57 protein-coding genes and 1 other annotated feature (2 of these 58 only partly in view) are annotated in these 55,696 nt (G+C 57.4%); of the genes, 21 read left to right on the top strand and 36 right to left on the bottom strand.

What is annotated here, in order from left to right; translation table 11 throughout:
* Positions 1–543: the 5' portion of a LacI family DNA-binding transcriptional regulator gene (locus tag ABLU88_RS11775; protein WP_122116988.1), read on the bottom strand. The gene continues 399 nt to the left of window position 1, outside the view; the window shows 543 of its 942 coding nt (coding positions 1–543); the start codon lies at positions 541–543; its stop codon lies off the left edge, out of view.
* Positions 544–837: 294 nt separating this feature from the next.
* On the opposite strand from ABLU88_RS11775, the gene ABLU88_RS11770 reads away from it, so the two are divergent.
* The 4 genes from ABLU88_RS11770 to ABLU88_RS11755 all read left to right on the top strand — a co-directional run bounded on the left by ABLU88_RS11770 (position 838) and on the right by ABLU88_RS11755 (position 4,504).
* A complete protein-coding gene (locus tag ABLU88_RS11770; RefSeq protein ID WP_014227304.1) occupies positions 838–1,149 on the top strand; it encodes a PTS sugar transporter subunit IIB in 312 nt (103 codons plus the stop codon).
* A gap of 11 nt (positions 1,150–1,160) precedes the next feature.
* On the top strand, positions 1,161–2,486 hold the full coding sequence (locus ABLU88_RS11765; protein ID WP_014227305.1) for a PTS transporter subunit EIIC: 1,326 nt from the start codon (positions 1,161–1,163) through the stop codon (positions 2,484–2,486).
* A 108-nt stretch (positions 2,487–2,594) separates the two neighbouring features.
* Positions 2,595–2,897, top strand: a complete 303-nt coding sequence (locus ABLU88_RS11760) for a PTS lactose/cellobiose transporter subunit IIA (protein WP_032751827.1) — start codon at positions 2,595–2,597, stop codon at positions 2,895–2,897.
* Between the two features lie 227 nt (positions 2,898–3,124).
* Positions 3,125–4,504 carry a carbohydrate porin gene (locus ABLU88_RS11755; protein ID WP_047722798.1) on the top strand — a complete coding sequence of 460 codons (1,380 nt, stop codon included), beginning with the start codon at positions 3,125–3,127 and terminating at the stop codon, positions 4,502–4,504.
* Positions 4,505–4,701: 197 nt separating this feature from the next.
* On the opposite strand, the gene phnV is transcribed toward ABLU88_RS11755, so the two are convergent.
* From phnV to phnR, 5 genes are all read right to left on the bottom strand, one after another.
* Positions 4,702–5,499, bottom strand: a complete 798-nt coding sequence (gene phnV, locus ABLU88_RS11750; RefSeq protein WP_025107577.1) for a 2-aminoethylphosphonate ABC transport system, membrane component PhnV — start codon at positions 5,497–5,499, stop codon at positions 4,702–4,704.
* Positions 5,500–5,501: 2 nt separating this feature from the next.
* Positions 5,502–6,362, bottom strand: a complete 861-nt coding sequence (gene phnU, locus ABLU88_RS11745) for a 2-aminoethylphosphonate ABC transporter permease subunit (protein WP_148849644.1) — start codon at positions 6,360–6,362, stop codon at positions 5,502–5,504.
* Positions 6,362–7,474: a 2-aminoethylphosphonate ABC transport system ATP-binding subunit PhnT gene (gene phnT / locus ABLU88_RS11740; RefSeq protein WP_348836577.1), complete on the bottom strand. Its 1,113-nt coding sequence runs from the start codon at positions 7,472–7,474 to the stop codon at positions 6,362–6,364. The genes phnU and phnT overlap by 1 nt, the downstream gene beginning before the upstream one ends.
* A 5-nt stretch (positions 7,475–7,479) precedes the next feature.
* The gene (gene phnS / locus ABLU88_RS11735) at positions 7,480–8,493 is read right to left on the bottom strand and encodes a 2-aminoethylphosphonate ABC transporter substrate-binding protein (RefSeq protein WP_014227308.1); all 1,014 of its coding nucleotides are present in this window, start codon (positions 8,491–8,493) and stop codon (positions 7,480–7,482) included.
* 371 nt (positions 8,494–8,864) lie between these two features.
* Complete coding sequence (phnR, locus tag ABLU88_RS11730; protein ID WP_348836575.1) at positions 8,865–9,584, bottom strand: phosphonate utilization transcriptional regulator PhnR; 720 nt, start codon at positions 9,582–9,584, stop codon at positions 8,865–8,867.
* A gap of 140 nt (positions 9,585–9,724) precedes the next feature.
* Between phnR and phnW the strand changes: the two genes are divergently transcribed.
* Both phnW and phnX read left to right on the top strand, forming a co-directional pair.
* Positions 9,725–10,828: a 2-aminoethylphosphonate--pyruvate transaminase gene (phnW, locus tag ABLU88_RS11725; protein ID WP_025107574.1), complete on the top strand. Its 1,104-nt coding sequence runs from the start codon at positions 9,725–9,727 to the stop codon at positions 10,826–10,828.
* A 9-nt stretch (positions 10,829–10,837) separates the two neighbouring features.
* Positions 10,838–11,647, top strand: coding sequence for a phosphonoacetaldehyde hydrolase (gene phnX / locus ABLU88_RS11720; RefSeq protein WP_004855618.1), 810 nt, complete (start codon positions 10,838–10,840; stop codon positions 11,645–11,647).
* Between the two features lie 32 nt (positions 11,648–11,679).
* On the opposite strand, the gene nepI is transcribed toward phnX, so the two are convergent.
* Complete coding sequence (nepI, locus tag ABLU88_RS11715) at positions 11,680–12,861, bottom strand: purine ribonucleoside efflux pump NepI (protein WP_348836573.1); 1,182 nt, start codon at positions 12,859–12,861, stop codon at positions 11,680–11,682.
* A gap of 212 nt (positions 12,862–13,073) precedes the next feature.
* On the opposite strand from nepI, the gene ABLU88_RS11710 reads away from it, so the two are divergent.
* Both ABLU88_RS11710 and ABLU88_RS11705 read left to right on the top strand, forming a co-directional pair.
* The gene (locus ABLU88_RS11710) at positions 13,074–13,433 is read left to right on the top strand and encodes a type II toxin-antitoxin system RelE/ParE family toxin (RefSeq protein WP_025107572.1); all 360 of its coding nucleotides are present in this window, start codon (positions 13,074–13,076) and stop codon (positions 13,431–13,433) included.
* Positions 13,417–13,740 carry a DNA-binding transcriptional regulator gene (locus ABLU88_RS11705; RefSeq protein ID WP_004126838.1) on the top strand — a complete coding sequence of 108 codons (324 nt, stop codon included), beginning with the start codon at positions 13,417–13,419 and terminating at the stop codon, positions 13,738–13,740. The genes ABLU88_RS11710 and ABLU88_RS11705 overlap by 17 nt, the downstream gene beginning before the upstream one ends.
* 82 nt (positions 13,741–13,822) lie before the next feature.
* On the opposite strand, the gene ABLU88_RS11700 is transcribed toward ABLU88_RS11705, so the two are convergent.
* From ABLU88_RS11700 to ivbL, 8 genes are all read right to left on the bottom strand, one after another.
* Positions 13,823–14,275, bottom strand: a complete 453-nt coding sequence (locus ABLU88_RS11700; protein ID WP_025107571.1) for a DUF1198 domain-containing protein — start codon at positions 14,273–14,275, stop codon at positions 13,823–13,825.
* Between the two features lie 177 nt (positions 14,276–14,452).
* A complete protein-coding gene (gene uhpT, locus ABLU88_RS11695; RefSeq protein WP_004126843.1) occupies positions 14,453–15,844 on the bottom strand; it encodes a hexose-6-phosphate:phosphate antiporter in 1,392 nt (463 codons plus the stop codon).
* Between the two features lie 145 nt (positions 15,845–15,989).
* Complete coding sequence (locus ABLU88_RS11690) at positions 15,990–17,309, bottom strand: MFS transporter (protein WP_014227316.1); 1,320 nt, start codon at positions 17,307–17,309, stop codon at positions 15,990–15,992.
* Between the two features lie 9 nt (positions 17,310–17,318).
* Positions 17,319–18,800, bottom strand: coding sequence for a signal transduction histidine-protein kinase/phosphatase UhpB (uhpB, locus tag ABLU88_RS11685; RefSeq protein ID WP_162557350.1), 1,482 nt, complete (start codon positions 18,798–18,800; stop codon positions 17,319–17,321).
* Between the two features lie 17 nt (positions 18,801–18,817).
* Positions 18,818–19,411, bottom strand: coding sequence for a transcriptional regulator UhpA (gene uhpA, locus ABLU88_RS11680; protein WP_004107112.1), 594 nt, complete (start codon positions 19,409–19,411; stop codon positions 18,818–18,820).
* Between the two features lie 182 nt (positions 19,412–19,593).
* Complete coding sequence (ilvN, locus tag ABLU88_RS11675; protein WP_004855635.1) at positions 19,594–19,884, bottom strand: acetolactate synthase small subunit; 291 nt, start codon at positions 19,882–19,884, stop codon at positions 19,594–19,596.
* Positions 19,885–19,887: 3 nt separating this feature from the next.
* A complete protein-coding gene (gene ilvB / locus ABLU88_RS11670; protein WP_348836569.1) occupies positions 19,888–21,576 on the bottom strand; it encodes an acetolactate synthase large subunit in 1,689 nt (562 codons plus the stop codon).
* Between the two features lie 102 nt (positions 21,577–21,678).
* On the bottom strand, positions 21,679–21,774 hold the full coding sequence (gene ivbL, locus ABLU88_RS11665; protein WP_004107123.1) for an ilvB operon leader peptide IvbL: 96 nt from the start codon (positions 21,772–21,774) through the stop codon (positions 21,679–21,681).
* Positions 21,775–22,355: 581 nt separating this feature from the next.
* Between ivbL and tisB the strand changes: the two genes are divergently transcribed.
* From tisB to emrD, 4 genes are all read left to right on the top strand, one after another.
* Positions 22,356–22,445: a type I toxin-antitoxin system toxin TisB gene (gene tisB, locus ABLU88_RS11660; protein ID WP_004107126.1), complete on the top strand. Its 90-nt coding sequence runs from the start codon at positions 22,356–22,358 to the stop codon at positions 22,443–22,445.
* A gap of 71 nt (positions 22,446–22,516) precedes the next feature.
* Positions 22,517–22,963 (top strand): GNAT family N-acetyltransferase, encoded by a 447-nt coding sequence (locus tag ABLU88_RS11655; RefSeq protein WP_004855646.1) that lies wholly within the window; start codon positions 22,517–22,519, stop codon positions 22,961–22,963.
* Positions 22,964–23,033: 70 nt separating this feature from the next.
* Positions 23,034–23,867 (top strand): DMT family transporter, encoded by an 834-nt coding sequence (locus ABLU88_RS11650; RefSeq protein WP_014227319.1) that lies wholly within the window; start codon positions 23,034–23,036, stop codon positions 23,865–23,867.
* A 177-nt stretch (positions 23,868–24,044) separates the two neighbouring features.
* On the top strand, positions 24,045–25,229 hold the full coding sequence (gene emrD, locus ABLU88_RS11645; protein WP_004855651.1) for a multidrug efflux MFS transporter EmrD: 1,185 nt from the start codon (positions 24,045–24,047) through the stop codon (positions 25,227–25,229).
* Positions 25,230–25,475: 246 nt separating this feature from the next.
* Here the strand turns inward: emrD and dsdC are convergent, their stop codons facing one another.
* Positions 25,476–26,405, bottom strand: a complete 930-nt coding sequence (gene dsdC, locus ABLU88_RS11640; RefSeq protein ID WP_009654317.1) for a DNA-binding transcriptional regulator DsdC — start codon at positions 26,403–26,405, stop codon at positions 25,476–25,478.
* A gap of 223 nt (positions 26,406–26,628) precedes the next feature.
* On the opposite strand from dsdC, the gene dsdX reads away from it, so the two are divergent.
* Together dsdX and dsdA are read left to right on the top strand one after the other, a co-directional pair.
* Entirely contained in the window at positions 26,629–27,966 is a 1,338-nt protein-coding gene (gene dsdX, locus ABLU88_RS11635) for a D-serine transporter DsdX (protein ID WP_004116631.1), read from the top strand.
* Between the two features lie 17 nt (positions 27,967–27,983).
* Entirely contained in the window at positions 27,984–29,312 is a 1,329-nt protein-coding gene (gene dsdA, locus ABLU88_RS11630) for a D-serine ammonia-lyase (RefSeq protein ID WP_014227321.1), read from the top strand.
* Between the two features lie 52 nt (positions 29,313–29,364).
* Here the strand turns inward: dsdA and ABLU88_RS11625 are convergent, their stop codons facing one another.
* The 5 genes from ABLU88_RS11625 to ABLU88_RS11605 form a co-directional block, all read right to left on the bottom strand.
* A complete protein-coding gene (locus ABLU88_RS11625; RefSeq protein ID WP_004855659.1) occupies positions 29,365–29,895 on the bottom strand; it encodes a radical SAM protein in 531 nt (176 codons plus the stop codon).
* The gene (locus tag ABLU88_RS11620; RefSeq protein WP_014227322.1) at positions 29,892–30,254 is read right to left on the bottom strand and encodes a DUF202 domain-containing protein; all 363 of its coding nucleotides are present in this window, start codon (positions 30,252–30,254) and stop codon (positions 29,892–29,894) included. Before ABLU88_RS11620 ends, ABLU88_RS11625 begins: the two co-directional genes overlap by 4 nt.
* Complete coding sequence (locus ABLU88_RS11615) at positions 30,244–30,591, bottom strand: DUF202 domain-containing protein (protein WP_348836591.1); 348 nt, start codon at positions 30,589–30,591, stop codon at positions 30,244–30,246. Before ABLU88_RS11615 ends, ABLU88_RS11620 begins: the two co-directional genes overlap by 11 nt.
* A gap of 180 nt (positions 30,592–30,771) precedes the next feature.
* Entirely contained in the window at positions 30,772–32,094 is a 1,323-nt protein-coding gene (locus ABLU88_RS11610; RefSeq protein ID WP_004855669.1) for a 6-phospho-alpha-glucosidase, read from the bottom strand.
* On the bottom strand, positions 32,091–33,713 hold the full coding sequence (locus ABLU88_RS11605; protein WP_032751816.1) for an alpha-glucoside-specific PTS transporter subunit IIBC: 1,623 nt from the start codon (positions 33,711–33,713) through the stop codon (positions 32,091–32,093). The genes ABLU88_RS11610 and ABLU88_RS11605 overlap by 4 nt, the downstream gene beginning before the upstream one ends.
* A 341-nt stretch (positions 33,714–34,054) precedes the next feature.
* Between ABLU88_RS11605 and ABLU88_RS11600 the strand changes: the two genes are divergently transcribed.
* Positions 34,055–34,801 (top strand): GntR family transcriptional regulator, encoded by a 747-nt coding sequence (locus ABLU88_RS11600; RefSeq protein WP_014227323.1) that lies wholly within the window; start codon positions 34,055–34,057, stop codon positions 34,799–34,801.
* Here ABLU88_RS11600 and ABLU88_RS11595 read toward each other — a convergent pair.
* The 3 genes from ABLU88_RS11595 to ibpA form a co-directional block, all read right to left on the bottom strand.
* Positions 34,769–36,430: a putative transporter gene (locus ABLU88_RS11595; RefSeq protein ID WP_224322321.1), complete on the bottom strand. Its 1,662-nt coding sequence runs from the start codon at positions 36,428–36,430 to the stop codon at positions 34,769–34,771. The genes ABLU88_RS11600 and ABLU88_RS11595 overlap by 33 nt on opposite strands.
* 196 nt (positions 36,431–36,626) lie before the next feature.
* A complete protein-coding gene (gene ibpB / locus ABLU88_RS11590; RefSeq protein ID WP_014227324.1) occupies positions 36,627–37,055 on the bottom strand; it encodes a small heat shock chaperone IbpB in 429 nt (142 codons plus the stop codon).
* Positions 37,056–37,172: 117 nt separating this feature from the next.
* Entirely contained in the window at positions 37,173–37,586 is a 414-nt protein-coding gene (gene ibpA / locus ABLU88_RS11585; RefSeq protein ID WP_004126917.1) for a small heat shock chaperone IbpA, read from the bottom strand.
* Positions 37,580–37,654, bottom strand: a sequence feature (ROSE (Repression Of Heat Shock gene Expression) occurs in the 5'-region of heat shock genes and acts as an RNA thermometer to modulate expression.). Its footprint overlaps the gene before it by 7 nt.
* Before the next feature lie 303 nt (positions 37,655–37,957).
* On the opposite strand from ibpA, the gene ABLU88_RS11580 reads away from it, so the two are divergent.
* On the top strand, positions 37,958–38,287 hold the full coding sequence (locus tag ABLU88_RS11580; protein WP_162557612.1) for a YceK/YidQ family lipoprotein: 330 nt from the start codon (positions 37,958–37,960) through the stop codon (positions 38,285–38,287).
* 1 nt (position 38,288) lies between these two features.
* On the opposite strand, the gene ABLU88_RS11575 is transcribed toward ABLU88_RS11580, so the two are convergent.
* The 8 genes from ABLU88_RS11575 to ABLU88_RS11540 all read right to left on the bottom strand — a co-directional run bounded on the left by ABLU88_RS11575 (position 38,289) and on the right by ABLU88_RS11540 (position 46,586).
* Positions 38,289–39,515, bottom strand: coding sequence for a DUF3748 domain-containing protein (locus ABLU88_RS11575; RefSeq protein WP_348836564.1), 1,227 nt, complete (start codon positions 39,513–39,515; stop codon positions 38,289–38,291).
* Between the two features lie 51 nt (positions 39,516–39,566).
* Positions 39,567–40,904 (bottom strand): MFS transporter, encoded by a 1,338-nt coding sequence (locus ABLU88_RS11570; RefSeq protein ID WP_071846050.1) that lies wholly within the window; start codon positions 40,902–40,904, stop codon positions 39,567–39,569.
* A 179-nt stretch (positions 40,905–41,083) separates the two neighbouring features.
* Complete coding sequence (gene dgoD / locus ABLU88_RS11565; protein WP_348836562.1) at positions 41,084–42,232, bottom strand: galactonate dehydratase; 1,149 nt, start codon at positions 42,230–42,232, stop codon at positions 41,084–41,086.
* Complete coding sequence (locus ABLU88_RS11560) at positions 42,229–42,846, bottom strand: 2-dehydro-3-deoxy-6-phosphogalactonate aldolase (RefSeq protein ID WP_014227330.1); 618 nt, start codon at positions 42,844–42,846, stop codon at positions 42,229–42,231. Before ABLU88_RS11560 ends, dgoD begins: the two co-directional genes overlap by 4 nt.
* Positions 42,830–43,705, bottom strand: coding sequence for a 2-dehydro-3-deoxygalactonokinase (locus tag ABLU88_RS11555; RefSeq protein ID WP_348836561.1), 876 nt, complete (start codon positions 43,703–43,705; stop codon positions 42,830–42,832). The genes ABLU88_RS11560 and ABLU88_RS11555 overlap by 17 nt, the downstream gene beginning before the upstream one ends.
* A complete protein-coding gene (gene dgoR / locus ABLU88_RS11550; protein WP_032751803.1) occupies positions 43,702–44,391 on the bottom strand; it encodes a D-galactonate utilization transcriptional regulator DgoR in 690 nt (229 codons plus the stop codon). The genes ABLU88_RS11555 and dgoR overlap by 4 nt, the downstream gene beginning before the upstream one ends.
* A gap of 241 nt (positions 44,392–44,632) precedes the next feature.
* Positions 44,633–45,445 carry a sugar-phosphatase gene (yidA, locus tag ABLU88_RS11545; RefSeq protein WP_348836559.1) on the bottom strand — a complete coding sequence of 271 codons (813 nt, stop codon included), beginning with the start codon at positions 45,443–45,445 and terminating at the stop codon, positions 44,633–44,635.
* 115 nt (positions 45,446–45,560) lie between these two features.
* Positions 45,561–46,586, bottom strand: coding sequence for an NAD(P)-dependent alcohol dehydrogenase (locus ABLU88_RS11540; RefSeq protein ID WP_046877119.1), 1,026 nt, complete (start codon positions 46,584–46,586; stop codon positions 45,561–45,563).
* A 110-nt stretch (positions 46,587–46,696) separates the two neighbouring features.
* Between ABLU88_RS11540 and ABLU88_RS11535 the strand changes: the two genes are divergently transcribed.
* Positions 46,697–47,632 (top strand): LysR family transcriptional regulator, encoded by a 936-nt coding sequence (locus ABLU88_RS11535; protein WP_049079291.1) that lies wholly within the window; start codon positions 46,697–46,699, stop codon positions 47,630–47,632.
* A gap of 32 nt (positions 47,633–47,664) precedes the next feature.
* Here ABLU88_RS11535 and gyrB read toward each other — a convergent pair whose 3' ends face one another.
* The 4 genes from gyrB to dnaA form a co-directional block, all read right to left on the bottom strand.
* A complete protein-coding gene (gyrB, locus tag ABLU88_RS11530; protein ID WP_004126944.1) occupies positions 47,665–50,079 on the bottom strand; it encodes a DNA topoisomerase (ATP-hydrolyzing) subunit B in 2,415 nt (804 codons plus the stop codon).
* Positions 50,080–50,107: 28 nt separating this feature from the next.
* On the bottom strand, positions 50,108–51,181 hold the full coding sequence (gene recF / locus ABLU88_RS11525; protein ID WP_004126948.1) for a DNA replication/repair protein RecF: 1,074 nt from the start codon (positions 51,179–51,181) through the stop codon (positions 50,108–50,110).
* Between the two features lie 148 nt (positions 51,182–51,329).
* On the bottom strand, positions 51,330–52,430 hold the full coding sequence (gene dnaN, locus ABLU88_RS11520) for a DNA polymerase III subunit beta (RefSeq protein ID WP_004107206.1): 1,101 nt from the start codon (positions 52,428–52,430) through the stop codon (positions 51,330–51,332).
* A 4-nt stretch (positions 52,431–52,434) separates the two neighbouring features.
* Positions 52,435–53,835 carry a chromosomal replication initiator protein DnaA gene (gene dnaA, locus ABLU88_RS11515; RefSeq protein ID WP_004871826.1) on the bottom strand — a complete coding sequence of 467 codons (1,401 nt, stop codon included), beginning with the start codon at positions 53,833–53,835 and terminating at the stop codon, positions 52,435–52,437.
* 621 nt (positions 53,836–54,456) lie between these two features.
* Here dnaA and rpmH point away from each other — a divergent pair.
* The 4 genes in view from rpmH to yidC are tightly spaced (at most 15 nt apart) and all read left to right on the top strand, a layout consistent with a single transcriptional unit that may run on beyond the window.
* Positions 54,457–54,597, top strand: coding sequence for a 50S ribosomal protein L34 (gene rpmH, locus ABLU88_RS11510; RefSeq protein WP_004871828.1), 141 nt, complete (start codon positions 54,457–54,459; stop codon positions 54,595–54,597).
* Between the two features lie 15 nt (positions 54,598–54,612).
* Entirely contained in the window at positions 54,613–54,972 is a 360-nt protein-coding gene (gene rnpA, locus ABLU88_RS11505; protein WP_004871829.1) for a ribonuclease P protein component, read from the top strand.
* On the top strand, positions 54,936–55,193 hold the full coding sequence (gene yidD / locus ABLU88_RS11500) for a membrane protein insertion efficiency factor YidD (RefSeq protein ID WP_004871831.1): 258 nt from the start codon (positions 54,936–54,938) through the stop codon (positions 55,191–55,193). The genes rnpA and yidD overlap by 37 nt, the downstream gene beginning before the upstream one ends.
* A 2-nt stretch (positions 55,194–55,195) precedes the next feature.
* A protein-coding gene (gene yidC, locus ABLU88_RS11495) for a membrane protein insertase YidC (RefSeq protein WP_004855708.1) crosses the window boundary here: on the top strand, positions 55,196–55,696 show its beginning. The gene runs 1,146 nt beyond the window's last position; the window shows 501 of its 1,647 coding nt (coding positions 1–501); the start codon lies at positions 55,196–55,198; its stop codon lies off the right edge, out of view.

The following is a 55,696-nucleotide window of genomic DNA, read 5'->3' as shown; positions in this document are numbered from 1 at the left end:
AAAGCCGTTAGCCTGAGGATGAATCAGCGCAATCTGCCGCCGCCCCTGGCTTATCAGATAGTTGCAGGCCGTTTCCGCCGCAAAGGCGTGGTCAAACTGAATGCTATTCGTTGCGTCACTTTCCAGGCAGTCAATCAGCACTACGTCGCGCCGGTCGATATTGAGCGGAAACCGCGCGCCGATGATTAACACATTATCGCAGAGGCCGCAGGTCAACTCTTCCAGCGAATGGAGCACTCTGCCGCGGCTGTTGGCAAAACGCAGCAGCAGGTGCATCTGGTGCTGGCTGAGCTGTTTTTCCAGCGCGTAGAGATAGCTGGTGGTTTGATTAATGTTGTCCTGGGCGCAAATGACGCCGATGCAGCCGGTGGTCTGACTCAGCAAAGATTGCGCGATCATATTCGGCCGGTAGTTAAGCGCTTCCGCCGCCTGCAATACCGCCTGTCGGCTGGCTTCCTTTACGCCGCGCGAACCACTCAACACCCGAGAGACTGTGGCTTTAGACACCCCAGCTAACCGTGATACATCGTTGATTGTAGACATTATTTTCCCCTGACAGGGCCAGTCCGATCCCTGTAAATCCTTAAACCTGAATCGCTTCAATAATAACCAGCGGCAGTATATCCGTTTCCCTTTTTATTTGGAAACCGATTTTCCGTTTCATGGAAAATCGTAGCAAAAACCAGGAAAATTTGTGAGCCAAATCTAATTAACACGTCCTTTGACTGACAGATCTTGACGGTTATCACAGTTCTGTTTTTTATAAATGGAAACCGGTTTCCGTCTGATATCAAATCATCCACGCAATAACTTTTTACATTTTGAGGACGATCGTCGATGTACAAGATTATGCTGTGCTGCTCTGCCGGAATGTCCACCAGCCTGTTGGTCAGAAAGATGGTTGATGCCGCGAAGGAACGTAACCTGCCGGTGCAGATTGACGCCTACGGAGTTTCCGAATTTGACATGCAGTTTCCGCAATACCAGGTGGTGCTTCTTGGACCACAGGTGAAATACATGCTGAAAAACTTAGCTGAGAAAGCCGCTCCCCTGAATATTCCGGTCCAGCCGATTAACGCCATGGATTACGGAATGCAGCGGGGAGACAACGTCCTGGATTATGCCCTGTCGCTGATTGAAGCGCATTAAGAGGTGTGCAAATGAGTTCTCTGTATCAGTCCATGATTGCCGCGATCGAGCAATCAATTACCCCGCTGGCAGGACGCCTTGGGCAGCAGAAATACGTTATCGCGATTCGCGATGGTTTCACTGCCGCATTGCCGTTTATGATCATCGGCTCATTCATGCTGGTATTTATCTTTCCGCCTTTTTCCCCGGATACCACTAACGGTTTCGCCCGCGGCTGGCTGGATTTCTCCCAGCAGTATCGCGAACAGCTGATGCTGCCGTTTAACCTCAGCATGGGCGTGATGACGTTCTTTATTTCGGTGGGGATCGGCGCCAGCCTGGGACGCCAGTTCCAGCTCGACCCGGTGATGTCCGGTCTGCTGGCGTTTATGGCTTTCTTACTGGTTGCCGCGCCGTACGCCGATGGCAAAATCTCCACCCAGTACCTCTCTGGTCAGGGTATTTTTACCGCCTTGATCACCGCCATCTATTCCACTCGCGTTTACGCCTGGCTAAAGCAGAACAACATTACGATTCGCCTGCCGAAAGAAGTGCCGACCGGCGTTGCGCGTTCGTTTGAAATCCTTATCCCGGTGCTGGTGGTGATCGCGACCCTGCATCCGCTGAATCTGTTTATCGAAGCGCAGACCGGTATGATCCTGCCGCAGGCGATTATGCATCTGCTGGAGCCTCTGGTTTCCGCCTCTGACTCCCTGCCGGCGATTCTGCTTTCCGTCCTGATGTGCCAGATCTTCTGGTTCGCCGGGATCCACGGCTCGCTGATCGTGACCGGCATTATGAACCCCTTCTGGATGGCCAACCTGTCGGCGAACCAGGCAGCGCTGGCGGCCGGTGCGGCTCTGCCGCATGTCTATCTGCAGGGTTTCTGGGACCACTACCTGCTGATTGGCGGCGTCGGCTCCACGCTTCCGCTGGCGTTCCTGCTGCTGCGTAGCCGCGTCACCCACCTGCGCACCATTGGCAAAATGGGTATCGTACCGAGCTTCTTTAATATCAATGAACCGATTCTGTTCGGCGCGCCGATTATCATGAACCCGATGATGTTTATCCCGTTCGTCTTTGTGCCGATGATTAACGCCGTTCTGGCTTACGGGGCGACGCGCCTCGGCTGGCTCAGCCAGGTCGTTTCGCTGACGCCGTGGACGACGCCGGCGCCTATCGGCGCATCATGGGCTGCAAACTGGACGCTAAGCCCGGTGGTGATGTGTTTAATTTGCATGGTGATGTCGGCGGTAATCTACCTGCCCTTCCTGCGCGCCTATGAACGCTCGTTAATGAAAACTGAAGTTGAAAAAGCAAAAGCCGCAGTGCCGGTTGCCGAAACGGTCAGCCAATAATTAATCTCTATATTTAATATTATATTTAAAATGACGGCATAAATAATGTGGAAAAGGGACTTTCACTGCATTATTTAAAGAATAAAGTTAATGACCTCAGGATCTATCATGATTGAATTAGAAGATGCGGTAATGGAAATTATCGTTAATGCGGGCCAGTCACGCTCATTATGTTTTGAAGCGCTCCATTGCGCCCGCAACGGTAATATAGATGAAGCGCGCTTGCTTCTGAATGAAGCCGATGGCTACGCCCGCCGGGCGCACCAGATGCAGACCCGGCTTATCGAGCAGGACGCTGGCGAAGCGCGCCAGCAGATGACGTTAATTATGGTCCATGCTCAGGATCACTTAATGAATTCACTGCTCGCCCGTGAATTTTCGGAAGAGTTAATTCATTTATACCAGCGTTAATTTATATCAATATTTAGCAACTGTACCCGAACTAAATATACCAGCTTATCCTGGCGGGATAGCTATTATCTAAATATATCCGTCATATTTCAAGCTGCATGTACGTTGGCTGCGCTCGCTTACCCGAATCACTTACCAAAGTAAGCTCATCGGGATTCACTCCCTTGCCGCCTTCCTGCAACTCGAACTATTTAGGATATATATAAATTATTAAAAGCGAGATAATGATGAAAACTGTAAAAATGCTGCCATTAACCATGGCGGTCGTCGCCGCGCTGTGCCCAATTTCCGTATTCGCACAAGAATTTACTCAAGAACAGATCGACGCCATTGTGGCGAAAGCCGTCGATAAAGCCCTGGCCGAACGCCAGGCGAAAATCGACGCCGCGGCTGATAAAAAAGTGGATGTTATCACCAACCCGCAGACCACCGCGGCCACGCCGGATATGGCGATCCCCTTCGGCCTGAAGTTCAGCGGCTACGCCCGCTACGGCGCGCAGTTCCAGACCGGCGATCAGAAGTTTGTCGGCGTGGATGGCTCCTATAACGGCGCTTCGGCGATCGGCCGTTTAGGCAACGAAGGCAACGGCGGCGAATTCCAGATAACCAAAGCCTTCAAGAGCAGTAAAGGCGCTATCTGGGATATCAACGTCATGTTTGACCACTGGAGCGATGAAGTTAACCTGAAAAAAGCCTACGTCGGCGTCACCAACGTGCTGGAGTCTAACCCCAACGCCTATATCTGGGCCGGCCGCGACTTCCATCAGCGCCCGCAACAGGGGATCAACGACTACTTCTGGATGAACCACGACGGCCAGGGCGCCGGGGTGAAGAACTTTGATATCGGCGGCGTGCAGTTTGACGTGGCGGGAGTGTCGCAGGTGGAGTCCTGTAGCCCGGAAGTGATGGCCGACGAGGCCAACCCGTCGCGCATCACCTGTACCGGCGGCTCCGGTACCGGCGATAACGGCCACTACGCCCTGACCACCAAAACCCACAACATCAAGGCCGGGCCGATCGACGTTGAGGTTTACGCCAACTACGGTTTCGATTCGAAAGCGGTGGACAGCGACGAACGTCTCGACGCCTGGCAGGGCGGGCTGGTGCTCAGCCACACCAACGACAGCGGCGTCAATAAAGTGATCCTGCGCTACTCCGATAACTCGGATAACAGCGTCTACAACAAAACCGATGACCTGACCGCGATTTACGCCAGCTTTGAAGGGCTGCATAAATTCACCCAGCAGGCGCAGATCGAATATCTGCTGGCCTTCCACGACTATGACAACGGCAAGGACAACACCGATAACCGTAAAAACTACGGCGCCATTGTCCGTCCGATGTACTTCTGGAACGATGTGCACTCCACCTGGCTGGAAGCGGGCTACCAGCGCGTCGATTACGACCAGGGCGGCGATAACCACGGCTGGAAGCTGACGCTGTCGCAGAACATCGCCATCGGTATGGGGCCGGAGTTCCGCCCGATGCTGCGCTTCTACGTGACCGGCGGCCAGGTGGATAACAAGCGCACCGCGAAGGTTAACGGCACCAAAGACGAGCAGCTGGATTCGCTGAACGTCGGCGGCATGTTTGAGGCGTGGTTCTAAGAGAGTGAAACCATCCCGGGTCGCGGCGTCAGAGCCCGATCCGGGCTATCAGATCGTAACCTGTAGCCCGGCTAAGCGCAGCGCGAGCCGGGAAGAAGCCGCATCGATATATTCATCCCGGCGCATTCCCCGGGTTGCGGCGTAACGCCTTACCCCGGCTACCACTGGCTTAGGCGGTTTGCAAAAGGAGCCGGAGATTACCTCTGGCTCATCCGGCGGGCGATGCGTTCAAGCTTAATCATCAGCAGCAGCGTGACGCCCACCAGCACGATGGTCAGCGCCGAACCATCGGCAATATTGCCGCGATCGGTCAGGCTGAAAATCGTCACCGGCAGCGTTGTCCAGCCCGGCGGGTAGATCATCACCGTCGCGCCCAGCTCCCCCATCGACAGCGACAGGCTTAACGCCAGTGCCGAAATCATCCACGGCGTCATCAGCGGCAGCGTGACGTGGCGCAGACGATACCACGGCGATGCCCCGAGGCTGGAGGCGACGTTTTCAATATCGGCGGAAATCCGCGCCAGACCGGTGGAAACGTTGCTGAAGGTAAACGCGGAAATCAGCACGAAGTGCGCCGCCAGAACGATCCAAAAGGTGCCGTTCATCTGCAGCGGTCCCTGGCTGAAGGCCACCAGAATGCCAAGACCCACAGAAACGGATGGGATGGCGCTTGGCAGATAGAACATCAGCCCAAGGTATTTTTGCAGCTTCGCACCGTACTGCCGCAGGGACAGCGCAGCCCACATGCCGCACAGCAGAGCGAACAGGCTGGCGCAAAACCCGACCATCAGACTGGAAAAGAGCGCATCCCACGCGGCGCCGCGAAACGCGTTAACAAAGTGTCCGAGGGTAAAGCCGGACGGCAGCAGGCCGTTCCACTGCTGGCTCAGGCTGGACATCAAAATCACCGCCAGCGGCAGGAAGAAAAACCCGGCAAACAGCGTCACCGCCAGCGCTCCCGCCGCCGTACGGCCTTTACGCGACCAAATCAACATCGTTAGCTCCTCACGCCGGTACGCGCGGCGGCCAGCCGATAGAGCATAAACAGCCCCAGCGACAGCAGAATATTAATCAGCGCAATCATGCAGGCGACGCTGTAGTCCGACTCGAGAATAGCCTTGCTGTAGACCATCATCGGTAGAGTATTTACCCCTTTGGCACCGATAAACAGCACGATGCCGAACTCGTTGGTGGTCAACAGCAGACACAGGCTGCCGCCCGCCATTAGCGCCGGCAGCACCGCCGGAAAAATCACCTGGCCGATGACCCGCAGCGGATGCGCGCCGAGGATGCTCGCCGCTTCAAGCTGGCTTTTATCAATCTGCCGCAGCCCGGCCATCAGCGGGCGCATCACCAGAGGGGTGAAGACGGTCATTTCCGCCAGTATGACCCCCTGAATCGAATAGAGAAAATCCACCGGCGGCAGTTCAAAAGCAAACAGCGACATCAGCGTCCCGTTCAGCAGACCGGCGGAGCCGTAAATAAAGGTGAAAGCCAGGGTGATGAGAAAGGTCGGCAGCGCAATAAAGGTATCAATTATCCGGCTAATCAGCTGGCTACCGGGAAACGGGATAAACACCAGAATCAGCCCCAGTACGCTGCCGAGCAGCAGGCAGCCTGATGTCGCGATAACCGCGATTTGCAAGGTATTGAGCAATGCGCTGAGAAAGCGCCGGGACTCCACCACCTGCCAGAAGGTTTCGAGGCCCAGGTGGCCCTCGGTATCGCGCAGCGCCTGTTCGCCGATGAGCAGCAGCGGGTAGAAAAACAGGGTCGCCAGCACCAGCAGCGGCGGCAGCAGCCACAGTAAGGGCCGCAGATGAACAGAGCGACGCGGGAGCGTTAAGATCTGCGACATTATGACACCTCAATCAGGACCGCATCGTTGGGTTCAAAATAGAGCGCCAGCCTGTCGCCCGCACGCGGCAGCGGATTCACGTGGGTCATCACGATACGCACCGCCTCCCCCGCCACGTCGCATAGCAGATGGGTCAAATCGCCCTGCCAGTGCACGGAGGTCAGGATGGCGTTCAGCCGGTTGCTGGTGGCCGATCGCGGCGCGAGACTCATATGCTGCGGGCGAATACACAGCAGCTTATTGTTGCCATGCTGGCCGCCGCGGCTGAACGCGGCGATCAATCCGCCGCCGCAGCTGACGCTGACCAGGCCAGGTCCCGCGGTATCTGTCAGCGCCGTCGCCTGCAGGATATTGGCACGTCCGAGAAACTCAGCGCTAAAACGATTAGGCGGATAGTGGTAAAGCTGATGGGTTTCGCCGTGGGCAATGAGCGAGCCGTCTTTCATGATGCCAATCTTGTCCGCCAGGGTCAGGGCTTCGGTCTGATCGTGGGTGACGTAGAGAATGGTCAGCTCCGGCAGTTCGCGGTGCAGACGGGCAATTTCCTCGACCATGTTGTGACGGATTTGCGCATCCAGCGCCGAGAGCGGCTCATCAAGCAGCAATACCCGCGGACGCACGGCGATGGCGCGAGCAATTGCGACGCGCTGCTGCTGGCCGCCGGAAAGCTGGTGCGGATAGCGGCTGGCGTAATGCGCCATGCCGACGATTTTCAGGGCTTCCTGAACCCGTTCAGCGATCTGCGCTTTGGGCTGCTTCTGCGCCCGCAGGCCGAAGGCGACGTTATCTTCTACTTTCATGTGCGGAAACAGGGCGTAGTTTTGAACCACCATACCAAGGCCGCGTTGATACGGCGGCAGATGGGTGATATCCGTGTCGCCAAGCAAAATTCGACCACCGGCAGGCTGCACAAAACCGGCTATCGCCCGCAGCACCGTGGTTTTCCCGGAGCCCGAAGGGCCGATCAGCGCCAGCACCTCACCGGGTTCAATGGTTAATGTCAGCGGCTTCAGCACCACGTTGCCGTGATAAGAAACGCGCAGCGCGTCGAGAGTAATTCCGGACGTCCCCGCCAGCGACGGGGTGGGGGCAACGGTCGTTTTCATTAACATCACGCTTACTCGCTGTCCGTCACTTTATGCCAGCGGGCAATATCCGCCGACAGCGAAACCGCAACGTCGTCCCAGTTGGGTTCCCAGCTTTTCACGCCGTTAAGCGCCGCTTTCGCCGCTTTAAAGTTAGCGTCTTCCGGCGTCACGTCGCTGCGCACCGGCAGGCCCCAGGAGAGCGCGCTGACGCTGGACTGAGCGGATTTATCGAGCAGGAAGTTAATCAGCTTTTTACCGTTTTCGCCGTTCGGACCGTTCTGCACCAGGCCGATGGTATAGGGCAGCGCCAGCGCGCTGCGTTCGCCTTGCGCGTCCGCTGGCCAGAAGATTTGCACATTCGGATTACGCGCCATCTGCGACAGGTTCATTTGCAGATCGCCGTTAGCGATGTACAGCTCGCCTTTATTGACCAGCGCGGTCAACTTACCGGTGGAAGCAGACGGACCAACGTTATTGGCCTGGAGCTTACCGAGATAATCGAACCCCGCCTCTTTGCTCCCCATGCTGTGAAACGCCTGTAGCATGACCGCCGTACCGTCACCCGCCTGCCCCGGCGTCGAGTACTGCAGTTTGTTCCTGAAGCGGCTATCGAGCAAATCCTGCCAGCTGGCCGGCGCGGTTTTCAGCAGCTTACTGTTATAGATAAAGGTCAGATAGTTATTCACCAGCGGCGAGTAGCGGTCGTGTACGCCCGGGATCCGGGCGCTGTCCTGCGGCTGAAATTCGGCCAACAGCTGTTCTTTCGCGGCACGCTGGATAAACGGCGGCACCGTCACCAGCACATCGGCCTGAGGGTTGGTGCGCTCTTTTGCCAGGCGTTCAACAATCGCCCCGGAACCGCCTTCCACGTACTGCACCTTGATGCCCGTTGCTTTGGTGAAAGCGGCGAACTGGTGCTGGTACCAGCTGTTATCACCATCGTGCAGGCCGTCAGCGGAGTAAACCGTGACGATGCCATCTGCCCAGACCGGAGAGCTGGTCAGCGCGAACAGGGACAGCAGGGCAAGTCGGGAGAGTTTCATCGTATATGCCTCATCGGGTAGTTAGTCTTCCTGGTGTAGACCAGATTGTTTTTCACGCTACCCGGGGTTTATGACAAAACGATGAATGAAGTGTGGCGAAAGGATGACGCCGGAGCAGAAGAATCCCTCCCGGAGGCGGCGCTTGACGCGCCTGTTCGGGCTACTCGTCCGCAGCCAGCGGTGAACCCGTAGCCCGGTCAGCGCAGCGCCACCGGGACGCCCGGCGCCCAGGTATTTAATACCTGGGCTTATCCCGGAGGCGGCGCTTGACGCGCCTGTCCGGGCTACCCGTCCGCAGACGGCGGTGAACCCGTAGCCCGGGTAAGGCGCCAGCCGCAACCCGGGAAAACGCTCGGGCAGGACCAATAAAATCAATGGGTATCGACTTCAATACGCAGGCTGTCGTGGCGCCAGTACTCGATATCGTAATCGAGAATTCGCCCGTGCTGATCGTAGTTGAGGCGGCGCAAGAGCAGCGCCGGCCGCCCTTCCATCACCCCCAGGGCTTCCGCGGCCTGGGGCGGCATTGAGGTGGGCCAGAACGACAGATGCATACTGGTATATATCAGGTCATAGTGGGTCTGATAAATTTCGGTCAGGCTGCCGTTTAAATCATGGCGCAGCAGCTCCGGAACCCTGGCCGGCAGGCAGTGATTTTCACAGTAGCAGATTGCCCGCCCGTCAGCATGGCGCAGTCGGGTGAGCAGGTAGATCTGGTCGAACGGCTGCAGCGCCAGCGGCGCCATAACGTCCAGCGGAACGGCGGCCAGACGACCGTCGAGCAGCACCGTTTTCGGCTCCCGCCCCTGTTCCAGGCACAGCTTGTGGAAGTTGGTATTCTGCGTCGGATCCAACCACAAGCGCTCCGGCGTAACAAACCAGCCGCGGCGGTCGGCGCGATAAATCACGCCGCTGGACTCAAGCTGCGCCAGGCTCTCACGCACCGTAATACGCGTGGTGTTGAACAGCGCGCACAGCTCGCGCTCGGACGGCAGCTTATCGCCGCTCTTCAACGCGCCGTTATGAATACGCGCCTGAAGCTGCGCCTTGATCAGCAGATACTGTGGCGTCTCGCCAGAGGGTGATTTCATGTTCGCTCGCGGCCAAATTTGATGCGCTCATTATACATAACCAGATGAATTTTTTGTTGCAGCGCTACTTTCCCTTTGACCTTTTCGGGGCACGATCGTCATTATAAAAAAAATCTGGTATAGACCAAATGGTGAAAACAATGACTTCGCGTAATTATCTGCTGCTGACGCCCGGACCGCTAACCACTTCCCGTACGGTAAAAGAGGCGATGCTGTTCGATAGCTGTACCTGGGACGACGACTACAATCTCGGCGTCGTTCAGGTCATTCGCCAACGGCTGGTGGAACTGGCGACGCCCGCTAACGGCTACACCTCAGTGCTGCTGCAAGGCAGCGGCAGCTACGCGGTTGAAGCGGTGCTCGGTAGCGCGATCGGCGCGCAGGGGAAAGTGCTGATTATCAGCAACGGCGCCTACGGCGCGCGCATGATCGAGATGGCGAAACTGATGTGCATTGCGCACCATCCCTACGACTGCGGCGAAGTGGCGCGGCCGGACGCGGCGGCGATCGAACGGATCCTGCAAACCGACCCGGCGATCACCCATATCGCCATGGTGCATAGCGAAACCACGACCGGCATGCTCAACCCGATCGAAGAGGTCGCCGCGCTGGCGAAACGTTACGACAAACGCTACATCGTCGATGCCATGAGCAGCTTCGGCGGCATTCCCATGGACGTCGCCGCCCTGAATATCGATTATCTGATCAGCTCCGCCAACAAATGCATTCAGGGTGTGCCGGGCTTTGCCTTCGTCATTGCCCGGGAGGCGGAACTGGCAAACTGCCAGGGCCGCTCGCGCTCGCTGTCGCTGGATCTGTACGCCCAGTGGCGCTGCATGGAGGATAACCACGGCAAGTGGCGCTTCACCTCACCGACCCATACCGTGCTGGCCTTTGCCCAGGCGCTGAAGGAGCTGGCGGAGGAAGGCGGCGTGCGCGCACGTCATCAGCGTTACAGCACGAACCAGCGGCGTCTGGTGGCGGGAATGCGTACGCTAGGCTTTCAGCCGCTGCTCGACGATAGCCTGCACTCGCCGATCATCACCGCGTTTTACTCCCCGGATGCGCCGCAGTATCGCTTTAAGGATTTCTACCAGCGGCTTAAAGTGCAGGGTTTCGTGATCTATCCGGGCAAGGTGTCGCAAAGCGACTGCTTCCGTATCGGCAACATCGGCGAAGTGTACGACGCCGACATCACCGCCCTGCTGGCGGCCATCAAAAACGCCATGTACTGGCAATGCTAAGGAACCGTCATGAACCGTATTAACGCCGTTATTCTTGATTGGGCAGGCACCACCGTCGACTTTGGCTCCTTCGCGCCGACGCAGATTTTCGTTGAGGCCTTCCGTCAGGCTTTTGCCGTGGAGATTACGCTCGAAGAAGCCAGGGTGCCGATGGGTCTCGGCAAATGGCAGCATATTGAAGCGCTGGGGAAACTGCCCGCCGTGGACGCCCGCTGGCAGGCGAAGTTTGGCCGGGCGATGAACGCTGCCGATATCGACGCGATCTATGCTGCTTTTATGCCGCTGCAGATTGCCAAAGTTGTCGATTTTTCTGCGCCGATCGCCGGGGTTGTCGACACCATTGCCGCGCTGCGCGCCGAAGGCATAAAAATTGGCTCCTGTTCCGGCTATCCGCGTCCGGTGATGGAAAAGCTGGCGCCGGCCGCCGCCGCTCAGGGCTATGCGCCTGACCACTGGGTGGCGACGGACGACCTCGCCGTCGGGGGACGGCCAGGCCCGTGGATGGCGTTACAGAACGTCATTGTCCTCGGCATCGACTCGGTAGCCCACTGCGTCAAGGTTGATGATTCCGCTCCCGGCATTACCGAAGGATTAAACGCCGGAATGTGGAGCGTGGGTCTGGCGGTTTCCGGTAACGAATTCGGCGCCAGCTGGGAGGAATATCAGCAGATGAGCGCCGAAGAGATCGCCGCCCGCCGCGAGCACGCCGCCGGGAAGCTGTACGCCGCCGGGGCGCACTATGTAGTAGATACGCTGGCGGATTTGCCGGGCGTGATTGCCGACATCAACCGTCGTCTGGCGCAGGGCGAACGCCCGTAGTTTTATTGACGATTCGCCTGACTGCGGCCCCATTACACTCGTACTTTCGTCGCCACCAGCAGGCCGGTCAGCAGCATCAACGTACCGGAGAGGACCAGCGGCGAGAGCAGACCAAGGTGATCCAGCGCCACGCCGCCAACCGCGGCGCCGCAGGTGTTGGCCAGCTGGATCACCGCCACCTGAATCGACCCGGCTTTCTCCGCCTGATCGGACAGGGAGCGGGTGATCCACGTTGACCAGCCAACCGGTATCAACGCGAAGGCAAAGCCCCAGATAACGGCAACCGTCGACGCCACGATTTTACTCTCCCCCCACAGTACCAGCACCGCCGCGCTGATGGCCAGCACCGCCGGGGCAACCGCCAGCGCCGCTTTCACCGATCTTTTGAGCAGCATCGAAGAGAGCGAGGTGCCGACGAAGCTGGCGATGCCGAAGCTCAACAGCACCAGCGTCAGGCCGTCAACGTCAAAGCCCGCCAGCGTCATATACACCGGGCGAATATAGGTAAAGAAGGCGAACTGGCCGGCGAAGGCCATAAAAATGGCGCACATCCCGGCCATCACGCCGGGGCGCTTTAGCAGGCCGAACATATTTTGCTGCGCCGAGGTCGACTCGCCCGGCAGAGACGGCAGCGCCTTCAGCACCCAAATCGTACAGACCACCCCCATCACCGCGGCGCCGTTAAAGACGTTACGCCAGCCGATAATCCCACCGAGGAAGCTGCCCAGCGGCGCGGCGATCACCAGCGCTATCGATACCGCGCCAAAAATAACCGACAGGGCTTTGGGGACCACGCGCATTGGCACCAGCCGCATGGTGAGCGACGCCGACATCGCCCAAAAGCCGCCCAGCGCCAGCCCGAGGCAGGCGCGGCCGAGCAGCAATAACGCAAAGCTGTTGGCAAAAGAGACCAGCAGGCAGGAAAGGGTCAGCAGAACCGAAAACAGAATCACCACGTAGCGGCGATCGGTACTGCGGATAATCGAGGTGATAAACAGGCTGGCAAACATCGCCACGAACGCCGTGGTGGTGACCGACTGTCCGGCAACCCCTTCGGAGATGCCTAAATCCTGCGCCATCGGCGTGAGCAGGCTTACCGGCAGGAACTCAACGGTAATCAGGCAGGCCACGCAGAAGGCCACCGCAAAAACCGCCGACCAGTTGGGTCGCGCCGCCTGATGAGCCTGTGGCGTAGAGGCATTCGAAGGAGTCATAAGTTACCTGCATGGTTGAACACGGGGAAGCCGCGCAGTGTAACATTTTAAATGTGACGAATTTAACGTTTTGACAACTTTTCAGGCCTTGCAAAGCCCCTGCGTAGCTGCTCGCATAACCGGAAAATCACGTTCTTAGGTATTTCAGAACAGTAAGAGGAAGAAATAACATAGCACTTGGTGCTATATTTATGGTTACAGGATGTCAGCCAATGCGTGTTTTTAAAACGAAATGGTTTACCAGGGAAGCCCGGGCCCATGCGATTGATGATGGCGAACTCTGCAAAGCGATTGAAGCCACTCTCCAGGGAAAAGCAGATAACCTTGGTGGCGGCGTTTACAAAAAACGCCTCAATAAAAATCGCGATCGCGCAATTATTCTGGCAAAGGGCGCTGAGCATTGGTTTTACACATTTTTATACGCCAAACAGGATATCGCCAATATCGATAACCGAGAACTCGCGGCGTTCCGTGAGTTAGCCAGGCATTATTCCCTTCTCAGCGAGGAGAAAATGGCGGCATTGGTTAAGAGAAAAGAATTGGTGGAGATTTGTCATGACTGCAAAAACTAAATTCAAAAGCCCCGCCTTTGAAGCTATCCATAGCGCTGCAGCAGGTTTATACAGTGTTGATGCGATCGCGCAGGAGACAATGCGCAGCTTTGATGAAACATGCATCAGCCGCGTAAGCGATTTCCAACCTGGTGAAATTAAGGCTCTACGTGACCAACTCAACGTCAGTCAGCCGGTTTTTGCCCGCTATCTGAACACCAGCGTTTCCACGGTCCAAAAATGGGAAAGCGGGGCAAAACGCCCCGGTGGGCTGGCACTGAAATTACTCACCATCGTGCAAAAACATGGGTTAGAGGTACTGGCATGATGGCTTTGTTGCGATGACTTATGCACCGGTGGCCTCGTCGGCGTGACGTTTAACGAAGCCAACAGTGCACCGGAAAGTGATATCAGTGCAGCCAGTGGACGCCATCCTCCGGCAAAAACAGCGCGTTATAGCGCTCCTGCAAAGCGTGCAGGTCGCTCACTTCCGGCTCCAGCTCGCGAAGAAAACCTTGTGCCAGGCGGATTTGCGCTTCGGTAATCGGCGCCGCGAGGCGGGACTTTTTCATCAGCCGATACCAGTAGTGCAGGTTCTGCTCACTGCCGTCGACGATAGCGACCTGCCAGACCAGCAGCACCTGCGCGGCATTTTGCAAATGCGCTTCATTCGGCCGCTCCAGGTAGCGCAGATACTCGTTGCCGGCGGTTTTTCCCAGCTGATCGATCATCGATTCCAGCGGTACCGGCGTAATGCCTAATCGTTCGCTCAGACGGCGAATCGCACGGCGTGAATCAGAGGTAAGCACCCGAAATCCCACAACAAATACCACTATCAGCGTGGCCAGTCCTAACCAGATCATGCATCCTCTCATTCAATCGCAGCCCCACTATCATAATGGGAAATTGCCCGCTGTCGACTGCCGGAAGTACCATAATGTGACTTATCGCGGCCCCGTATCGCTATCATCAAACCGCCCGGCAAGAGGCATAAAAAAGCCCGGCGCAGGGGCCGGGCAACGTGACTCACACCCAATGACTCAGGCAGTCTGCAACGTTTGCGTCTTTTTCTGACGGCGGATTTTACGCTCCTCAAACACCGCGACGATGGCCATCAGGCAGATGCAGCCAATCGCCGCCGCATCCAGCGCCGCAAAGGTGCCCGCCCAGCCGGTGAGGCCGAAAATCGGCGTACCGTCGGCAATCATCCCGAGGCCGAGCTTGGCGAAGCTGTCGCCGATCAGATAGGCGAAGGTGCCCTTGATCCCGTCGGCAGCGCCAATCGCCTTTTTCGGCACGAAACCTACCGCGGCAACACCGATCAGCAGCTGGGGGCCAAACACCAGGAAGCCCAGCGCAAACAGCGAGGCGAGATAAACGTATTGATTGCTGGCATGCTGATAAACCCCCAGGGTGGCGATAATCAGCGCCAGCGCAACGCAGGCCACCAGCGCGCGACGACCGTTTGCCAGATCCGACAGCCAGCCCCACAGCAGCGTGCCCACCAGCGCGCCCACTTCAAACAGGGTAAAGCCCTGAATCGCCACCTCTTTGGAGAGCTTCAGCTCCTGGAAAGCGTAAACGGTGGACCACTGGTCGATACCGATGCGCACCACGTACAGGAAGATATTGGAGAAGCACAGCAGCCAGATGACTTTGTTCTTCAGTACGTACTCGACGAAGATCTGCCATTTGGTCATGGCGTTCTCTTCCGTCTCTTTATCCTCTTCGCTGATCTCTTCGCCAAACAGCTCTTCGGCGTTACCGAGACCGTAGGATTCCGGGGAGTCGCTGCCGAAGCGCAGGCCGATAAAACCGACGATCAGCGCGATAATCGACGGGAAGATAAACATCCCGATCACGTGGCCGTCGAACAGGTAGTTGGCGCCAAACAGCGCTACGCCCGCCGCGCCGGCGCCGCCGAGGTTGTGAGAAATATTCCAGAAGCCGAGGAAGGTGCCGCGCTTACGGCGAGGCGTCCACTTGGTAATAGTCGAATAGCTGCATGAGCCGCCGGTGCTCTGGAAAAAGCCGCTCAGAGCGTAGAAGGCGATCATCAGGAACAGGCTGGTCGACCCTGCCCCCATGCTGGCGCTGAAGCCAAGCATACAGATGGCCGAAAGGATCAGCATAAACGGTAGAAACTGCTTGGTGTTCTTACCGTCTGCGTAGTAAGAAACCAGCGTTTTACCCACGCCGTAGGTGATTGAGAATCCGAGACCGATCATCCCCAGCTGCGTCATGCTCAACCCGTAGGTGGAGATCATGTCGTTCTGCGCGATGTTAAAGTTTTTGCGGATCAGGTACATGGTCAGATAGCCGATGAAAACCACCAGATACGACTGCATGAACGGTTTGAACCACATTTTGCGCCGCGCTTCGAGCGGCAGGTCCAGGGTTGGCTTACGCACCTGGTTTAAGAAGGCCAGCATGATTGGGTGACTCCTGAGCTGATTTAGTACCTGCGAATGGCAGGCATTGTAAAAATCAGCCGGGAGACTCGCCTGAGACAGCGTCCAGGCGAAACCGGGAAAATTTCTTAGTTTTACGCCCTTCGGCGAAGAAAGGTGAAGTGGGTCACGCTTCTCGCGGCGCCTGGGCGTTTAAAAACGGCAGCAGCAGCAGGGCGGAAATGCCGGCGGCAATGGCGATAACCACGAAAAAGCCGCTCCAGTGCCAGATTTCCATCACCTGCGCCAGCGGCCAGCCGGAGAGCGATGCGCCAAGATAGGCAAACAGGCCAACAAAGCCGGTTGCCGCCCCCGCCGCCTCTTTGTGCGAGCACTCCGCCGCCGCCATGCCGATCAGCATTTGTGGGCCAAAAACGAAAAAGCCGGTCGTGAAGAAGCAGGCCGCCTGCATCACGTAGCTGGCGAACGGCATCAGCCAGAGGCCGCCCACCGACAGCAAAATCCCGGCGGCGAAAATCAGGTTCATCGGCCCGCGGTTGCCGTTAAACAGTTTATCCGAGCCCCAGCCCGCCACCAGCGCGCCGATAAAGCCGCCCACCTCGAACATGGTGACCGCCGAATTCGCCGTGACCAGATCGACGCCGAGCGTTTCCGACATATACAGGTTGCCCCAGTCGTTAATCGCCGCGCGCACCACGTACACCAGCACGTAGCACAGCGAGAGCAGCCAGATATAGGGATTCAGCAGCACGTATTTGGTGAGGATCTCTTTACGGGTCAAGCCAGCCCCTTCCTGCTGCTGGGCAATCTCCAGTTCATCGTGCCGCCAGTCGCCCACGGCGGGCAGTCCTACCGCCTGCGGCCGGTCGCGCAGCCGCCAGCAGAGAAACAGCCCGGCGAGGATCGCCAGCATGCCGGCAATCATCATCCCCGTTCGCCAGCCGTAGTGCAGCGCCGCCGCGCCAACCACCATCGGGATCAGCGCCCCGCCGACGTTATGCGCCGTATTCCATAGCGCCCACCAGCCGCCGCGTTCGGTGCGCGAATACCAGGTCGTCAGCAGACGGGCGCACACCGGCGAGCCCCAGCCCTGGAAGAAGGCGTTCAGCGCCCACAGCAGCGCGAAGGCCCACAGCGAAGTGGAAAAGCCAAACAGAATATTCACCACGCCGGTAGCGACCAGACCGATGCCCATAAAATAGCGGGCGTTAGAGCGGTCGCTGACGATACCGGAGAAAAATTTCGACAGCCCGTAGGTGATGTAGAACAGCGTTGCCAGCAGGCCGATATCGCTGCGCGTCAGCACGTTGCTGGCGAGGATTTCCGGCACGGCGGCGTTAAAGCTTTTACGCGTAAAATAAAACAGCGCATAGCCCAGCCAGATGGTCAGCAGAATATGCCGACGCCAGTAGCGGTAGCGCGCGTCCAGCGCCGGTTTGTCGGTAATCGGCGGAGCAGCGGGCGGGGATTTCAAAAAGGCAAACATCGTCGCTCCTCAGGCGTAGCGCAGCGGCAGGCTGACGCAGACGCGGGTGCCGTGGGTGCAGGAGATGGTTAAGGTGCCGCCCAGCGCGCTGACGCGCTCGCGCATGCCGGTCAGGCCGAAGCCCTGCTGACCGGAGCCCGGCGGCAGGCCGCAGCCGTCGTCCTCCAGCACCAGCATCAGCCGCTGCTCCTGCTGCCAGCCCTGCAGCGTGACGGCGCTGGCGCTGGCGTGTTTGACGATATTATTCAGCCCTTCCTGGCAGACGCGGAACAGGGTGACGCGCTGGTTTTCGCTCAGCAGCGACTCATCAATACGCCACGCCAGATGGCTGACCATACCGCGGTCCTCCAGCTCCATTTCGCGCATCAGCGAACGCACCGCCTGTTCAAGCGTCAGGTCGTCCAGCTGGCGCGGGCGCAGGCGGCCCAGCAGGCGGCGCACCGAATCATAGACGCCGAGCGAAAGCTGCTCAATCAGCTGGCCGCTCTGCCTGACGCTGGCGCTGTTGGGCGCCAGACGCTGGACGATCCCCGCCTGAGTACGGATGGCGGTGATCGTCTGGCCGATATCATCGTGCAGCTCGCGGGCCACCTCGCGGCGCACGCTCTCTTCGGTTTCCAGCAGGCGTTCCGCCAGCCGCTGGTTGCGCACCAGCTCGTTTTGCAGCGACTGATTCAGCTCGCGCAGCCGCTGAATGCCAGCGCCCAGCAGCAGGCCCGTCAGGCTTTGCGCCAGCAGCGAAAGCAGCAAATCCACCGGATGATCGTGCCAGCTCTGGCTGGCAATCAGCGCGATGGCGTTCATCAGGGTCGCGATCAGCGCGCCCTGCCAGCCGTAGTGCCAGGCCAGGGCGATAATCGGCAGCGCCAGGCAGAAGGGCGTAAATCGCGAGAGCTCGGCGGGCAGCCCCAGCTGGAGCCAGAGGCTGACGCTGAACAGCAGCAGATACCAGATAAGATGCCGCCCGCGCCAGTTTACCGGCTGCGAGACCAGCGATGGCCCCAGCGGCCGCCAGACGGTACTGGTAAGGTAGTGCCAGATAACCAGGCAGGTAGGCGCCAGCGTCAGGCCGCCGGTCAGGGTCAGCAGCAGCGCGTTCAGCCCCTCCTTGCCTTCCGGCAGCCACGGCAGCGACTGGAGCAGCGCAGCGGCGATCAGCGCCCCTCCCTGGCGCAGCAGGGTGAGCCAGTCGCGCTGCTGGCGATAGCGTGAGATCAGCGCCACCGGCAGCAGGGTCAACAGACTTCCGGTCATCAATATTATCGGGTGCGCCAGCGCCACTTCCTGCGTCAGCCAGAAGATCAGCAGCCACTCAGCGCCCAGCAGAACCGGCCAGTAGCCGCGCGGACACTGCAGCATCAGGCCAAGACGCAGGCCAAAGGGGAAAAGCAGCACCGCAAGGTCGGCACGCTCCACCAGGTGCAGGCTGATGCTCCACAGGCAAAACCACGCGGCGGAAAAGATAAAGCAACAGCCGATAACCGAGAGCAGCCGGGAGAGAAAGGCGTTCATTGCCAGCTATCGAACATGCGGCGCGCCAGCTCGACGTCGTTGCTGACGCCCAGCTTTTCCAGCAGATTAGCGCGATGAACGTGCACGGTTTTTGGCGACAGGCCCAGCTCGGCGGCAATCTCTTTTACCGCCATCCCCTGCGCCAGCTTTTCCGCCACCTCGCGTTCGCGTTTGGTGAGCGGATCCCGTCGCCCGGCCGCCAGCTTCATGGCGATATCCGGCGTCAGGTAGCAGCCGCCGGCCGCCACGGTGCGGACGGCGGCGATCAGCTCATCCGGGCTGCAGCGCTTGGAGAGAAAGCCGCGCGCGCCGGCGTTCAGCGCCTGCTCCACCAGCGCCGGGCTGTCGTGCACCGACAGCATCACGATCGCCATCCCTTTCGGTAGCTGGCTTAACAGCTCAAGCCCGGAGATATCCGGCATCGAGATATCGCAGATACAGACCTGCACGCCGCGGCCGGGCAGCCCCGCCAGCGCTTCGCGCCCGGAACCGAATTCGGCGACGACCTGAAAATCGGCTTCCAGCCCCAGCAGCTGGGCAAAGCCGGAGCGGACGATAAGATGATCGTCAATAAGGGCGATTGTGGTCATGGCGATTCCTGGGGAGGATAAAAAACGCGCTTACCTTAACGGTATAAACGTCATCCTTCAAGCTGCCTCTGTTCCCCCCAGTCACTGACTTCACTCAGCTCCCGGGGGATTCTCAGACTTGCCGCCCTGATGCGGCTTGAGTGATTTTGTTTATCGCGCGCCGCGGATCAAGCCGCGAGCGATTATTCGAAGAACACCGCGATTTTGCTGAACATGGAGGGATCGGACTGATTGCGCACCACCTTCTCAACGTCTTCCAGCTTTTCGATCTGGCTAATCATCTGCCCGAGGCGCTGATCGTCGTTGACCAGTAGCCAGATGCGGCTCTGGTTGCTGTCCGGGATCGGCAGACAAAGAATGCCTTCCACGTTAAATGCGCGGCGGGCAAACAGGCCGCAAACGTGGGTCATCACGCCAGGGTGGTTGCGCACGGTGAGCTGTAGAATAACGTTTTCATGAGTCGCTTGTTGCATGGCTTATTCCCCCACCATTTCAGTATTGGCCGCACCCGGCGGTACCATCGGATACACTTTTTCTTCGGCATCGATACGCACGTGGATCAGCGCCGGACCCGGGCGGTCGATAATCGCCTGCAACGCCGCCTGCGGATCGGCTTCGTTATTTAAATCACAGGTTTGCAGACCAAAACCGGCGGCGATCTGCATAAAGTTGATCATGCCAGGATAGGTCGCGGCGAACACGCCCTGCTTATAGAACAGGCTCTGCTGCTGGTGAACCAGCCCCAGCGCTTCGTTATTCATCAGGATGATTTTTACGTCCAGCTGATTTTCCGCCGCGGTAGCCATTTCCTGAATGTTCATCATCAGGCTGCCGTCGCCGGAGAAGCAGATGACCTTGCGCTGCGGGTTAGCCAGCGCCGCGCCTACCGCGGCAGGCAGACCAAAGCCCATGGTGCCGAGGCCGCCGGAGGTCAGCCACTGGCGCGGGCGGTTGAGCGGATACGCCTGCGCGACCCACATCTGGTGCTGGCCGACGTCGGTGGTCACGATTGCCTCATCGTCAACGCAGGCGGCAACGGCGTTAATCAGGCCATAGTGGGTAAGCGGGTCTTGCTCCTGCGGAATGGTGCAGGGGAACTCCCGCTGCAGATCGGCCACCAGCTGCAGCCATTCGCTGCGCGGCTGCGTCTCGACCTGCGGGATCAGCTGCGCCAGCACTTCGCCAACATCGCCCTGAATCGCTACGTGCGGCTGTTTGATTTTACCCAGCTCAGAGCGGTCGATATCAACGTGGATAATTTTCGCGTTCGGGCAGAACTGCTCGGTTTTACCAATCGCCCGGTCATCAAAACGGGCGCCTAAAACAACCAATAAATCAGCCTCTTGCAAAATAAAATTGGTACTGCGCGCGCCGTGCATCCCCAGCATGCCCAGCGACAGCGGATGCGCTTTCGGCAGCATCCCCAGCGCCATCAGGGTCTGGGTGGTTGGCAGGTTGGCTTTTTCCGCCAGCTGGCGAATGGGCTCAGGCGCGTTGATCACCCCACCGCCCAGATAGAGCACCGGACGCTGCGCGGCGTTAATCATCGCCGCCGCTTCACGCACGCTGGCGCTATCGAACGTCGGAGGCGCCGTACGGGCGCCGGGTTCCGGCAGGGCGTCAAGCTCAATGGTCGCGGCCTGAACATCCTTAGGAATATCTATCCACACCGGCCCTGGTCGCCCGGACTGCGCGATGCGAAACGCGTCGCTTATCACCTGCGGCAGCTCAGCAATGTTGCGTACCAGATAGTTATGTTTCGTGATGGGGATAGAGATACCGTAGGTGTCGACTTCCTGGAAAGCGTCGGTGCCGATCATTGAGGCCGGAACCTGGCCGGTAATGCACACCAGCGGAATCGAATCCAGACGGGCGTCGGCGATAGCGGTGATCAGGTTAGTGGCTCCCGGGCCGCTACAGGCCATACACACCGCCGGTTTGCCCTCGGTGCGCGCCATGCCCTGGGCAATAAACCCCGCGCCCTGCTCGTGACGCGCCAGAATATGGCGGATCTGCGTGCTTTGGCTTAACGCATCGTAAATGGGAAGGATGGAGCCGCCCGGAATGCCGCTGACCGTGGTGATCCCCTGACGCTCCAGTAAATGAACGACTAACTGTGCGCCAGTGAAGCGCATTTTTTGTGATGTTGTGCCCGAACTTGCCATGCTCCAGTCCTTTTATTCTGGGCCGACTTACCGGGGGGCATGAAACGAAAAACCCCGCTCGGTTTGCGCCGGCGGGGTTTGGAATTCGTGTTGTTCCGGACCCTACGGCGCGTTGCCGACGACGACCACCACAGACACGACGACCACCGCGGCAGGCGCGGTTAGTAGTAGGGTCGAAGTCAGCGTGGTAGCGTTCATGAGGGACCTGTTGTCTCAAAAAAGGGAATGAATTTATACAAACACAGCTTTTGTCATTTCACAATGGATTTATTTTCAACCAGGAGAAACTGCGCGGAAGATCACATTAATTTGCGGCGGGATAAAAACAAAAAACCCCGCCGCGGCGAGGTTTTCTGTTCGGTGTTTTTACGGTTGGTAGCCGCAAGCACACTGTATTACGTCAACGAAAAAAGTATACGCGATCGGGGAAGAAGGCGCAATTTTCACGATGGTTTTTGCTGATTTAGAGTATGGATCGCATATACAAATTTGTCCAAAAAATACTGTTCATATATACAGTATTCATTCTATACTGAGGGGGTACGCAGGGGGAATCTGGGGCCGCACTTTTACCGGCGCAAAAAAGTCCTGGCTGAAACGGGTGGTGCCGTCAGCGCCTTAACCCCAGAAGAGCACACTGTGTTACGTCAACAAATACCCCGAATTATTGAGTCCGCCACCGGCAGGTGGCGCCTGAATATGACGGGTATACCCTGGCTGGCAACAGGCGGCGGAAAGGTACGCCAGCCGGTTGTGCTCCTGAACCAGAGGAGACGCGTATGGGCGGAGTGGATATCGTTGTTCTGATCCTGAAACTCATGGTTGCCGTGTTGCAACTACTTGATGCAGTCCTGAAGCAGTTCCGCTGATTCAGGTTCAAGTCGCACCTGAGAGGGGCGGGAAACCGCCCCTCTACAGGCTAACCTGACGGAGAAAAATTATGGCACCGTTGTTGATCGCCGCTATCACCCCGGACGAACCCGGTTTTTCGGCGCTCCGCGCCGAAAGCCTGGCGCAAAACCTGAACATGCTGCGTCGCCTGGCGGAGAACTGGCAGAACGGGGAAAACCGTTTTAACGCGCCGGGAGAAAAGCTGCTGGGGGCTTTTGCGCACGGGCAGCTGGTGGGCGTGTGCGGGCTTAACATCGATCCTTTTAGCCAGCAGCCGCGGGCCGGTCGCATCCGCCATTTGTATATCGCCGAGCGCCATCGTCGGCAGGGGATCGGGCATCAGCTGCTGGTCTCGGTTATCACCCACTCCGGCAGCAGCTTTGATTTTCTCAACACCCATGCGCCGTCAACGGCCTGGTCGTTTTATGAAAATCTGGGATTTCGCCCGATATATGATGAACCCCGGGTCACCCATCGTCTGTTCTGTTCGCTCTAGCCGCCGCTGGCTGCTGAAGAGTGCGCATGTTACAGTCCGTTGACGATTTATTCCCCAGCGCCAGGCCGCAATGACCATTACCGTATTCTGTATTTTGCTGTTCGCCGCCCTGCTTCACGCCAGCTGGAACGCTATCGTTAAAGCCAGCGGCGATAAAATGTACGCGGCGGTAGGCGTTAGCGGCTCTGCCTCGCTCATCGCCCTGGTTCTGCTCCCTTTTGCCCCCCAACCCACGCTCGCCAGCGTGCCGTTTCTTGCCGTCTCCTGCGCGCTACAGGTGGTGTATACGGTGCTGGTGGCAAAAACCTATCAGGTCTCGGATATGAGCCAGACCTATCCGCTGATGCGCGGGACCGCCCCGCTACTGGTGGCGATAATCAGCGTCGCCTTTCTTGGCGACACTCTCTCCCCGCTGGCGTGGCTGGGCATCGGCGTCATCTGCCTGGCGATTCTGGCGATGGCCTTTAACGGGCGCGCCAGTTCGAGCCAGGGTATCGTACTGGCGCTGATCAACGCCTGCTTCATTGCGGGCTACACGCTGGTTGACGGAACCGGTGTGCGGCTTTCAGAAACCGCGCTGGGCTATACCCTGTGGACCTTTTTTATGAACGGCTTCTGTCTGCTGGGCTGGGCGATGATTGCCCGACGCCCGCAGGCCAGCCGCTATCTGCGCCAGCACTGGAAGAAAGGCATGGTCGGTGGCGTCGGTACCATGGGCTCCTATGGCCTGGCGCTGTGGGCCATGACCCAGGCGCCGCTGGCGGTGGTGGCAGCCCTGCGCGAAACCTCGATTCTTTTTGGCGCAGTTATCGCGTTTATCCTGTTGAAAGAGAAGGTAGTTCCATTGCGCATCGCCGCCGCCTGCGGCATTGCCGCCGGGGCGATTCTGCTGCGGCTGTCGTAATCCACCCATGGCAACATTAGTTGCCGATTGTTGTTTACAAAACCTGCCTGAACATCCCCGACAATCCCCCCTTACAGGGTTGTTCTGTCATTTTTATGTGGTAGATTCCTCCATCGTTTAGCGGGTGTGCCAGTCACATATTCTTCATCTTCAACTTTATACAAAGTATTCATCGACATGAAACGGCATAAGAACTTCAATTTGTTGTTGATGCTGGTGCTGCTGGTGGCCGTAGGCCAGATGGCGCAGACCATTTATATTCCGGCGATTGCCGATATGGCGATATCGCTCAACGTTCGCGAAGGCGCGGTGCAGAGCGTGATGGCCGCTTATCTGCTGACCTACGGCGTCTCGCAGCTTTTCTACGGCCCGCTCTCCGATCGCGTTGGCCGCCGCCCGGTGATCCTGGTGGGAATGTCCATTTTTATGCTGGCGACGCTGGTTGCCATTACCACCCATAGCCTGCCGGTGCTGATTGCCGCCAGCGCAATGCAGGGGATGGGTACCGGCGTCGGCGGCGTGATGGCGCGAACCCTGCCGCGCGATCTGTATGAAGGGGCGCAGCTCAGGCACGCCAATAGCCTGCTGAATATGGGGATTCTGGTTAGCCCGCTGCTCGCGCCGCTGATTGGCGGCATTCTCGATACCTTATGGAACTGGCGGGCCTGCTTCGTATTTCTGCTGGTACTTTGCGCCGGCGTCACCTTCAGCATGGCGCGCTGGATGCCGGAAACCCGGCCCACCGGCGCGCCGCGTACCCGGCTCATCACCAACTATAAAACGCTGTTCGGTACCGGCGCATTCAACTGCTATCTGCTTATGCTGATCGGCGGCCTGGCGGGCATTGCCGTGTTCGAAGCCTGTTCCGGCGTGCTGATGGGCGCGGTACTGGGTCTGAGCAGTATGTCGGTCAGCATTCTGTTTATTCTGCCGATCCCGGCGGCGTTCTTTGGCGCCTGGTTTGCCGGCCGGCCGAACAAACGCTTCCCGACGCTGATGTGGCAGTCGGTGATTTGCTGCCTGCTGGCGGGGGTGCTGATGTGGATCCCTGGCCTGCTGGGCGTGATGACCGTCTGGACCCTGCTGGTTCCCGCCGCGCTGTTCTTTTTTGGCGCGGGGATGCTGTTCCCGCTGGCGACCAGCGGCGCGATGGAGCCCTTCCCGTTCCTCGCCGGCACCGCCGGGGCGCTGGTGGGCGGGCTGCAGAATATCGGTTCCGGCGTGCTGGCGTGGCTGTCGGCGATGATGCCGCAAACCGGTCAGGGCAGCCTCGGCCTGCTGATGATGCTGATGGGATTGCTGATTCTGCTGTGCTGGCTGCCGCTGGCGTCGCGCTTTCATCAACACCAGCAGCCGGTTTAAGGCTTCATTGCGGGTTCCCCGGGTCGCGACGCGGGGCGTCTTACCCGGGCTACAAAATGACGGACGCCGATGAACCCGTAGCCCGGCTAAGCGCAGCGCAAGCCGGGAAGCGGTGGCGAATTATCAGCCCCGGCATATTTCCCGGAGGCGGCGCCTGACGCGCCTGTCCGGGCTACCGGTCCGCAAACGGAGGTAAACCCGTAGCCCGGTCAGCGCAGCGCCACCGGGATGAAACTAAGCCGGTCATCATAATTGCGCCTGACTCTGCAGCCAGTGGATAAAGGCGTCAATTTTCGGCCACTGACGGCCCGGCAGGGTCGTCACGTAGTAGTGCTGATGGCACTTCAGGGTCATCTCGCCGAACGGTGCGATCAGCTCGCCGCTCTCCAGGCGCTTTTGCACCAGCCGCTTACGCCCCATCGCCACGCCAACGTGATTCATCGCGGCAATCACCGCTAAATCCGAACGATCGAAGCCAATACCCGACGATTGCGGCAAATCTACGCAAAATGTCTGCGCCCAGCTGAACCACTCATCGGTGCCGGAATCGTTGCTCCACGCCTGCCGATCGTGCAGCAGCGTACAGTGACGAAGATTGCCGGGGTTCTGCTGTAGCTGATGCTGGCGCGCGTAATCCGCCGTGCAGACCGGTACGATGGCCTCATCCATCAGAAAATGGTGGCTCAGCTGCGAGGAAGGCGCATCATCGAAGTAGATTGCCAGATCGATGCCCGCGCGCTGCATATTGACGTTATCGTTGCCGGTCAGCACGGTAAGCGAGATCGACGGATAGCGGCGGGTAAAATCGCCGAGCGCGGGAACCAGCCAGCACTGGGCGATGGACGGGCGCGAATAGACCGTTAACGTCCCCGACAGCTCCTGGTTTTTAATATCCAGAATTTCCTGGTTCAGGCTATCCAGCGAGGACTTCAGCGCCCAGAACACCCGCTTACCTTCATGCGTCAGCTCTACTTTGCGGTGCGAACGCACAAACAACTGGATCCCCAGCTCTTCTTCCAGCTGATTGATACGGTGGCTCACCGCGCTGGGCGTCAGCGACAGCTCCTCCGCCGCCAGCGCAAACGACTCATGCCGGGCGGCGACTTCAAAGGTATACAGCTTCGATAGCTGCCAGCCGTTAAGCAGGCGAGTGCCTAACTCTTTTAGCGTCTCCATCTCTTACTCCTTCACTATTCCCCGCCGAGTGTAAGAAATTTTTCGCGCCAGCTGCGCGTTAAAGATGAATAAAAGTGATGCATAGCACACATAACAGACAATTTTAGAGCAAAATCACCTTTTTGATTCAATCTGACTCACCTGAAGGGCCGTTTATATCGTTTGTCAGCGCGTGCCGTTTTTCTGTTCAATACCCATAGATTATTCACAGGCGAGGTGGGGTATGGAATCTCAGATCTGGGTTGTGAGCACGCTGCTGATCAGCATCGTGTTGATTGTATTAACTATCGTCAAACTGAAGTTTCACCCGTTTCTGGCGCTACTGCTGGCAAGCTTTTTCGTCGGCGCCATGATGGGCATGAGCCCGCTGGATATGGTTAACGCCATTGAGAGCGGGATTGGCGGCACGCTGGGCTTCCTTGCGGCGGTGATTGGGCTGGGGACGATTCTCGGCAAAATGATGGAGGTCTCCGGCGCAGCGGAACGTATTGGCCTGACGCTCCAGCGCTGCCGCTGGCTGTCCGCCGACGTCATTATGGTGCTGGTGGGCCTGATTTGCGGGATCACCCTGTTCGTTGAAGTGGGCGTGGTGCTGCTGATTCCGCTGGCGTTTTCCATTGCCAAAAAGACCAACACGTCGCTGCTGAAGCTGGCCATCCCGCTGTGTACGGCGCTGATGGCGGTGCACTGCGTGGTGCCGCCGCATCCGGCTGCGCTGTTCGTCGCCAACAAACTGGGCGCGGATATCGGAACGGTGATCGTTTACGGTCTGCTGGTGGGCCTGCTGGCCTCGCTGGTCGGCGGCCCGCTGTTCCTGCGGCTGCTCGGCAACCGCCTGCCGTTTAAAGCGGTGCCGGCTGAGTTTGCCAACCTCGAAGTGCGCAAAGAAGAGACTCTGCCGTCGCTGGGCGCCACGCTGTTTACGGTGCTGCTGCCGATCGGCCTGATGCTGGTAAAAACCATCGCCGAACTGAATATGACTAAAGGCGGCACGCTGTATATGCTGCTGGAGTTTATCGGCAACCCGATCACCGCCATGTTTATCGCGGTCTTTGTGGCCTACTACGTGCTGGGTATCCGCCAGAATATGGGCATGAGCACCCTGCTGACGCACACGGAAAACTGTTTCGGCTCTATTGCCAATATCCTGCTGATTATCGGCGCAGGCGGGGCCTTTAACGCCATTCTGAAAACCAGCGGCCTGGCCGATACGCTGGCGGTGATTCTGTCGAACCTCGATATGCACCCGATTCTGCTGGCCTGGCTGGTGGCGCTGATTCTGCATGCCGCCGTCGGTTCCGCCACCGTCGCCATGATGGGCGCAACCGCCATCGTCGCGCCGATGCTGCCGCTCTATCCCGGCGTGAGCCCGGAAATCATCGCTATCGCCATCGGCTCCGGCGCGATTGGCTGCACTATCGTGACGGATTCCCTGTTCTGGCTGGTTAAGCAGTACTGCGGGGCAAGCCTTAACGAAACGTTCAAATACTATACCACGGCGACCTTTATCGCTTCGCTGCTTGCACTGGCCGGTACATTCCTGCTTTCTTTCATCATCTGAGCGCAAAGAGACGTAATATGAAAAACGCTGACATGACCACTTTACTCGCCCAGTTTCCTCTACTGGAGGAGCTGATAGCCCTGAAAGAAACCACCTGGTTTAACCCGTCAACGACGTCGCTGGCAGAGGGGTTACCCTACGTTGGCCTGACGACAGAAGACGTTCAGGATGCCCACGCCCGCCTCGATCGTTTTGCGCCCTATCTGGCGGAAGCCTTTCCGGAAACCGCCGCCACCGGCGGTATTATCGAATCCGAGCTGGTGGCCATCCCGGCAATGAAGGCCCGGCTGGAAAAAACCTTTCGTCAGCCCATTGCTGGCGATCTGCTGCTGAAGAAAGACAGCCACCTGCCGATTTCCGGCTCGATTAAGGCCCGCGGCGGCATTTATGAAGTCCTGACCCACGCGGAAAAACTGGCGATCGACGCGGGACTGTTAAACACAGCCGACGACTACCGCAAACTGCTGACCCCCGAGTTCAGGACGTTCTTCAGCCAGTACAGCATCGCCGTTGGCTCCACCGGCAACTTGGGGATGTCGATTGGCATAATGAGCGCGCGCATCGGCTTCAAGGTGACGGTCCATATGTCCGCCGACGCCAGAGCGTGGAAAAAGGCCAAACTGCGCAGCCACGGCGTGACGGTGGTGGAGTACGAAGAGGATTACGGCGTGGCGGTTGAGCAGGGGCGTAAAGCCGCCGAGTCCGACCCGAACTGCTTCTTTATCGATGATGAGAACTCGCGCACCCTGTTCCTCGGCTACTCCGTGGCCGGCGAGCGGCTAAAAGCGCAGTTTGCCCGCGAAGGGCGCGTGGTGGACGCCAGTCATCCGCTGTTTGTTTATCTGCCGTGCGGCGTTGGCGGCGGCCCCGGCGGCGTGGCGTTTGGCCTGAAGCTGGCGTTTGGCGATAACGTCCACTGCTTCTTCGCCGAACCGACCCACTCCCCTTGCATGCTGCTGGGGGTTTATACCGGCCTGCATGACCAGATTTCGGTTCAGGATCTGGGAATTGATAATCTGACCGCCGCGGATGGTCTGGCGGTAGGCCGCGCTTCCGGTTTCGTTGGCAGGGCAATGGAGCGCCTGCTGGATGGGTTCTACTCTCTCGATGACCAGACAATGTACGACATGCTGGGTTGGTTAGCCGAGGAAGAAGGTATTCGCCTGGAGCCGTCCGCGCTGGCCGGCATGGCCGGGCCGCAGCGGGTCTGCGCCAGCCAGGCGTATCAGCAGATGCACGGTTTCACCGCCGGGCAGATGCGCAATGCGACCCACCTTGTGTGGGCAACCGGCGGCGGCATGGTGCCGGAAGAGGAGATGGCGCAGTATCTGGCAAAAGGACGGTAAACCTCCCGTCAGGTCAACGCGATGGCGACGAAGCTTCTTTCGTCGCCATTTTTTAGCGCAGCAGATGCATAAGCTCAACCGGCGAACGGTGCTGATTGAGTAGATCGCGCAGAACGCGCATATAGGGGGCGCTCCAGCTATAAAACTGCCGGTAACCCTCGCATAGCGCATTGGAGCCATCCTCCAGACGCAGCTGCGGGCAGCCCCCACCGCATAATCTTAGCCAGGCGCAGCCCGCGCAGGCAGGCCCCGGCGGATTGTTGGCATACTGCACCGACTCGCCGCGCCAGGCGCGCAGCGTGGCCTCAAACAGCGGCACGACGATGCGGTTAGCATCTTCTTTAACCCAAATCGCAAACACCGCGCAGAGGAAATCCCCCCACAGCCGGGCGTCGGAAGGTTGCAGATGGGGAATAAACTTGATGGCCACGGCTCCCTGAGCGCTCAGCTGATGGTAGACACGCTCGGGGCGTTGGCACGCCTGACGATCGATAATGACTTCCTGTACCGGAAGATCGCTCGCCAGCGATTTGCAGTTACCGCAGTGCCGATCGTCACCGTAATCGGCCTGACATCCTGTCATGTCATATCCTTAATAAACAAAATCACCTGTCGTATATGGGTTACAGCAAACAACAATGACAGGGAAAGTACTGCGAATGCGATCAAAAATTTGTCACGAACCGCCTGCGGCTGAGCAAAATCGCTTTGCTCAACGTTCATCAGATTGCGGCTGCGGGTATAGCGCCAGAGGATGAGGGCGGCGAACGGCAATATGCACAGCGAAATCCAGAATGCGATCCCCGCCTGATGCCAGTGGTGCTTAATCGCCAGCGCCAGCAGCGCGCCATAGCCTAAAAGGGTGCGAAACCAGGCCAGCGACGTACGCTCCGGCTGCAGGCCCGGATCGCTCTCGCGACGCGCCCGGCGATTATCCGGCATAGAGCACCAGCGCCATCACCACCACGATGACGAGGGTCAGCAGAATACTGATCAGCAGCAGCGTGCGGGTATAGGGAAGATCCTGTTTCAGCCGCATCGCCTTTTCGTTGCTCAGCCAGCGTATATGGCCGTAAATCGCCAGACCGCCGGCAAACAGGCACAGCAGCAGCGCCAGAATTTCGCGAATCAGCGGCGTAGCGAAATCCGGCGCCAGCTGGTCCAGGCCGACGCCACCGGCTAAAAAGCCAAGCGAAGTGCGGATCCACGCCAGAAAGGTACGTTCATTCGCCAGCGAGAAGCGGTAATCCGGCGCTTCACCAAGGCGGGATATTTTCATCATGACTCCTTGATGGATTCCCGGTTGCGTAAAATACCGCCGATTCTACCTGACTGCCAAAGCGGAGGGCATTAATAATCGCCCCGTTTCAGAGGAAGCTCAGGCCTGATAACCGTATAAAGTCGGGCTATCAGGCCGATAAATGAATAACCGGCACCCTGTGGCTGCCGGTCAGCAGGATTAATGCAGTTCCGGCCAGTACGCTTTATTGGCCGCAATCAGGTCATCAAGAATCGCTTTCGCAACGGATGCGCTCGGCACGGTTTTCGACAGCGCAATGGCCTGCCACAGCTTGTGATAAGAGCGCTGTTCCCAGGCATCCACCACCAGTTTTTCCACCGCAACCTGCTGGCTCATCATCCCTTTCTGGAAGTGGGGAATATCGCCTACCGTCAACGGCTCCGGTCCGTTGTGGCCAACCAGGCACGGAATTTCCACCATCGCATCGGCGTCAAAGTTATGAATCGCCCCGTTGTTTGGCACAATCAGCAGCATGCGTTCCTGAGTATTAAAGGCAATCGCCGCCGCCAGATCGACGATGTAGGACGCGTGTTCGTCAATTTCCAGATCGCCTGCGGACGAGTGGCCCGCGGCAATAATGGCCCGGCAGGCGCTAAAGACGTTTTTCTCACGGTGGTCCATCACCTCGTTGGCGCGGGTGCGTTCCGGATTGGAGTGCGCCACGACGTAGTCCGGGAACAGATAATACTTAAGGTAAGTATTCGGCATCGTATCCGGATCCAGCGCCTGCACGTCCTTCGCCTTGGCGAAGGTGTCGTTCCAGCTCGCCTCGGTATGGGGATCGTTTGATGGCGGAACATAGCCGAATTTCGCCACGTGTTCGCGCAGTTTCGGCATCAAATCGTTACCCTGCAGATCTTCAATCGAGGTCCACCAGCCGAAGTGGTTCAGCCCATAATAGCGCACGCGCATCTGCTTGCGGTCCTTGAGGCCGACGATTTGCGCCATCCGCCCTTCGATACCGATCGGCATATCGCAAATGTTGAGAATTCTGGCGTTCGGACGCAGGCGACGGGTCGCTTCCGCCACAATGGCCGCCGGGTTGGAGTAGTTCAGCATCCAGGCGTTCGGCGAATATTTTTCCATATAGTCCACCAGCTCCAGGACGCCGCCGATGGAGCGCATACCGTAGGCTATACCGCCAGGGCCGCAGGTTTCCTGCCCCAGCACGCCGTGGCGCAGCGGAATTTTTTCATCTTTTTCACGCATCGGGTATTTGCCCACGCGGATATGCGCCATCACGAAATCAACGTCGGTAAAGGCCGCCTGCGGGTCGGTGGTATAGCTGAATTCAATCTCCGGCGCCTGCTCTTTGAGGATCACTTTGCACGCCTCGGCGATGGTCTCCTGACGCGCGCCGTCGTTGTCGTAAAATTTCAGCGACCGCAGCGGGAAGCGATCCTGGTTCGCTAACAGCATCAGCACGATGCCCGGGGTGAAGGTACTGCCGCCGCCTGCGATAACAACTGAGAATTTTTTCATGATACTGCCTCCGTCATGGTGGTTTGTTCGGTCTGTAGAGAATCTTTGATGAGGGTTTCCAGCTGGTCGCGGACCTGAGGGACGTGCAGGCCGACGATGACCTGAATTCCGTTGCCGCGGCGGACTACGCCGTGGGCGCCCAGCGCTTTAAAGACGTCGTCGCTTTGCGTCTTCGCCATATCGACCAGCGCGATGCGCAGTCGGGTGGCGCAGTTATTAATGCTTTCGATATTGCCCGCTCCGCCCAGCGCCTGCAGGAAGCCGGCGGCCTGGCCCAGTTTGGTATCCGCAGCCCCCGCGGCGCTGGTTTTGCCGCGCGCGGCCTGATAATCCGCTTTGCTATAGAGCTTAATTTCACTCTCTTCGCGGCCCGGCGTTTTCAGGTTCAGGCGCAGAATCAACGTGCGGAAGATGACGAAGTAGAGCGCGGTGAAGCACACGCCAACGCCTATCTGGATAAACATCATTGAGGCATGGTTGTGGAACATGGGGATCCAGTTTTGCGGCAGAAACTGGTCGAGCAGGCCGCCGCCAAAGTTGCCTACCACGCCGCAGATATACATCACCGTCGCCATAGTGGCCGCCAGCACCGCATGGACGGCAAACAGCAGCGGCGAGATAAACAGGAAGGTGAACTCTAACGGCTCGGTTATTCCCACCAGTACGGCGGTCAAGGTGGCGGGAATCAGCAGACCGGCGACTTTCACGCGATTTTCCGGCGCGGCGGTGTAGTAGAGCGCCAGCGCGATACCGACGGAACCAAAGACCTTCGAGTTACCGTGCAGCGCGAATCCGCCTTCCGGGAACAGGGTTTTCAGCGCCTCGGTACTCTGGCTGAACTCATGTAAATGCTGCGCCCAGTAAACCTGAATACCGCTTTCCACTACCGCCGGACCGAAAATAAACGGTCCGTAGACAAAGTGATGTAAACCGGTCGGGATCAGAATGCGCTCGAGGAAAATATAGACCCAGACCCCCAGCGCCCCGGCCGAGCGTAAGAAGGCCTGCAGCGATTCAATGCCCATCTGCACTTTTGGCCAGCCCAGCAAGGTCAGCCAGGCGCAGGGGATCATCGCCAGGAAGGCGACAATCACCACAAACGAGGAGCCCTGGAAAATCCCCAGAAACACCGGCAGCGGTTTATCGAAGTAGCGGTTATGCAGGGCGGTCACCAGCCCGGAGATAACGATCGCGCCGATAATGCTGGTATCGAGCGTTTTAATCCCGGCCATCATCGTCAGGCCGCTGCCTGGCGTCGGCTCCACGGAAAAATCGACGCCGAAGAAGTGGCCCCAGGTCATCCCCATGGCGTTGATGAAGTAGTTCCAGGTGAGGAAGCTGACCAGTACCGCCAGGCAGGCCCGGCCCTGGGCCTGTCTCGCCAGGCCGATCGGCAGACCGACGGCGAAAATCAGCGGCATATTACGAAAGACGGTCCAGCCGCCCTCTTCAACAATGTGAACGATCTGAGCAAATAAACTATCGGGTGCTGTGAGCGCTTCCCCGACGAACATCGGGTTGCGCAGCATAATGGCGATACCCACCACGATCCCGGCGAAAGGAAAGAGTAAAACCGGGGTAAACATGGCGCCGCCAAAGCGTTGTATTTGACTGAGCATTTGAAAATCCTCATATAACAACTCATAGGGTGAGTGGCCTTATCCATACCCGGCATGCTTCACGTACCGCGGTGAATGATTCAGGGTAATTATTTGTACTGGCCTGAAACGAGAATAGAAATTTGCCCGGTCAACAACATGCGGCGCCGTTACGATTCGTGATCGCTTTCATGGTTTTAATTGCGCCAATGTTGTCTACTTTTTAAGTAAAAATTAGACATTCTGAATTGCGCTGATTACGCCTCTGTAACGAAGCGTATTTATCCATATGTATTAACTCTATTTTTAAAGCTAATAATCCGTGCATCATCGTTTTCAATTGAGTGAATAGAGGTCTACTGGTGATCTACAAATCCATCGCCGACAGATTACGTTTGCGTCTCAACTCCTCCGATTTCGAAGTCGGCAGCCCGCTTCCCGGGGAAAAAAAGCTGGCGGAAGAGTTCGGCGTCGCGCGCATGACTATCCGCAAAGCCATCGATCTGCTGGTCACCTGGGGACTGGTGGTGCGTCGGCACGGCTCCGGCACCTACGTCGCCCGCAAAGACCTGCATCATGAAACCAGCAATCTGACCGGGCTGGCCGAGGTGCTGCGCAAGCAGGGTAAAGAGGTGGTCAGCCGGGTATTGGTTTTTGAGGTGATGCCCGCCCCCCCGGCTATCGCCAGCCTGCTGCGGATACAAATTGATGAACGGATCTACTTCTCGCGCCGGGTGCGCTATGTCGATGGCAAGCCGCTAATGCTGGAGGACAGCTATATGCCGGTGAAGCTGTTTCGCAATCTGTCGCTGGTGCATCTGGAAGGGTCGAAGTTCGATTACATCGAGAAGGAGTGTGGCATAACCATTAGCGGCAACTATGAAACGCTGTCGCCGGTGCTGGCGGACAGGCAGCTGGCGCAGTCGATGAACGTGCCGGAGCAGACGCCGCTGCTGCGTATAACCTCCCTTTCCTACAGCGACAGCGGCGAGTTTCTTAACTATTCGGTGATGTTCCGTAACGCCAGCGAGTATCAGGTGGACTACCACCTGCGGCGCGTCCAGGCGGAGAATCCGTTAACCTATCCCCCAGAACAGCACCGCCAGTAGCTGCGGCGTAATAATACGTAAGAACATGACCAGCGGATAAACGGTCGCGTAAGAGAGCGCCGCCGCGCCGCTGGTGGCATGCAGATTGTTGGCAAAGGCCAGCGCGGGCGGGTCGGTCATTGAACCGGCCAGCATCCCGCACAGGGTCAGGTAGTTCATCTTCGCCAGCATCCGCGCCAGAATACCGACAGCCAGCAGTGGGATAGCGGTGATAAAGATGCCGTAGACAATCCAACTCATGCCATCACCGTCAATCAGCGTCGCCACAAAATCGCCGCCGGATTTCAGGCCAACCACCGCGAGAAACAGCACAATGCCCAGCTCGCGCAGCGCAAGGTTAGCGCTGGGCGGCATAAACCAGTAGAGCTTACCGATGCTGCCGATACGCCCGAGGATCAGCGCCATAATCAGCGGCCCCCCTGCCAGGCCCAGCTTCAGCGCCGCCGGGAACCCCGGAATAAACAGCGGAATGGAGCCCAGCAGCACGCCCAGGCCAATACCGATAAATACCGGCAGCATCTGCACCTGCTGCAGTTTTTGCTGGGCGTTGCCCAGCTCGGCGGCCACCGCGTCAATCGCCTCCGGACGGCCGACGAGGTTAAGAATATCGCCGAACTGCAGGCTGGCATGGCTGCTGGCGACCAGCTCAACCCCGGCGCGATTGAGTCGCGAGATCACCACGTCATAGCGCTGTTTAAAGTGCAGATCGCGTATGCGTTTACCCAATACTTTTTCGTTAGTGACCACCACGCGCTCGACTTTCAGATCGGTACCGCGCGTGGAGAGCGAAGTGGAAACCTCCTTGCCAATCACCAGCTGGGCATTGTGTAAATCCTCCGGTCGCCCGACCAGGTGCAGCAGGTCTCCGAGCTGAATCAGGGTATTCGGCGCGGGCACCATTAGCATCTCCTCGCGCTTGAGGCGCGAGCAGATCAGCTTGTCGCTGTTAAGCATCGGCACATCCTGAATCGCCATATTGTTCAGGTTGGGGTTTTCGACCCGCACGTTGATGGTCTGAAGATGCGCGTGGCCGTTGCCGCTGAGCTCGTCAAACTGCTGGGCTTCTTTCTCGACGTTGATGCGGAAAAACAGTCGCACCAGCCACATGGTCAGCAAAATGCCGCAGATGCCAAACGGATAGGCCATGGCGTAGCTCATCCCCATCTGATCGACGGTATCAAGCGGTACGCCAAGGTCGCGCAGGATCTGCTGCCCGGCCCCCAGCGCAGGCGTGTTGGTTACCGCGCCGGAGAAGATGCCGAGCACCACGGGAAGAGGGATATCGAACAGTTTATGCAGGACCGCGGTGACCAGGCCGCCGAGAATGACGATCAGAATAGCGAAGAGGTTCAGCCGCAGGCCGGAGACGCGCAGCGAGGCGAAGAAGCCCGGCCCCACCTGGATACCGATGGTATACACGAAGAGAATCAGGCCAAATTCCTGAATAAAGTGCAGCATAGGGCTGCTGAGCGTAATGCCCGCCTGGTCCACAAAGTGGCCGACGATAATACCGCCAAACAGCACGCCTCCGATACCGAAGCCGACACCGCGCACTTTTACATTGCCGATCCACAATCCGACGACCGCCACCAGCGCCAATACGCTAACGGTCAATGCTATATCACTCATCGTCTCTTCCCTGTGTATAACATTACTCACAATGAGGATTATGACCGGTACTCACCAGGCTGTATGCCGCCTGGCGCACAATAATCACGGGATCAGCCAACGACCATTTTGTTGAACATAGCAAGAAAGGACAAAGTAATGCGTATCACGCACAAAAAAGCCCCGAACATCGGGGCTTTATAGGTGGTTAGCTTAATTAGCTATCTAACGCGGGGCGCTCGCTGATGGCGATGCGCTGCGGGGCGATCTGTTCCGGCTCGTTGCGGGTCAAATCGATATGCAGCAGGCCGTTGGTAAAGGTTGCCCCGGAGACTTCCATATTTTCGGCGAGCGTGAAGCTCAGGCTAAACGCCTGGTTAACCAGCCCCTGATGCAGCCATTTGGTCTCTTTTTCCGGCTGCTGCGGCGCGCCTTTTACCGTCAGGCGCGTGCCTTCAAGCTGGATATCCAAATCTTCCTGACGGAAACCGGCCAGCGCAAGGGTAATGCGATAGTGGTTGTCGTCGCTTTTTTCGATGTTATAGGGCGGGAAGCTCTGGCTTTCACCGGCGGTTTGCAGCGCGTTGGCCAGTTTGTCAAAACCGATCCATTGACGCAGCAGCGGGGATAAATCGTAGTTACGCATAGTCTTTCTCCTTCTAAGAAGCGAGTGGATATCTGCAAATCCTGTGGATTCGCCTTTGCCCCCTGACGGCGGGCAGTTTTTTGAATGAATATCGGGCCGCCTTCGCGGCCCAAAAAATTAGTTGATCTCGATACGGCGCGGCTTATTCGCTTCAGGAATAACTCGCTCAAGGTCGATATACAGCAGACCGTTTACCAGGTTGGCGCCGCGAATATGAATATTTTCCGCAAGCTGGAATTTACGCTCAAAATTGCGTTCAGCGATGCCCTGATACAGATAAGTGCGCTCTTTCTGCTCGGCGGCATGGGCGCCTTTTACGATAAGCAGATTATCCTGCGCGGTAATTTCCAGTTCGCTCTCGGCAAAACCGGCAACGGCAATCGCGATGCGGTAGTTGTTCTCGTCTACTAACTCAACGTTGTACGGAGGATAGCCGCCATTACTCTGGCTTTGATTATTTTCTAACAGATTGAAAAGGCGGTCGAAACCAATAGCAGAACGATACAGCGGGGAGAGATCGAAATTACGCATAATACATAGCTCCTGAAATCAGCGAGAATTATCTGACCTTCCATCATGGACAGGCCGTTATTACCCGGAATACCCATTCGGCGTATTCTCCGGGAGACACATTCCTAAAATGGGTATATCCATGACCTTTTCAAGGGGAAAAGGGCAATTTTTTTTGCAGTTTGCGGTCTATTGCTTAGACTGGAGGGACAGCACAAAAGGCAAAGTGCGACGCCTGCCACAGTGCGGCGCAATGGCACTATGCATCCATGGAATGGCCCGATATAACCGATATGTACGCCATTCTTCAGGCCGCGGCTCTGTTGGCTGCGCCCTGCATGATTTTGTACATAGAAGGTTCTATCAACGCCCGTAACGATGACGGAAAAATGATGAAAAACGGTCTGTTAAAGCTGGTCCTGCTTAGCGGGATGATAAGTTTAGGCGGTTGCTCCAGCGTGATGTCACATACCGGCGGTAAGGAAGGAACCTATCCGGGAACGCGCGCCAGCGCGCAAATGCTGGGAGATAGCGATGCCAACTGGGGTACGAAATCCCTGGTGGCGCTGGATATGCCGCTCACGGCCGTTATGGACACGCTGCTGCTACCGTGGGATATGTTCCGCACCGATAGCTCGGTTAAATCGCGCGTGGAAAAGAGCGAGAAAGAGACGCTGGCGACCAACGCAGTGATCCCGCCAGCGCCAATGCCGAACCCCTGATTTAGCGCGCCGTTGCGGTTACCCGCAGCTGGCGGTAACCGTCCACCTCCTCCATCCAGGCAAGCCGTGTGCCGTCTGGCGAAAAGACGACCGCGTCGGCCGAAGGCGGATTGGCATGCCCATCAGTCAAAAAGTCGATTTCCCCATTCTGCGCGTCACAAAGCGCGATGCGGTTTTCCAGCACAAAGCCCAGCCATTTTCCTGACGGATGCCAGTTAAACGCCGACTGGATATCGGATCGGCTGTGGGTCAGCTGCCGCAGCTTGTCTCCCTGCGCCGAGATAAGCCACATTTGCACCACGCCGGCCTCGTCGCGCATCAGAAAAGCGATGTCCGTTGCCGAGGGATTAGCGCGCACCCAATGACGCGGCGTATTCACCAGTCCCGGGTAACGGCGTTGGTGGGTAAACGTTAAGCGACGCTGAACAACGCCGGCAGGGGGAGCCGGCATCGTGGTTTCCGTTCCTGCCAATGGCGCATCGCCAGACTGCTTCCAGCCCTGCTCGCTCTCCGGCAGCTCGACAATAAATAGCTCCGGCACTTTGTCGCCATTTACCGCCAGCGTATCGCCAATAAACGCCAGCGCCCGGTTGCCCACCCAGCCCTCTTCATAGGCGCGATTAATCTCGTCGCTGCCCGGCGCGGGGGTCGGCGTTGTGCGGCTGACCAGCACACACCAGTGGCTGCCGCCGTATTCTCGTGGATGATCCCCACGCGGTACTACCGGGCCATAGGGAACCGCCACGCCAACGTTGCGCAAATCCAGCGCCGGATCGCGTTCATGCAGCACGTGGTCGTTATAGGTAAAGCTGACAAATTCGCCGTTCGGGCTGAAGACATGCACATGGCTGCCGCCGCGCAGCGCGCCGGGTGTATAGGGGGCGGAAATATCCATCGCATCGAGGTTGTGCGTTTCGCCCTGCCAGGAGAACACGCCGCGACGATGGTGGAAATCGTAATGCCAGCGCTCGTCAGGGTTTTCCGGCCCGTGGATAAAGACATATTTATCTATCGATGGATGAACGGTCACCACGCCAACGTACGCGCCCTGTCCGGCACGGTAGAGGATCTCAACCTCTCCCGTCTCGACATTCACCCGCTCGATGGTTTCGCCGGTAAAAGAGGCGCCAGAGGGACGAACGTCAAAGACCAGCCACCGGCTGTCCGCCGTCCAGGCGCGCGTGTTGGTAAGTTGATGATGACGGGGAGCAAAGGTGACTTGTTTCATAAACATACCCTGATGCGAGACTTTCGCATCAGGGTATCGTATCGGAAAGAATTAGCCTACTCGTTTGACATCCCCCACCAGCAGGATGTAAGAGAGCGCGCCCACCAGCGCAATAACGGAAATATAAACCAGCGCAGGAGCAAAACCATAGTCCTGGGCCAGATAACCCACCACCAGCGGAACGGTGATACCGCCCAGCCCGCCGACGAAATTAAACATTCCACCGGTCAACCCGATAAGCCGCATCGGCGCAAGCGAAGAGACCAGCGACCAGGTAATGGAAGCGAAGCCGTTACCGAAGAAGGCCAGCGCCATCAGGACCATAATCCACACCGGATCGTTGGTATAGTTTGCGCCCATGATGCAGGTCGAGATCAGCAGGCCGCAGATAATCGGGGTTTTACGCGCGGCGCCTAATGAGAAACCTTTTCTCACCAGCCTGTCCGCCAGCCAGCCGGAGAGCAGCACGCCAACAAAGGCGGCAAGGAACGGAACCGTGGTCATAAAGCCCGCTTTCAGCGCCGTAATCCCCTTTTCCTGGGTCAGATAGTTGGGGAACCAGGTCAGGAAGAACCACAGCGTCGAGGTCACGGCAAACTGTCCAAGGTAAACGCCAATCAGTTTGCGATGGAATACCAGCTTCCAGTCGGCTTTGGTCAGCGGCTGCCGCGCCTCTTTTTTAACGGGCGCATCGCCGTCCACCAGACCACCGCCGTCGCGAATATAATCCAGCTCGGCTTTGCTGATGCTTTTCGTCAGACGCGGCGGCTGATAAACCTTAATCCAAATCAGTGACCATACGATCCCGATAGCGCCGGTAACGATAAATACCCAGTGCCAGCTCAGCATTTCCTGAATCCAGATTAATAGCGGGGTCAGGAATGCCAGCCCGACAAACTGGCCTGAGGTGTAAAAACCGACGGCTGATGCGCGCTCGTGCTCCGGAAACCAGCTGGTCACCATGCGATTATTGGTGGGAAACGCCGGCGCTTCAAATATCCCGGTAATCGCGCGCAGGCCAATCAACGACATTAGCCCCGTGGCAAATCCCTGCAGTAGCGTCGCCACCGACCAGCCAAAAATAGCGATAAAGTAGGTCAGCCTTGAGCCCACGCGGTCAAGGAACCAACCGCCAGGAATCTGGCAAAGCGTATACAGCCACGCGAAGGCGGAAAATACATATCCCATTTCCGCTTTGGTAATACCAAACTCTTCCTGAATATGCGCCGATGCCACCGCAAGGTTGGCGCGATCAACATAACAAATCACCACGGTAATAAAGATCATAATCAGCGTCAAATAACGACGACGCCCGGGTTTTGCAGCTGTAACTGAAATATCCATCGCAATCTGTCTCCAGATTTTGGGCATAGCGAGGCCGCTCACCATGCCCGGTAATTTACAGAGGGTTTATTTAAATTTTTTATTAATAACTTAACCGTAATGCGCTAAATAATTTGTGCTGGGGAAAGGCGGCAAATTTTCGCATTCCCAGGAGCATACATTAGTATGTGACTGGGATAAGAAAATGCAGCCAACGCATCAGCAGCGCAAAGTATGACGCGCATTTACCATTCGGCGACGCTACCATCCTCATGCCGCCACAACGGATTACGCCAGTCCGGCGCATTCTGACTTAATTCAATGACCCGCGCTTCATCGATTTCTACGCCAAGCCCGGGCTTCATTAATGGTTTAAAGAAACCGCCTTCCATATTGAAGTCGTCTTTATTTTTCACAAAGTCGAGTAATTCCGCGCCCTTGTTATAGTGAATGCCCATACTTTGCTCCTGGAAGACGGCGTTATAGGAGACAAAATCGACGTGCAGGCAGGCGGCAAGCGCAACAGGCCCCAGCGGGCAGTGCGGCGCCAGCGCCACGTCGTAGGTTTCGGCCATTCCGGCGATTTTATAGCACTCGGTAATACCGCCCGCGTGCGACAGATCGGGTTGGAGAATGGCCAGCCCACCGGCTTCCAGCACGCGTTTAAACTCGAAGCGCGAGAACATGCGTTCGCCCGCCGCGATAGGAATCGAGGTTTGCGCCGCCAGTCGCGGATAATATTCCGCCTGCTCGGCAAGAACCGGCTCTTCAATAAACAGCGGGCGATATTGCTCCAGCTCTTTAATCAGCACCTTCGCCATTGGCGCGCTAACGCGGCCGTGAAAATCGAGACCGAACTCAATTTCATTGCCGAACGCTTCGCGAATTTGCGCGACGGTATTCACCGCCGCATCCACCGCGCGAGAATTATCGATCAGCCCCAGCTCTTCGCAGCCGTTTAATTTGAAGGTATCAAAACCAATACCGCGCAGCTTCTTGATGCCATCAATCACCTCTGCCGGACGGTCGCCGCCAACCCAGCTGTAGGCTTTGATTTTGTCACGCACCAGGCCGCCCATTAGCTGCCAGACCGGCGCGTTCAGCACTTTGCCTTTAATATCCCACAGCGCCTGGTCGATACCGGCGATGGCGCTCATTAAAATCGGGCCGCCGCGGTAAAAGCCCGCGCGGTACATCACCTGCCACAGGTCGTTAATCCGCGCCGGATCCTGGCCTATGAGATAATCGCCGAGCTCATGCACCGCCACCTCTACGGTGCGCGCGCGCCCTTCAATCACGGGCTCGCCCCAGCCAACCACGCCTTCGTCGGTTTCAATTTTTAGAAACATCCAGCGCGGGGGTAAACGATACGTGGTGAGTTTGGTTATTTTCATTGCACTGCCTCTCGATACGCTTTAACAAATGCTGCCGCCTGCCGTTGGGTACGCTCTACGGATTGGCCAGCGCGATAGAGATCGCTGCCCAGCCCGGCACCGGTACAGCCTGCTTTTATCCACTGCGCCAGATTTTCCGGCGTCACGCCGCCCACCGCAAAAACGGGCACCTCCGGCGGCAAAACGGCCTTTAGCGCTTTGATGTAGTCAGGGCCAAAAGCCGAAGATGGGAAGACTTTCAACGCCTGAGCCCCGGCGTCCAGCGCGGCGAACGCCTCCGTCGCCGTCGCGCATCCGGGACAAACCGTCATGCCGTAGCTCACCGCACGGCGAATGACCTCCGGCTGAATATTGGGCGTGACGATAAGCCTGCAGCCCATTCGGGCAAGCTGGTCCACCCGCTCTGCATTAAGCACGGTGCCCGCGCCAATCAGCGCCTTATCACCATAAGCCTCAACAACGGCGGGAATACTCTTTTCCCACTGCGGTGAGTTAAGCGGAATTTCAACGGCGTCGAAGCCGGCGTCGATCGCCGCCCCCACGTGCGCCAGCGCCTCTTCCGGCGTAATCCCGCGCAGGATAGCGATAAGCGGTAAGTTAGTTTGCCACTGCATGGATGATGCTCCTTATTCCTGTCTGAAATGCGTTGTCGCCCGACACCACGCTGGTCTGACGGCCAATGGCGCTCAGTGCCTGCTGATAGCGGTTCGCCAGCGCCTCGCCGGCGACAATGGTGACCTGCTGGTCGCGAAAGCGTTGGCTCTGGGTGGCGACTTCCGCGCCAATCAGCAGTCCCGACAGAAACTCGCCGACATGCGCGCGCGGCAGCGAACCCAGCACGTGTGAAGCGCGAACTTCAAAAAGCTGCGGCAGGATGTCTGGCGAATGCAGGCCGCGCTCAAGCCCGGCATTAAACGCGTCAGGAGCGGAGACCTGCTCCGGTAACCCGGCGCCGACCAGCGAGTGGCGCAGCAGCAGGTGGTGAAGTTCGCCGGTCATCACCGTGCGAAAGTCGTTAATTTGTTGGCGGTCTGCCTGCACCCATTTGCAGTGGGTGCCGGGCATCACGTAGACGGAAGAAGGGGCTATCGCCCGCGCGCCGAGGAGCTGAGTCTCTTCGCCGCGCATCACATTATGGTTATCGTCGCGAGAGACGCTGAGTCCGGGAATAATCCAGACGTTGTCGCTAACGGCAGTTAATTGTTCACCAATGGCGGAGAAATGAACGGGAACCGGCAAGTAGGGTACCGCCTGCCAGCCGACGTTACTGCCGACCATTCCTGCCATCACCGCCGGGGTCGCGCCGTCGCGCCAGCCCCGGGTTATTTCGCTAAACACCGCGGCGGGGGTGTGTCCGTTTAGACGCGTGACGCCAGCTTCCGATTGCCTGCTCTCCAGGCACCGTTCGCCCTGATAGAGCCAGGCGCGCAGGTTGGTCGATCCCCAGTCAATTGCGATGTAGCGAGATGTCATGTGATTTCCTTTAACCTTCGTGTCGAGCTGGCGATCATGGTGAGCGCCGCCTGCTCCGCCGCTTCGCTGTCCTGATGCCGGATGGCGTCAAACAGCGCCTTATGTTCCTGGAGCGTTTTCGGCATGTTGGCCTCATCGCCCATCCACGTTCTTTCAAATACCGCCCGCTGTAACGAGCTGATCGCCACGTTGAGCTGCTGCAGAACCGGGTTATGCACCGACTGCAGCACCGCCTCGTGATAGCGAATATCCGCTTCGTTAAACGCTTCCCTGTCCTGGTTATTGGCGATCATGTCGTTGAGCGCGTCTTCTATTTGCGCCAGGTCGCTCGACGTCGCGCGCTCTGCCGCCCAGCGGGCGATCGCGGGTTCAACCAGGTTACGTACCTCGCTCATCGCGCTAATCAGCCGCGGGTCGTAATCACTCTCCAGCACCCACTGTAAAACGTCGGTGTCGAGATAATTCCACTGGTTGCGCGGGGTAACGAACGCGCCGCGATAGCGCTTCATTTCAATCAGCCGCTTAGCCATTAACGAACGGAACACTTCGCGAATGATATTGCGCGAGGTGGCAAACTCCTCACACAGGTCGGCTTCCGCGGGCAGCGCAGAGCCGGGAACGTATTTGCCGCTGACAATCTGCTTGCCCAGCGTGATGACGATGCGATCGGTTTTATTGAGAGTCATGGAAAGTCCTTGTGCTCTGGATGTCTCTCTACTTTACCGCGACAGGCGGTTTTAACCGCAACTTTGTAGTACTAACGTGATGTCACTCGTCATCGCCATGGACACAATGTAGTACAATACAAACATGTTGTACTACAATTTAGATCACAAAAACGACAATTCGGTTTGGAGATTTTGCGGCGGGTTAAACTCAGGGCATAAAAAAACCCGCGATAAACGCGGGTTTTTCAGAAAGAGATTTTTAGTTTAAGACATATTTTTCAATAGCATATGCCACACCGTCTTCCAGATTGGATTTGGTGATAAAGTTTGCCGCTTCTTTGACAGCCGGAATCGCGTTATCCATCGCCACGCCGACGCCAGCGTATTCAATCATCGCGATGTCGTTTTCCTGATCGCCAATCGCCATCACCTCTTCCGGCTGGATGCCCAGCGCATCGGCCAGCGATTTCACGCCGGTACCTTTGGTGACGCGTTTATCAAGAATTTCAAGGAAGTACGGCGCGCTTTTCAGCACGGTGTACTTCTCTTTCACCTCAGCCGGAATACGGGCGATAGCTTTGTCCAGAATCGCCGGCTCATCGATCATCATCACTTTCAGCAGCTGGATATTCGGATCCATCTTTTCGGCTTCGCAGAAGACCAGCGGGATCGTCGCCACGTAGGATTCATGTACCGTGTAATAGCTCACATCGCGGTTCGCGGTATACAGGGTGTTACGATCGAGCGCGTGGAAATGGGAGCCGACATCGCGGGCCAGCTGTTCCAGATAGCGGTAGTCGTCGTAGCCCAGCGCGGTTTGCGCAACGGTACTGCCGTCGCTCGCCTTCTGCACTAAAGCACCGTTATAGGTGATGCAGTAATCTCCAAGCTGCTCCATATGCAGTTCTTTCAGATAGCTGTGCACGCCAGCGTAAGGACGGCCGGTGGTCAGCACCACGTTGACGCCGCGTTCACGGGCTGCGGCAATCGCGGTTTTCACCGCAGGAGAGATAGTATGGTCAGGCAGCAGCAGCGTGCCGTCCATATCGATTGCAATCAGTTTAATAGCCATGAAATCCCCGGGTAAGATGAGTCCTTACTCATGCTAACGCGATTAAGCCCACAAAAATAGAGCTACATTGCGCAGCAGAACCCCCCCTTTTAGGCAAGATCCGGGGAACGGGGTCTTACTCGCGGGTGAGCACGATTTTGCCAAACGCACCGCGATCGAGGTGTTCAAGCGCCTGTGCAAGCTGGTTAAAGCGGTAACGGTGCTCAATCACCGGTTTCAGCCTGGTCACGTCAACGGCGCGGACAAAATCTTCCAGTGCGCGACGGTGCCCCACGCCAATACCTTGAATCACCGGGGATTTCAGCAACAGTTCGCCTGCGGGCAGCGAGATTTCACTGCCGGCCAGCACGCCGATGACCGAAATACGCCCATGAACCGCCACGGCGCGCAGGGAATGCCTCAGGTTCTCCCCGCCAACGGTTTCAATGATGTGGTCGATGCCGCGATCGTTCGTCAGTTCGTATATCCCTTCAGCCCAGTCGCCTTTAAGCCGGTTGATGCCATAATCGGCGCCGAGTTGTTTGGCCCGCGCCAGTTTTTCATCGCTCCCGGACGTGACAAAAACCTCTGCCCCCTGCGCTTTGGCAATTTGCAAAGCGAATATCGCCACACCGCCCGTGCCCTGCACCAGTACCGATTGCCCGGCGCGTAAATGACCGCGCTCCACCAGCGCGAACCATGCGGTAAGCCCGGCGCACGGTAACGTGCTGGCCTCGGCGTCATCCAGGGTTTCCGGGGCGGCCACCAGCCCGTTTTCATTCACAATCACGTACTCAGACAGCATGCCCTGGAAGTAACCGCCGGTCGTTTTATAGGGCAAAGTGCGGGCGTCCGCTGTTGGCCTACCGTCGATCCACTCCGGGAAAAAGGTCGAGATGACGCGAGCGCCGGGTGTGAAACGCGTGACGCCCTCGCCCGTGCTTTCCACCACTCCCGCCATATCGGACGCCGGCGTAAACGGGAAGGAAAGCGCAATCGGCATGGTGCCTTCAATGACCATTTTATCGCGATAGTTGAGCGCAACGGCGTTCACCCGTACGCAGACTTCACCCGGCCCTGGCTGCGGAACAGGCGCCTGGATGAGTTTGAGGTTGTCGCGCCCGAGGGCGTCCATGGACCAGCGTTGCATTGTCTCAGTCATTTTTTCTCTCCTGCCATTAAATAAGCTTCAGGAGCGACAGTCTACCGTTGACTCAGGGTCGCCAGTGGCGATAAGTTTTCCCATTATTGATGAAAGAAAAGATACAATCCATGACCGATACGCTGAAGGATATTCCGGTTTTTGTGGCCGCCGTTGAGGCTGGGAGTTTTGCTCAGGCCGCAATCCGTTTGCATTTGTCGCGTTCGGCGGTAGGAAAGAGCATCGCTCGCCTTGAGGAGCGACTGGGGGTACGTCTGTTTCAACGTACGACCCGCAGCCAGAGCCTGACCGACAACGGCGCCCTTTTTTATGAACACTGCCTGCGCGCGCTGGAGGAAATTCGGGGCGCAGAATCGCTGCTGGAAACGGGGAAACAGCAGGTCAGTGGCCGCCTGCGCGTGGCCATGCCGGTGCTGTTTGGCCGCCAGTGCGTCGCCCCGCTGCTGATCGCGCTGGCGCAGGAACATCCAGGCCTTGAGCTGGAGATGTCATTCAGCGATCGCGTGGTGGATCTCGTCGAGGAAGGGTTTGATATGGCGGTGCGTAACGGCACGCTTCAGGACAGCAGCGTTCTGGTCGCCCGAAGGCTGGGAGAACACCGCATGGTGCTGTGCGCCGCGCCGGATTATCTGCTGAAGAAGGGCACGCCGCAAAGCGTTGATGATTTACTCCATCATGCGGCCATTAACTATCTGCAGGCCGGCAGAGTGCTCTCCTGGCAGCTGATGGATAGCGAAGGTGCCTCGCACACCTTCACTCCCCGTTCATCGCTCAATATGGATGATTTGCAGGCGATCTGCGACGCTGCGCTGGCCGGACACGGCATTGCATGGCTGCCCTGCTGGATGGTCAGCAAAGAAATTCATCAGGGGAAGCTCGTTCCGCTGTTAAAGCAGGCGCCGGATGTGCGCTTCGACGTTCACGCGGTCTGGCAACAGACGCCGCATCTACCGCTGAGGGTGAGAATTGCCGTCGATACGCTCGCCAGCCGCTTACCGTCCGTGATGTCGCTGGACAGGCCTGCGCCCACAAAAAAGCCGCGCTAAACGCGCGGCCTGAGTATGGCGGTGTACGACGATTAAATATCGATGTTTGCCGCTTTGAGGGCGTTCTCTTCGATAAAGGCGCGACGCGGTTCAACGGCGTCCCCCATCAGGGTCGTGAACAGCTGGTCAGCGGCAATCGCGTCCTTGACGGTCACGCGTAGCATGCGGCGGCTGTCCGGATCCATGGTAGTTTCCCACAGCTGATCCGGGTTCATCTCACCAAGACCTTTATAGCGCTGGATAGAGAGGCCGCGACGGGACTCCTTCACCAGCCAGTCCAGCGCCTGCTCGAAGCTGGCCACCGGCTGACGACGTTCGCCGCGCTCAATAAAGGCATCGTCTTCAATCAGACCGCGCAGCGTTTCGCCCAGCGCGCAGATACGGTGGTATTCCGGCCCGGTGACAAACTCGTGATCCAGCGGGTAGTCGGTATCCACGCCGTGGGTACGCACGCGAACGATCGGCTCAAACTGCTGCAGCTCGGCGTTCTCGCGGACATCAAATTTCCACTGGCTGCCGTGCTGCTCTTTCTCGTTCAGCTCGCTCACCAGGGCGTTGATCCAGCGCGTTACGGTCTGCTCGTTCGCCAGGTCGGCCTCCGCCAGCGTCGGCTGATAGATAAGCTCTTTCAGCAGGGCTTTAGGATAACGACGTTCCATACGCGTAATCATTTTCTGCGTGGCGTTATACTCGGCAACCAGTCTCTCCAGCGGCTCGCCGGCTAAGGCCGGCGCGTTGGCGTTGGTGTGCAAAGTGGCGCCATCCAGCGCGATGGAGATTTGGTACTGATCCATCGCTTCGTCGTCTTTAATGTACTGTTCCTGCTTGCCTTTCTTCACTTTGTACAGCGGCGGCTGGGCAATGTAGACGTGTCCGCGCTCAACGATTTCCGGCATCTGGCGATAGAAGAAGGTCAGCAGCAGCGTACGAATGTGCGAGCCGTCGACGTCCGCATCGGTCATGATGATGATGCTGTGGTAGCGCAGTTTGTCCGGGTTGTACTCATCGCGGCCAATGCCGCAGCCCAGCGCGGTAATCAGCGTCGCCACTTCCTGAGACGCGAGCATTTTGTCAAAGCGCGCTTTCTCAACGTTAAGGATTTTACCTTTCAGCGGCAGAATCGCCTGGTTCTTACGGTTACGCCCCTGTTTCGCAGAGCCGCCCGCAGAGTCCCCTTCCACTAAGTACAGTTCAGAGTGCGCGGGGTCGCGTTCCTGACAGTCCGCCAGCTTGCCCGGCAGGCCAGCCAGATCCAGCGCGCCTTTACGGCGAGTCATTTCACGCGCGCGACGTGCGGCTTCGCGCGCGCGCGCCGCGTCGATGATTTTACCGACCACGATTTTGGCGTCAGACGGGTTTTCCAGCAGGTATTCGTTCAGCAGTTCGTTCATCTGCTGTTCGACCGCCGATTTCACCTCGGAAGAGACCAGCTTGTCTTTGGTCTGCGAGGAGAATTTCGGATCCGGCACCTTCACGGAGACCACGGCAATCAGGCCTTCACGGGCATCGTCGCCGGTGGCGCTGACTTTCGCTTTTTTGCTATAGCCTTCTTTATCCATGTAGGCGTTCAGGGTACGGGTCATTGCCGCACGGAAGCCTGCAAGGTGGGTACCGCCGTCGCGCTGCGGAATGTTGTTGGTAAAGCAGTAGATGTTTTCCTGGAAACCATCGTTCCACTGCAGCGCAACTTCAACGCCGATGCCGTCTTTTTCGGTGGAGAAATAGAAGATATTCGGGTGGATCGGCGTTTTGTTTTTGTTCAGATATTCGACGAACGCTTTGATACCGCCTTCGTAGTGGAAATGATCTTCTTTACCGTCGCGCTTGTCGCGCAGGCGAATCGACACCCCGGAGTTCAGGAACGACAGCTCGCGCAGGCGTTTTGCCAGAATCTCGTATTCGAATTCGACCACGTTGGTAAAAGTTTCGTAGCTCGGCCAGAAACGAACCATGGTGCCGGTTTTTTCGGTTTCGCCGGTAACCGCCAGCGGCGCCTGCGGCACGCCGTGGGCATAAATCTGACGGTGAATTTTGTTATCGCGCTGAATGACCAGCTCCAGCTTCTGCGACAGGGCGTTAACAACGGAAACGCCTACGCCATGCAGACCACCGGAAACTTTATACGAGTTATCATCGAATTTACCGCCCGCGTGCAGAACGGTCATGATCACTTCCGCCGCCGACACGCCCTCTTCCGGGTGAATACCGGTCGGAATACCGCGGCCGTCATCCTGTACGGAGACGGAGTTGTCGCTGTGGATAGTAACAACGATGTCTTTACAGTAACCTGCGAGCGCTTCGTCGATAGCGTTATCCACAACCTCGAATACCATGTGGTGCAGACCGGTGCCGTCATCCGTGTCGCCGATATACATACCCGGGCGCTTACGCACCGCATCCAGCCCTTTCAGGACTTTGATACTGGAGGAGTCATAAGAATTCGACATCAACGTTTCTCGCTCATTTTATCTTAGGTTAATCCGCTATTTTACCCTTTTCCACGGTAAACATCTTCGAATTTTCGTCCGACATGTCCATAACGTGTTCAGCGCTAATGGCGCTGACGAAAACCTGCGACTGCGTGGCTTTTAAGCGGCTGGCCAGCAGCCCGCGCCGCGCGTCGTCAAGTTCCGAGGCAAAATCATCTATCAGGTACAGGCAACGCCGCCCGCTTTCACGGGTCAGAAACTCGCCTTGCGCCAGTCGTAGGGCGCACATCAGCAGCTTAAGCTGCCCGCGTGACAATGTATCCTCTACCGGCGCGCCGTCGGCACGAATGCGGAAATCCGCTTTGTGCGGGCCGTGGGCGGTATAGGTTAGCATGCGGTCGCGTTCGAAATTTCGCTCCAGCACCTCGGCATAATCCGTTTCTTTCTCCCAGCCGCGCTGGAAAGAGAAGGTGAGAGCAAACTCCGGTAAAAACTGCCGACAGGTATCCGCCATGTCTTCGACGATAGCGGCACTGTATTCGGCCCGCCAGCGGCTGATTTGCTCCGCCAGCGGTATCAGCTCCAGATCCCAGGGCCGCAGCTGCGCATAGCGGCTGACCTGACGCAGCGCGGCGTTGCGCTGCTTCACCAGGCGCTTCAGGTTGCTCCAGGCGGTAAAGAATCCGGCTTCGTTGTGGAAGCATCCCCAGTCAAGGAACGCTCTTCTGTATTTGGGGCCGCCGTTGAGTAAAGTAAACCCCTCGGGCGTAATCAGCTGCATCGGCATCAGGTGCGCCAGCTCCGCCACTTTATGCCCGTCGGTACCATCGATACGCACCTTGCTGTCGCCCTGCTTATCTTTTGTCAGGCCGATAGATACTTCTCGCTCTTCGCCCTGCAGGCGACCGTGCAGGACAAAGGACTCCTGCTCGTGACGAATCACGCGGCCAATCTGCAAACTACGAAACGCCCGACCGTGGCCAAGCGTGTAGATAGCTTCAAGTACGCTGGTTTTGCCGCTGCCGTTGGCGCCAACCAGGAAGTTAAAGCCGGGGGATAAGGCGAGATCCGCATTTTCAATATTGCGGAAGTCTTTGATTAGAAGTCGGGATAGCGACATATCAGCTCGTCATCATTCAAGGGGCGTGGGTGTCGCAGCCAGTTCGTCTACCGCCAGCGCGCAGAAAGCGGAGCGTACACGAAGTACGTGAGCATTTCGAGCACTGCCGGAAGGCGAAATGGCAAGTAAACCAGCCCCTTTGCAGATTCTACAATCGCATAGGCATGACGACATAGGCTGCGGATTGAGAAGCCGCATCCTCAATCTGCACGCTCGACACGGAATCGGTCAGCAGAATACGCACATTCTCGCACTTCAGCGCGTTAAGCACATCCAGTACGTAGCTGACGTTAAAACCGATTTCCATCTCAGTCCCGGCATAGGTGACGTCCAGAATCTCTTCCGCTTCTTCCTGTTCCGGGTTATTGGCGGTGATTTTCAGCTGATTTTCACTGACGTAAAGGCGCACGCCGCGGAATTTTTCGTTAGAAAGAATCGCCGCGCGGGCAAAGGCCTGCTTGAGAATATCGCAGCCGGCGTCCAGGTGCTTATCCGGATTTTTCGGTAGTACGCGGCGATAGTCAGGGAAACGACCATCCACCAGCTTTGAAGTGAAGATAAAGTCGCCAACGTGAGCGCGGATATTGTTGCTGCCGATCTGCACGCGCAGCGGGGTATCGCCGCCGTCGAGCATACGCATCAGCTCAATCACACCTTTACGCGGTACGATCACCGAATGATTGGGCAGGGACTCTTCCAGCGGCATCGAGCAAACCGCCAGGCGGTGGCCGTCGGTCGCCACGGTGCGCAGTTCGCTGCCTTCGGTTTCAAACAGCATGCCGTTCAAGTAATAGCGAACGTCCTGGTGAGCCATCGAAAACTGCGTCGCCTCGATCAGGCGCTTCATGGTCGCCTGCGGCAGGGTAAATTCAACTTCGCTCTGCCAGTCATCAAGGTTGGGGAAATCCGCTGCAGGCAGCGTAGAGAGCGAGAAGCGGCTGCGACCGGAACGCACCAGCATACGCTCGCCTTCCAGCTGTACCGCAATCTCCGCGCCTTCAGGCAGGCCGCGGCAGATATCAAAAAATTTACGCGCCGGAACGGTTGTTGCTCCCGCTTCGTGCGGCTGAATCAGCGCAACGCGCGCGACCATTTCCATTTCCAGATCGGTACCGGTCAGCGACAGCGCGCCATCGGTAACCTGAAGGAGCAGGTTGCCAAGAATCGGTAGCGTCGGACGACCACCTAAAGGACCGCTCACCTGTTGCAGCGGTTTTAATAAATGTTCACGTTCTACGGTAAATTTCATAGCGTCACGAGGATAATGTTCTGATTAAATTGGAAAAATCTTCTTTGATATCGTGGCTTTCTTCACGCAGTTGCTCAATCTTACGGCAAGCGTGCAGGACGGTGGTATGGTCGCGGCCGCCAAACGCATCGCCGATTTCCGGCAGACTGTGGTTGGTCAGCTCTTTTGCCAGCGCCATCGCCATCTGGCGGGGGCGCGCCACCGAACGGGAGCGGCGTTTAGACAGCAGGTCCGCTACCTTAATTTTGTAATACTCCGCCACCGTCTTTTGAATATTGTCGATGGTGACCAGTTTTTCCTGTAAAGCCAACAGATCGCGCAGCGCTTCGCGTACGAAATCGATGGTGATCGCCCGGCCGGTAAAGTTGGCGTTGGCGATAACGCGGTTCAGCGCCCCTTCCAGCTCACGTACGTTAGAGCGCAGGCGCTTGGCAATGAAGAACGCCACTTCGCCCGGCAGGCGGATGTCGTTTTCATCGGCTTTTTTCATCAGGATCGCCACGCGGGTTTCCAGCTCAGGCGGCTCGATCGCAACCGTCAGCCCCCAGCCGAAGCGTGATTTCAGACGATCTTCAACCCCGTTGATCTCCTTCGGATAGCGATCCGACGTCAGGATGATCTGCTGATTGCCTTCCAGCAGGGCGTTAAAGGTGTGGAAAAACTCTTCCTGCGAGCGCTCTTTATTAGCAAAAAACTGAATGTCATCGATCAGCAGTGCGTCAACGGAGCGGTAATAGCGCTTAAATTCTTCAATGGCGTTGTTTTGCAGGGCTTTTACCATATCCTGTACAAAACGCTCGGAGTGCATGTAAACCACTTTTGCATTGGGTTTACGCGCCACAATTCCGTTACCCACCGCATGTAAAAGGTGCGTTTTACCCAGGCCGGTGCCGCCATAAAGAAACAGCGGGTTGTACGCGCCGCCGGGGTTATCCGCAACCTGACGCGCCGCCGCGCGAGCCAGCTGGTTGGATTTACCTTCGACGAAGTTATCAAACGTATGTTTGACGTTGACGTTAGAGCGGTAGGTCGGTTCTGCCGGCGCCGGAACGTTATCCCAGCCCGGACGCACGATAGTGGGCGCAACGCGCGCCGTCTGGATCTGCTGCGCAGGTGCTGCGGCCGCAACGCTTACCGTACCTCTCTGCATCTGAACGGCAGGCTTAGCGCCCACCTCAAACCGCAGCTGTGGGGCATCCGCACCGCAAAAATCATTGAGGAGTCCATTGATATTATTGAGGTATTTATCCCTTACCCAATCGAGCACAAAACGGTTTGGCGCATACAGTGCCAGCGTGTTATCGCTCAATTCCGCCTGCAAAGGGCGTATCCACATGCTGAATTCTGTGGCTGGTAACTCATCCTGCAATCGGGCAAGACACTGCTGCCAAAGCGAAAGTGACACGGCGGACTCCACTCGAACAAAAATCGATATATAAAGAGAAACTGAAACAATCGTGATTGTTGGCACACGTCGACAAGACCCTGCATAGCCGAAAAGCCCCTGCACAAAAGGGGTGACGTGCGAACCGCTATCTGCGGTTATTACCCGATGCGGATCTCTGGATCCCGATCGGGACCGGGGATCATAGCCTAAACTGAGAAAGAGATCTTGTGTTTCTCAACAGATTCTTCCCGATTTATCCACAGGAAGGATCGAAGCTGGGTAAGTGTAATCGATCCTGGCTGGAGTGGGGCACGATTTCAGCCGCATATTGGAAAAATTAATGAACTATCCTGGTTTTGGGCTTAATCGATCTAACAAAGATCCTTTGCGATCCTTGCGCTTTATCCACCAGGTCGTATAATCCACCACCCGGCGCGTAATGCCCGTTTTCCGCAGCGTGCCATCGCCTGTTTTTTGTGCGGCAAGGTGCGAGAAATAAGGAAAGAGAATTGACTCCGGAGTGTACAATTATTACAATCCGGCCTCTTTAATCACCCACGCTGAGGCGTAGGCCGTTCGAAATTCGTTCGGATTTACGCGAAAGTCAGTGAAATTATTCAAGTTTAGGTAGAAATCGCCATGAAACGCACTTTTCAACCGTCTGTACTGAAGCGCAACCGTTCTCACGGCTTCCGTGCTCGTATGGCTACTAAAAATGGTCGTCAGGTTCTGGCACGTCGTCGTGCTAAAAGCCGCGCTCGTCTGACCGTTTCCAAGTAATAAAGCTAACCCTGAGTGGTTAAGCTCGCATTTCCCAGGGAGTTACGCTTGTTAACTCCCAGTCATTTCACTTTCGTCTTCCAGCAGCCATTACGGGCTGGCACGCCGCAAATCACCATCCTCGGCCGCCAAAATTCGCTGGGGCATCCCCGCATCGGTCTTACCGTCGCCAAGAAAAACGTCAAGCGCGCGCATGAACGCAATCGGATTAAACGTCTGACGCGTGAAAGCTTCCGTTTACGTCAACATGAACTCCCGCCAATGGATTTCGTGGTGGTGGCGAAGAAAGGGGTTGCCGACCTCGATAACCGTGCTCTCTCGGAAGCGTTGGAAAAATTATGGCGCCGCCACTGTCGCCTGGCTCGCGGGTCCTGATAGGCCTGATTCGGGTCTATCAGCGCCTGATTAGTCCGCTACTCGGGCCGCACTGTCGTTTCACGCCGACCTGTTCTCAATACGGAATTGAGGCATTGCGCAGGTTTGGATTGATAAAAGGCAGTTGGTTGACGGTGAAACGCGTATTAAAATGCCACCCTTTACACCCTGGTGGTGACGATCCCGTCCCGCCTGGACCATTTGATACCAGAGAACACTAACGATGGATTCGCAACGCAATCTTCTTATCATCGCTTTGTTGTTCGTGTCTTTCATGATCTGGCAAGCCTGGGAGCAGGATAACAATCCTCAACCCCAGCAGCAGACCACGCAGACAACGACCACAGCAACGGGTAGCGCCGCCGACCAGGGCGTACCGGCCAGTGGCCAGGGGAAACTGATTACGGTAAAAACCGATGTGCTTGACCTGACCATCAACACCCGCGGTGGTGATGTTGAGCAAGCGCTGCTTCTGGATTATCCGAAAGAGCTGAAGTCAACTGAGCCGTTCCAGCTTCTGGAAACCACGCCGCAGTTTACCTATCAGGCGCAGAGCGGCCTGACCGGTCGTGATGGCCCGGACAACCCGGCTAACGGACCGCGTCCGTTGTATAACGTCGATAAAGATGCGTTTGTGATGGCTGATGGCCAGAACGAAATCGTCATTCCTCTGACGTACACCGATAAAGCAGGCAACGTATTCACTAAAACTTTCACCCTGAAG

This window comes from Klebsiella sp. GW_Kp182, from assembly GCF_040062275.1.
In the GTDB taxonomy this organism is placed as follows: domain Bacteria; phylum Pseudomonadota; class Gammaproteobacteria; order Enterobacterales; family Enterobacteriaceae; genus Klebsiella; species Klebsiella michiganensis.
This window is presented reverse-complemented; position numbering and strand designations above follow the sequence as displayed.

Coding starts and splice junctions, on each gene's coding strand:
- ABLU88_RS11765 (WP_014227305.1), top strand. CDS start 1,161: ATGAGTTCTCTGTATCAGTCCATGATTGCCGCGATCGAGCAATCAATT.
- phnR (WP_348836575.1), bottom strand. CDS start 9,584: ATGAAATCACCCTCTGGCGAGACGCCACAGTATCTGCTGATCAAGGCG.
- yidD (WP_004871831.1), top strand. CDS start 54,936: ATGGCGCCGCCACTGTCGCCTGGCTCGCGGGTCCTGATAGGCCTGATT.
- phnU (WP_148849644.1), bottom strand. CDS start 6,362: ATGTCGCAGATCTTAACGCTCCCGCGTCGCTCTGTTCATCTGCGGCCC.
- ibpA (WP_004126917.1), bottom strand. CDS start 37,586: ATGCGTAATTTCGATCTCTCCCCGCTGTATCGTTCTGCTATTGGTTTC.
- rpmH (WP_004871828.1), top strand. CDS start 54,457: ATGAAACGCACTTTTCAACCGTCTGTACTGAAGCGCAACCGTTCTCAC.
- dgoR (WP_032751803.1), bottom strand. CDS start 44,391: ATGACTCTCAATAAAACCGATCGCATCGTCATCACGCTGGGCAAGCAG.
- ilvN (WP_004855635.1), bottom strand. CDS start 19,884: ATGCAACAAGCGACTCATGAAAACGTTATTCTACAGCTCACCGTGCGC.
- ABLU88_RS11650 (WP_014227319.1), top strand. CDS start 23,034: ATGACCATTACCGTATTCTGTATTTTGCTGTTCGCCGCCCTGCTTCAC.
- phnX (WP_004855618.1), top strand. CDS start 10,838: ATGAACCGTATTAACGCCGTTATTCTTGATTGGGCAGGCACCACCGTC.
- emrD (WP_004855651.1), top strand. CDS start 24,045: ATGAAACGGCATAAGAACTTCAATTTGTTGTTGATGCTGGTGCTGCTG.
- ibpB (WP_014227324.1), bottom strand. CDS start 37,055: ATGCGTAACTACGATTTATCCCCGCTGCTGCGTCAATGGATCGGTTTT.
- ilvB (WP_348836569.1), bottom strand. CDS start 21,576: ATGGCAAGTTCGGGCACAACATCACAAAAAATGCGCTTCACTGGCGCA.
- ABLU88_RS11700 (WP_025107571.1), bottom strand. CDS start 14,275: ATGATCTGGTTAGGACTGGCCACGCTGATAGTGGTATTTGTTGTGGGA.
- ABLU88_RS11595 (WP_224322321.1), bottom strand. CDS start 36,430: ATGAGTGATATAGCATTGACCGTTAGCGTATTGGCGCTGGTGGCGGTC.
- tisB (WP_004107126.1), top strand. CDS start 22,356: ATGGGCGGAGTGGATATCGTTGTTCTGATCCTGAAACTCATGGTTGCC.
- ABLU88_RS11755 (WP_047722798.1), top strand. CDS start 3,125: ATGAAAACTGTAAAAATGCTGCCATTAACCATGGCGGTCGTCGCCGCG.
- ABLU88_RS11710 (WP_025107572.1), top strand. CDS start 13,074: ATGCGTGTTTTTAAAACGAAATGGTTTACCAGGGAAGCCCGGGCCCAT.
- ABLU88_RS11770 (WP_014227304.1), top strand. CDS start 838: ATGTACAAGATTATGCTGTGCTGCTCTGCCGGAATGTCCACCAGCCTG.
- dsdC (WP_009654317.1), bottom strand. CDS start 26,405: ATGGAGACGCTAAAAGAGTTAGGCACTCGCCTGCTTAACGGCTGGCAG.
- nepI (WP_348836573.1), bottom strand. CDS start 12,861: ATGACTCCTTCGAATGCCTCTACGCCACAGGCTCATCAGGCGGCGCGA.
- phnT (WP_348836577.1), bottom strand. CDS start 7,474: ATGTTAATGAAAACGACCGTTGCCCCCACCCCGTCGCTGGCGGGGACG.
- ABLU88_RS11540 (WP_046877119.1), bottom strand. CDS start 46,586: ATGACTGAGACAATGCAACGCTGGTCCATGGACGCCCTCGGGCGCGAC.
- dgoD (WP_348836562.1), bottom strand. CDS start 42,232: ATGAAAATAACCAAACTCACCACGTATCGTTTACCCCCGCGCTGGATG.
- ABLU88_RS11615 (WP_348836591.1), bottom strand. CDS start 30,591: ATGAAAATATCCCGCCTTGGTGAAGCGCCGGATTACCGCTTCTCGCTG.
- ABLU88_RS11620 (WP_014227322.1), bottom strand. CDS start 30,254: ATGCCGGATAATCGCCGGGCGCGTCGCGAGAGCGATCCGGGCCTGCAG.
- phnS (WP_014227308.1), bottom strand. CDS start 8,493: ATGAAACTCTCCCGACTTGCCCTGCTGTCCCTGTTCGCGCTGACCAGC.
- gyrB (WP_004126944.1), bottom strand. CDS start 50,079: ATGTCGAATTCTTATGACTCCTCCAGTATCAAAGTCCTGAAAGGGCTG.
- ABLU88_RS11555 (WP_348836561.1), bottom strand. CDS start 43,705: ATGACATCTCGCTACATCGCAATTGACTGGGGATCGACCAACCTGCGC.
- ABLU88_RS11535 (WP_049079291.1), top strand. CDS start 46,697: ATGACCGATACGCTGAAGGATATTCCGGTTTTTGTGGCCGCCGTTGAG.
- ABLU88_RS11625 (WP_004855659.1), bottom strand. CDS start 29,895: ATGACAGGATGTCAGGCCGATTACGGTGACGATCGGCACTGCGGTAAC.
- ABLU88_RS11655 (WP_004855646.1), top strand. CDS start 22,517: ATGGCACCGTTGTTGATCGCCGCTATCACCCCGGACGAACCCGGTTTT.
- ABLU88_RS11570 (WP_071846050.1), bottom strand. CDS start 40,904: ATGGTGAGCGGCCTCGCTATGCCCAAAATCTGGAGACAGATTGCGATG.
- ABLU88_RS11690 (WP_014227316.1), bottom strand. CDS start 17,309: ATGTTTGCCTTTTTGAAATCCCCGCCCGCTGCTCCGCCGATTACCGAC.
- phnV (WP_025107577.1), bottom strand. CDS start 5,499: ATGTTGATTTGGTCGCGTAAAGGCCGTACGGCGGCGGGAGCGCTGGCG.
- ABLU88_RS11705 (WP_004126838.1), top strand. CDS start 13,417: ATGACTGCAAAAACTAAATTCAAAAGCCCCGCCTTTGAAGCTATCCAT.
- recF (WP_004126948.1), bottom strand. CDS start 51,181: ATGTCGCTATCCCGACTTCTAATCAAAGACTTCCGCAATATTGAAAAT.
- ABLU88_RS11580 (WP_162557612.1), top strand. CDS start 37,958: ATGAAAAACGGTCTGTTAAAGCTGGTCCTGCTTAGCGGGATGATAAGT.
- dsdX (WP_004116631.1), top strand. CDS start 26,629: ATGGAATCTCAGATCTGGGTTGTGAGCACGCTGCTGATCAGCATCGTG.
- ABLU88_RS11605 (WP_032751816.1), bottom strand. CDS start 33,713: ATGCTCAGTCAAATACAACGCTTTGGCGGCGCCATGTTTACCCCGGTT.
- uhpA (WP_004107112.1), bottom strand. CDS start 19,411: ATGACCACAATCGCCCTTATTGACGATCATCTTATCGTCCGCTCCGGC.
- phnW (WP_025107574.1), top strand. CDS start 9,725: ATGACTTCGCGTAATTATCTGCTGCTGACGCCCGGACCGCTAACCACT.
- ABLU88_RS11610 (WP_004855669.1), bottom strand. CDS start 32,094: ATGAAAAAATTCTCAGTTGTTATCGCAGGCGGCGGCAGTACCTTCACC.
- ABLU88_RS11575 (WP_348836564.1), bottom strand. CDS start 39,515: ATGAAACAAGTCACCTTTGCTCCCCGTCATCATCAACTTACCAACACG.
- uhpT (WP_004126843.1), bottom strand. CDS start 15,844: ATGCTGGCCTTCTTAAACCAGGTGCGTAAGCCAACCCTGGACCTGCCG.
- dsdA (WP_014227321.1), top strand. CDS start 27,984: ATGAAAAACGCTGACATGACCACTTTACTCGCCCAGTTTCCTCTACTG.
- dnaN (WP_004107206.1), bottom strand. CDS start 52,430: ATGAAATTTACCGTAGAACGTGAACATTTATTAAAACCGCTGCAACAG.
- ivbL (WP_004107123.1), bottom strand. CDS start 21,774: ATGAACGCTACCACGCTGACTTCGACCCTACTACTAACCGCGCCTGCC.
- ABLU88_RS11560 (WP_014227330.1), bottom strand. CDS start 42,846: ATGCAGTGGCAAACTAACTTACCGCTTATCGCTATCCTGCGCGGGATT.
- ABLU88_RS11760 (WP_032751827.1), top strand. CDS start 2,595: ATGATTGAATTAGAAGATGCGGTAATGGAAATTATCGTTAATGCGGGC.
- yidA (WP_348836559.1), bottom strand. CDS start 45,445: ATGGCTATTAAACTGATTGCAATCGATATGGACGGCACGCTGCTGCTG.